At 70.6% G+C, this 57,006-nt stretch carries 50 protein-coding genes and 1 tRNA gene (2 of these 51 running past the window's edge); 11 read left to right on the top strand and 40 right to left on the bottom strand.

All coding sequences use genetic code 11. The features are described 5' to 3' along the window. Positions 1 to 1,946, bottom strand: the 5' portion of a protein-coding gene (gene polA, locus ACT3T5_RS09690; RefSeq protein ID WP_444594256.1) for a DNA polymerase I. 754 nt of this gene lie to the left of the window's left edge; 1,946 of the gene's 2,700 nt are visible here — the first part of the coding sequence; the start codon lies at positions 1,944 to 1,946; the stop codon falls past the left edge of the window. Positions 1,947 to 2,036: 90 nt separating this feature from the next. Between polA and ACT3T5_RS09685 the strand changes: the two genes are divergently transcribed. After that, a complete protein-coding gene (locus ACT3T5_RS09685) occupies positions 2,037 to 2,501 on the top strand; it encodes a PaaI family thioesterase (RefSeq protein ID WP_444576599.1) in 465 nt (154 codons plus the stop codon). A gap of 36 nt (positions 2,502 to 2,537) precedes the next feature. Here the strand turns inward: ACT3T5_RS09685 and ACT3T5_RS09680 are convergent, their stop codons facing one another. Together ACT3T5_RS09680 and ACT3T5_RS09675 are read right to left on the bottom strand one after the other, a co-directional pair. Further along, positions 2,538 to 3,920: an ABC transporter substrate-binding protein gene (locus tag ACT3T5_RS09680; protein ID WP_444594255.1), complete on the bottom strand. Its 1,383-nt coding sequence runs from the start codon at positions 3,918 to 3,920 to the stop codon at positions 2,538 to 2,540. Between the two features lie 56 nt (positions 3,921 to 3,976). Next, a complete protein-coding gene (locus ACT3T5_RS09675; protein ID WP_444576597.1) occupies positions 3,977 to 4,627 on the bottom strand; it encodes an ANTAR domain-containing response regulator in 651 nt (216 codons plus the stop codon). Positions 4,628 to 4,735: 108 nt separating this feature from the next. Between ACT3T5_RS09675 and ACT3T5_RS09670 the strand changes: the two genes are divergently transcribed. From ACT3T5_RS09670 to ACT3T5_RS09660, 3 genes are all read left to right on the top strand, one after another. Continuing rightward, positions 4,736 to 4,817, top strand: a tRNA-Leu gene (locus tag ACT3T5_RS09670). Between the two features lie 411 nt (positions 4,818 to 5,228). After that, complete coding sequence (locus ACT3T5_RS09665; RefSeq protein ID WP_444594268.1) at positions 5,229 to 5,804, top strand: DUF1541 domain-containing protein; 576 nt, start codon at positions 5,229 to 5,231, stop codon at positions 5,802 to 5,804. Positions 5,805 to 5,812: 8 nt separating this feature from the next. Continuing rightward, positions 5,813 to 6,445, top strand: a complete 633-nt coding sequence (locus tag ACT3T5_RS09660) for a CueP family metal-binding protein (protein WP_444594254.1) — start codon at positions 5,813 to 5,815, stop codon at positions 6,443 to 6,445. A gap of 107 nt (positions 6,446 to 6,552) precedes the next feature. Here ACT3T5_RS09660 and ACT3T5_RS09655 read toward each other — a convergent pair whose 3' ends face one another. Further along, positions 6,553 to 7,644, bottom strand: coding sequence for a sensor histidine kinase (locus ACT3T5_RS09655; RefSeq protein ID WP_444576596.1), 1,092 nt, complete (start codon positions 7,642 to 7,644; stop codon positions 6,553 to 6,555). 52 nt (positions 7,645 to 7,696) lie between these two features. Then, positions 7,697 to 8,410 carry a response regulator gene (locus tag ACT3T5_RS09650; RefSeq protein WP_444594253.1) on the bottom strand — a complete coding sequence of 238 codons (714 nt, stop codon included), beginning with the start codon at positions 8,408 to 8,410 and terminating at the stop codon, positions 7,697 to 7,699. 204 nt (positions 8,411 to 8,614) lie between these two features. On the opposite strand from ACT3T5_RS09650, the gene ACT3T5_RS09645 reads away from it, so the two are divergent. Then, positions 8,615 to 10,819: a heavy metal translocating P-type ATPase gene (locus ACT3T5_RS09645; protein WP_444576594.1), complete on the top strand. Its 2,205-nt coding sequence runs from the start codon at positions 8,615 to 8,617 to the stop codon at positions 10,817 to 10,819. Between the two features lie 105 nt (positions 10,820 to 10,924). Here the strand turns inward: ACT3T5_RS09645 and pyk are convergent, their stop codons facing one another. The 28 genes from pyk to ACT3T5_RS09505 all read right to left on the bottom strand — a co-directional run bounded on the left by pyk (position 10,925) and on the right by ACT3T5_RS09505 (position 43,380). Beyond that, entirely contained in the window at positions 10,925 to 12,394 is a 1,470-nt protein-coding gene (gene pyk / locus ACT3T5_RS09640) for a pyruvate kinase (protein WP_444576593.1), read from the bottom strand. Positions 12,395 to 12,494: 100 nt separating this feature from the next. Beyond that, positions 12,495 to 13,973, bottom strand: coding sequence for a glutamate synthase subunit beta (locus ACT3T5_RS09635; protein WP_444576592.1), 1,479 nt, complete (start codon positions 13,971 to 13,973; stop codon positions 12,495 to 12,497). Continuing rightward, positions 13,966 to 18,684, bottom strand: coding sequence for a glutamate synthase large subunit (gltB, locus tag ACT3T5_RS09630; RefSeq protein WP_444576591.1), 4,719 nt, complete (start codon positions 18,682 to 18,684; stop codon positions 13,966 to 13,968). The genes ACT3T5_RS09635 and gltB overlap by 8 nt, the downstream gene beginning before the upstream one ends. Before the next feature lie 117 nt (positions 18,685 to 18,801). Beyond that, complete coding sequence (lgt, locus tag ACT3T5_RS09625) at positions 18,802 to 19,731, bottom strand: prolipoprotein diacylglyceryl transferase (RefSeq protein WP_444576590.1); 930 nt, start codon at positions 19,729 to 19,731, stop codon at positions 18,802 to 18,804. A gap of 163 nt (positions 19,732 to 19,894) precedes the next feature. Beyond that, positions 19,895 to 20,734: a tryptophan synthase subunit alpha gene (trpA, locus tag ACT3T5_RS09620; RefSeq protein ID WP_444576589.1), complete on the bottom strand. Its 840-nt coding sequence runs from the start codon at positions 20,732 to 20,734 to the stop codon at positions 19,895 to 19,897. Then, positions 20,731 to 22,065: a tryptophan synthase subunit beta gene (gene trpB / locus ACT3T5_RS09615; RefSeq protein ID WP_444576588.1), complete on the bottom strand. Its 1,335-nt coding sequence runs from the start codon at positions 22,063 to 22,065 to the stop codon at positions 20,731 to 20,733. The genes trpA and trpB overlap by 4 nt, the downstream gene beginning before the upstream one ends. Beyond that, a complete protein-coding gene (gene trpC / locus ACT3T5_RS09610) occupies positions 22,062 to 22,895 on the bottom strand; it encodes an indole-3-glycerol phosphate synthase TrpC (RefSeq protein ID WP_444576587.1) in 834 nt (277 codons plus the stop codon). The genes trpB and trpC overlap by 4 nt, the downstream gene beginning before the upstream one ends. A gap of 61 nt (positions 22,896 to 22,956) precedes the next feature. Continuing rightward, positions 22,957 to 23,424: a DUF2752 domain-containing protein gene (locus tag ACT3T5_RS09605; RefSeq protein ID WP_444576586.1), complete on the bottom strand. Its 468-nt coding sequence runs from the start codon at positions 23,422 to 23,424 to the stop codon at positions 22,957 to 22,959. Then, positions 23,421 to 23,669 (bottom strand): HGxxPAAW family protein, encoded by a 249-nt coding sequence (locus ACT3T5_RS09600; protein ID WP_444576585.1) that lies wholly within the window; start codon positions 23,667 to 23,669, stop codon positions 23,421 to 23,423. Before ACT3T5_RS09600 ends, ACT3T5_RS09605 begins: the two co-directional genes overlap by 4 nt. Positions 23,670 to 23,779: 110 nt before the next feature. Continuing rightward, a complete protein-coding gene (locus tag ACT3T5_RS09595) occupies positions 23,780 to 24,523 on the bottom strand; it encodes a Trp biosynthesis-associated membrane protein (RefSeq protein ID WP_444576584.1) in 744 nt (247 codons plus the stop codon). Next, on the bottom strand, positions 24,520 to 26,115 hold the full coding sequence (locus ACT3T5_RS09590; RefSeq protein WP_444594252.1) for an anthranilate synthase component I: 1,596 nt from the start codon (positions 26,113 to 26,115) through the stop codon (positions 24,520 to 24,522). The genes ACT3T5_RS09595 and ACT3T5_RS09590 overlap by 4 nt, the downstream gene beginning before the upstream one ends. Then, on the bottom strand, positions 26,112 to 26,561 hold the full coding sequence (gene hisI / locus ACT3T5_RS09585) for a phosphoribosyl-AMP cyclohydrolase (protein ID WP_444576582.1): 450 nt from the start codon (positions 26,559 to 26,561) through the stop codon (positions 26,112 to 26,114). Before hisI ends, ACT3T5_RS09590 begins: the two co-directional genes overlap by 4 nt. Then, entirely contained in the window at positions 26,558 to 27,766 is a 1,209-nt protein-coding gene (gene metK / locus ACT3T5_RS09580) for a methionine adenosyltransferase (RefSeq protein ID WP_444576581.1), read from the bottom strand. The genes hisI and metK overlap by 4 nt, the downstream gene beginning before the upstream one ends. After that, positions 27,763 to 29,037, bottom strand: a complete 1,275-nt coding sequence (coaBC, locus tag ACT3T5_RS09575) for a bifunctional phosphopantothenoylcysteine decarboxylase/phosphopantothenate--cysteine ligase CoaBC (RefSeq protein ID WP_444576580.1) — start codon at positions 29,035 to 29,037, stop codon at positions 27,763 to 27,765. Before coaBC ends, metK begins: the two co-directional genes overlap by 4 nt. Positions 29,038 to 29,062: 25 nt before the next feature. After that, the gene (gene rpoZ / locus ACT3T5_RS09570) at positions 29,063 to 29,425 is read right to left on the bottom strand and encodes a DNA-directed RNA polymerase subunit omega (RefSeq protein WP_444576579.1); all 363 of its coding nucleotides are present in this window, start codon (positions 29,423 to 29,425) and stop codon (positions 29,063 to 29,065) included. 83 nt (positions 29,426 to 29,508) lie between these two features. Continuing rightward, positions 29,509 to 30,108, bottom strand: coding sequence for a guanylate kinase (gene gmk / locus ACT3T5_RS09565; protein ID WP_444576578.1), 600 nt, complete (start codon positions 30,106 to 30,108; stop codon positions 29,509 to 29,511). Then, a complete protein-coding gene (gene mihF / locus ACT3T5_RS09560) occupies positions 30,105 to 30,431 on the bottom strand; it encodes an integration host factor, actinobacterial type (RefSeq protein WP_193117277.1) in 327 nt (108 codons plus the stop codon). Before mihF ends, gmk begins: the two co-directional genes overlap by 4 nt. 206 nt (positions 30,432 to 30,637) lie before the next feature. Beyond that, complete coding sequence (gene pyrF, locus ACT3T5_RS09555) at positions 30,638 to 31,477, bottom strand: orotidine-5'-phosphate decarboxylase (RefSeq protein ID WP_444576971.1); 840 nt, start codon at positions 31,475 to 31,477, stop codon at positions 30,638 to 30,640. 77 nt (positions 31,478 to 31,554) lie between these two features. After that, on the bottom strand, positions 31,555 to 34,920 hold the full coding sequence (gene carB / locus ACT3T5_RS09550; RefSeq protein WP_444576577.1) for a carbamoyl-phosphate synthase large subunit: 3,366 nt from the start codon (positions 34,918 to 34,920) through the stop codon (positions 31,555 to 31,557). Then, positions 34,920 to 36,197, bottom strand: a complete 1,278-nt coding sequence (carA, locus tag ACT3T5_RS09545; RefSeq protein ID WP_444576576.1) for a glutamine-hydrolyzing carbamoyl-phosphate synthase small subunit — start codon at positions 36,195 to 36,197, stop codon at positions 34,920 to 34,922. Before carA ends, carB begins: the two co-directional genes overlap by 1 nt. Next, positions 36,194 to 36,688 carry a PH-like domain-containing protein gene (locus ACT3T5_RS09540; RefSeq protein WP_444576575.1) on the bottom strand — a complete coding sequence of 165 codons (495 nt, stop codon included), beginning with the start codon at positions 36,686 to 36,688 and terminating at the stop codon, positions 36,194 to 36,196. Before ACT3T5_RS09540 ends, carA begins: the two co-directional genes overlap by 4 nt. Further along, a complete protein-coding gene (locus tag ACT3T5_RS09535) occupies positions 36,685 to 38,019 on the bottom strand; it encodes a dihydroorotase (RefSeq protein WP_444576574.1) in 1,335 nt (444 codons plus the stop codon). The genes ACT3T5_RS09540 and ACT3T5_RS09535 overlap by 4 nt, the downstream gene beginning before the upstream one ends. Next, positions 38,016 to 38,972: an aspartate carbamoyltransferase catalytic subunit gene (locus tag ACT3T5_RS09530; protein WP_444576573.1), complete on the bottom strand. Its 957-nt coding sequence runs from the start codon at positions 38,970 to 38,972 to the stop codon at positions 38,016 to 38,018. The genes ACT3T5_RS09535 and ACT3T5_RS09530 overlap by 4 nt, the downstream gene beginning before the upstream one ends. Further along, positions 38,969 to 39,616: a bifunctional pyr operon transcriptional regulator/uracil phosphoribosyltransferase PyrR gene (pyrR, locus tag ACT3T5_RS09525; protein ID WP_444576572.1), complete on the bottom strand. Its 648-nt coding sequence runs from the start codon at positions 39,614 to 39,616 to the stop codon at positions 38,969 to 38,971. Before pyrR ends, ACT3T5_RS09530 begins: the two co-directional genes overlap by 4 nt. A 228-nt stretch (positions 39,617 to 39,844) precedes the next feature. Further along, a complete protein-coding gene (gene nusB / locus ACT3T5_RS09520; RefSeq protein ID WP_444576571.1) occupies positions 39,845 to 40,282 on the bottom strand; it encodes a transcription antitermination factor NusB in 438 nt (145 codons plus the stop codon). 77 nt (positions 40,283 to 40,359) lie between these two features. After that, complete coding sequence (gene efp, locus ACT3T5_RS09515; RefSeq protein ID WP_444576570.1) at positions 40,360 to 40,920, bottom strand: elongation factor P; 561 nt, start codon at positions 40,918 to 40,920, stop codon at positions 40,360 to 40,362. A 75-nt stretch (positions 40,921 to 40,995) separates the two neighbouring features. Continuing rightward, positions 40,996 to 41,625 (bottom strand): MarR family transcriptional regulator, encoded by a 630-nt coding sequence (locus tag ACT3T5_RS09510; protein WP_444576569.1) that lies wholly within the window; start codon positions 41,623 to 41,625, stop codon positions 40,996 to 40,998. Positions 41,626 to 41,775: 150 nt separating this feature from the next. After that, the gene (locus ACT3T5_RS09505) at positions 41,776 to 43,380 is read right to left on the bottom strand and encodes an ABC-F family ATP-binding cassette domain-containing protein (RefSeq protein WP_444576970.1); all 1,605 of its coding nucleotides are present in this window, start codon (positions 43,378 to 43,380) and stop codon (positions 41,776 to 41,778) included. 318 nt (positions 43,381 to 43,698) lie between these two features. On the opposite strand from ACT3T5_RS09505, the gene ald reads away from it, so the two are divergent. Next, positions 43,699 to 44,814 carry an alanine dehydrogenase gene (gene ald / locus ACT3T5_RS09500; RefSeq protein WP_444576969.1) on the top strand — a complete coding sequence of 372 codons (1,116 nt, stop codon included), beginning with the start codon at positions 43,699 to 43,701 and terminating at the stop codon, positions 44,812 to 44,814. 235 nt (positions 44,815 to 45,049) lie between these two features. Here ald and ACT3T5_RS09495 read toward each other — a convergent pair whose 3' ends face one another. The 6 genes from ACT3T5_RS09495 to ACT3T5_RS09470 form a co-directional block, all read right to left on the bottom strand. Beyond that, positions 45,050 to 45,382: a metal-sulfur cluster assembly factor gene (locus ACT3T5_RS09495; protein WP_443404277.1), complete on the bottom strand. Its 333-nt coding sequence runs from the start codon at positions 45,380 to 45,382 to the stop codon at positions 45,050 to 45,052. A gap of 99 nt (positions 45,383 to 45,481) precedes the next feature. Further along, entirely contained in the window at positions 45,482 to 46,243 is a 762-nt protein-coding gene (sufC, locus tag ACT3T5_RS09490) for a Fe-S cluster assembly ATPase SufC (RefSeq protein WP_443404276.1), read from the bottom strand. A 79-nt stretch (positions 46,244 to 46,322) separates the two neighbouring features. Further along, the gene (locus tag ACT3T5_RS09485; RefSeq protein ID WP_444576568.1) at positions 46,323 to 46,661 is read right to left on the bottom strand and encodes a non-heme iron oxygenase ferredoxin subunit; all 339 of its coding nucleotides are present in this window, start codon (positions 46,659 to 46,661) and stop codon (positions 46,323 to 46,325) included. Then, positions 46,661 to 47,980 (bottom strand): Fe-S cluster assembly protein SufD, encoded by a 1,320-nt coding sequence (gene sufD, locus ACT3T5_RS09480; RefSeq protein WP_444576567.1) that lies wholly within the window; start codon positions 47,978 to 47,980, stop codon positions 46,661 to 46,663. Before sufD ends, ACT3T5_RS09485 begins: the two co-directional genes overlap by 1 nt. Continuing rightward, a complete protein-coding gene (gene sufB, locus ACT3T5_RS09475; RefSeq protein WP_444576566.1) occupies positions 47,980 to 49,407 on the bottom strand; it encodes a Fe-S cluster assembly protein SufB in 1,428 nt (475 codons plus the stop codon). The genes sufD and sufB overlap by 1 nt, the downstream gene beginning before the upstream one ends. Further along, entirely contained in the window at positions 49,404 to 50,141 is a 738-nt protein-coding gene (locus tag ACT3T5_RS09470; RefSeq protein WP_444576565.1) for a helix-turn-helix transcriptional regulator, read from the bottom strand. Before ACT3T5_RS09470 ends, sufB begins: the two co-directional genes overlap by 4 nt. Positions 50,142 to 50,474: 333 nt before the next feature. Between ACT3T5_RS09470 and ACT3T5_RS09465 the strand changes: the two genes are divergently transcribed. The 5 genes from ACT3T5_RS09465 to map all read left to right on the top strand — a co-directional run bounded on the left by ACT3T5_RS09465 (position 50,475) and on the right by map (position 55,493). Then, positions 50,475 to 51,557 carry a glutathione S-transferase family protein gene (locus tag ACT3T5_RS09465; protein ID WP_444576564.1) on the top strand — a complete coding sequence of 361 codons (1,083 nt, stop codon included), beginning with the start codon at positions 50,475 to 50,477 and terminating at the stop codon, positions 51,555 to 51,557. Positions 51,558 to 51,710: 153 nt separating this feature from the next. Beyond that, positions 51,711 to 52,661: an ABC transporter ATP-binding protein gene (locus tag ACT3T5_RS09460; protein WP_444576563.1), complete on the top strand. Its 951-nt coding sequence runs from the start codon at positions 51,711 to 51,713 to the stop codon at positions 52,659 to 52,661. After that, positions 52,658 to 53,497: an ABC transporter permease gene (locus ACT3T5_RS09455; RefSeq protein ID WP_444576562.1), complete on the top strand. Its 840-nt coding sequence runs from the start codon at positions 52,658 to 52,660 to the stop codon at positions 53,495 to 53,497. The genes ACT3T5_RS09460 and ACT3T5_RS09455 overlap by 4 nt, the downstream gene beginning before the upstream one ends. Before the next feature lie 86 nt (positions 53,498 to 53,583). Further along, on the top strand, positions 53,584 to 54,675 hold the full coding sequence (locus tag ACT3T5_RS09450; protein ID WP_444576561.1) for a COX15/CtaA family protein: 1,092 nt from the start codon (positions 53,584 to 53,586) through the stop codon (positions 54,673 to 54,675). Further along, entirely contained in the window at positions 54,672 to 55,493 is an 822-nt protein-coding gene (map, locus tag ACT3T5_RS09445; RefSeq protein WP_444576560.1) for a type I methionyl aminopeptidase, read from the top strand. The genes ACT3T5_RS09450 and map overlap by 4 nt, the downstream gene beginning before the upstream one ends. Before the next feature lie 41 nt (positions 55,494 to 55,534). Here map and ACT3T5_RS09440 read toward each other — a convergent pair whose 3' ends face one another. Then, positions 55,535 to 57,006 carry the 3' portion of a 1-deoxy-D-xylulose-5-phosphate synthase gene (locus ACT3T5_RS09440; protein WP_444576559.1) on the bottom strand. It continues 424 nt past the right edge of the window, so 1,472 of the gene's 1,896 nt are visible here — the last part of the coding sequence; its start codon lies off the right edge, out of view; the stop codon is at positions 55,535 to 55,537.

Below are 57,006 nucleotides of genomic sequence, written 5' to 3'. Positions count from 1 at the left end.
GGGATGTTCTGCAGGTTCGGGTTGTTCGAGGAGAGCCGTCCGGTCGCGGCGATGTTCTGGTGGAAGGTGGTGTGGATGCGCCCCTCCGGGGAGATGAAGCGCCGCAGGGTCTCGATGATCTGCCGCATCTTCGTCACGTCGCGGTGCGCGAGCAGATCCGCGAGGAAGGGGTGCTGGGTCTTCTCGAACAGGTCCACGAGGGTCTCGGCGTTCGTGCTGTAGCCGGTCTTCGTCCGACGGCCCTTGGGGAGGCCCAGGCGCTCGTAGAGGACCTCCTGGAGCTGCTTGGGCGAGCCGAGGTTGATGCGATCGCCGTCGATGTGGGAGAACGCCGACTCGGCGACCTCGGTCTGCTTGGTCGCATGCTCCTGGTCCAGGCCTCCGAGCACCTCGTCGGAGACTGCGATGCCGGTGGCCTCCAGCTCCCCGATCACGGCGGACAGCGGCAGCTCGAGGTCGTCGTGCAAGGACAGCGCGGCGTGCTCTTCGAGCTCCGTGCGCAGCAGCCGCTCCAGTCGCAGCACCGCATCGGCGGCGAGGCCGAGCTGCTCGGCCTCGGCGTCCGTGTCGTCGTCGGCCCCGAGACCCAGCTCCTGCTGGGCCGCGGCGGCCTCCACCTGGAGGTCCTCCTGCAGGTGGCGCAGGGTCAGCCCGGCGAGGTCGGTGGGCCGCTGATCGGGGCGGCACAGGAACTCCGCGATCGCGAGGTCGGTGCGCCAGCCGGCGATGCTCAGCCCGCGGCCACGAGCCTGATGGGAGAGGTTCTTGGTGTCGTGCGCGACCTTGGCGATCTCGGGGTCCTCGAGCCACGTGGCGAGGGCGCGCTCCGCAGTGTCGTCGAGGTCGGCAAGCGTGAGCACCGCGAGCGCGTCATCGGTGGCCAGCGCGAGACGACGCAGGTCTCCCTGCCCGAGCGCCCAGCTCCCCTCGCTCGCGAGCGCGGCGCCCTCGCCGAAGGCGGAGGCCAGCAGCTCGGGGAGCTCGGCGGAGGAGGGACGCTGCAGCGGGGGCAGCTCGCGAGCGGGCGCCTGGGGCACGTCCACGCCGCCGGCGAGGAAGTCCGCGGGGACGTCCTTGCGGATCGTGGGGCCGAAGGCGAGCTCGTCGAAGAGCGCGTTGAGCGCGGTCCCGTCGCCGCGGCCCAGGGTGTAGTGCTCGGGGTCCGTGGGCAGCTCGAGGTCGAGGACGGCGGCGTTCATCAGGCGGTTGCGCTCGACGTCCGCGATGTGGTCGCGCAGGGACTGCCCGGCCTTGCCCTTGATCTCGTCGGCGTGGGCGATGATCCCGGGCAGGTCGCCGTACTGCACGATCCACTTCGCGGCGGTCTTCGGGCCGACGCCGGGGACCCCGGGGAGGTTGTCCGCCGACTCCCCGACGAGCGCGGCGAGGTCCGAGTAGCGCTCGGGCGGGATCCCGTACTTCTCCTCGATGGCGGTGGGAGTCATACGGCGCATCTCGGTGACGCCCTTGACGGGCTGCAGCAGGGTCACGTTCTCCCCCACCAGCTGGATGGCGTCACGGTCGCTCGTGACGATCAGCGCCTCGCCGCCCTCGGTCGCGGTGCGGTGGGCGAGGGTGGCGATGATGTCGTCGGCCTCGTAGTCCTCGACCGTCAGCCAGCGCACCCCGAGCGCATCCAGGACCTGCATGATCAGGTCGATCTGGCCCACGAACTCGGGCGGGGTCTCGTCGCGACCGCCCTTGTACTGGTCGTAGATGCGGTCGCGGAAGGTGCCGCCGGGCAGGTCAAAGGCGACGGCCACATGGGTCGGCTTCTCGGAGGCGACGACGTTGATGATCATCCGCGTGAAGCCGTAGACGGCATTGGTCGCCTGCCCCCGCCCGTCGCTGAACCCGTCGGCAGGCAGCGCGAAGAACGCGCGGAACGCCATGGCGTGCCCGTCGATGAGGAGGATTCGCTGGTCACCGGTGTCGCTGGCACTCATGAGGAGAAGTCTCGCATGCCGCGCCGTCGACCGCCGTGCAGACGGTCCCGCCAGAGGCGCCGAAGGCTCCGCCTGTGGCACCCTCAGGGCATGAGTGATGCACCTGAGCGCAGTGAGACCGTCCACGCCCCGCTGTCCGGGGAGGAGCTGCGGGAGCTCATCGCCCCCATGATCCGCGGGACCCTCGTGGAACGATGCGGGATGGAGCTGCTGAGCCTGTCCGCCGACGGCGGTCTCATGACGATGCCGGTGGCGGGGAACACGCAGCCGGCAGGACTCCTGCACGGCGGCGCGACGATCGCCCTGGCCGAGTCCGTCGCCTCCTTCGCCGCGATCGTCCACGCCCGGGAGGTCCACGGCGACGGCGCCCAGGCGGTCGGCACCTCGGTCTCGGCGCTCCACCACCGCTCGGCCCGTTCCGGGATCGTCACGGCCACCTGCACGATCCGGCACGCGGGACGGCAGATCGCGAGCTATCTCGTGGACGTGCACGACGAGGACGGGACGCTGCTGAGCACCATCACCGTCCAGACGATGCTCCTCCCGCCGCGCTGACGCACCCCCGATGGCGGCGCCTCGGCCGCCAGCGCCTCAGCCGCCGGTGTCGAACACCGTGGTGGGAGCGGACCCGATGGCCGGCTCCGAGTCGAGCGAATTCTCAGCATCCCAGGTCCGGCTGCGGATCTTCCCCGTCCGGACATCGTTGTCCGAGCCCAGCTCGAGCGGGCCGGACCGCCCGGTGAAGGAGATCGTGGTGCGCTGCCCGGCAGCGCGTGCGTCGCGGAGCAGCGCCGAGCAGTCCCCGAACTCGGCGCACTCCTGGGTTCCCGAGAGCACCCTTTCCAGCGAGCCGGCGATGTCCACGCCACCGACAGACACGGCGTCCTCCGCCGCGAGACCGGCGAGCAGGACCGCGTCGTAGGCCTGCTGCGAATACCCGAACCCGGTGGCCAGCAGGGTCGAGTCGACGTTGAGCATCATGTTGACGTGCGTGTCGTCCAGCGCGTCGCCGGGCAGATATCCCGTGGCGGAGGCGAGGCACTCCGGCGTCAGTGCGTCCTCGGAGTAGTCCACGCTCGCCGCCGGGCCCAGCCGGGAGGGGATCGTCACGGCGGGCTGCTGCGATCCGTCCCGCGTGGCGTCGTGCAGGGCGGACAGGAGAGGTCCCACCTCCGGACCGCCGTTCACGACGAGCAGGGCAGGAGGCTCCGCCAGGACGGCCTCGATCACGGCGTCGAGGTCCGGCGCGTCCCCGGCGGGATAGAACTGCTGTGTGAGGATCTTCCCGCCCCGAGGGGCCAGGATGCGCGTGAGCTCGCCCACCAGGCTGCGCCCCTGCGCTGTGTCCTCCGAGACGTAGGCGACCGTGCCGGGAGGCCCGCTCCCGTCCGATCCAGACGTCCACGCCTGCTCGGCGTAGAGGGTCGCGATCGCGACGTCGTCGGGTGCGAGCCGTATCAGCATGTTGGCACTGGCCACCTCGGGCTCCCGCACGCTCATCCCGGAGGTGAGGACATCGATCACGGCGATCTGCGCGTCGACGAGGGCGGGGATCACCGCCACGAGCGACTCCTCGTCCAGGGAGGTGATCACGGCGCTCACCCCGGCATCGGCCATCGTCGCGATCACCGCGGAGAGGTCCTCCCCCGCAGCGGCGGCGACGTGCCGCTGGTGCATCGTCACCTCGTGGCCGAGAACGCCGCCCCAGCGGGCGTTGAGATCGATCATCGCCTCGGTGATCGCGATCGAGATCGGCGTCTCGAAGGCCGCGGCCCGGCCGTAGGAGGCCCCGATCGATCCGAGGACGAGCGGCGTGTCCGGCGTGGGCGGCGCAGCGCCGAGCGTCCCGGCGTCCCCGCCCGAGGTGCCGGGATCAGCGTCGCGGCTGCAGGAGGTCAGCACACCGGCACCTGCCGCGGCACCGACGATCGCCGGGGCGAGCCCGCGCACCAGCGACCGCCGTGTGATCGACATCGAGCCCGCGCATCCCCTCTGGTCCGGCATATGCCACGCCGGACCGGTGTCTCCGGTCAGTCCTTGCCGGACCCGCCGAGCTGGTCGACGACGGCGTCGGCGACCTCACGCATCGTGAGGCGGCGATCCATCGACGTCTTCTGGATCCAGCGGAAGGCCTCCGGCTCGGACAGGCCCATGTTGGTCTGCAGCAGGCCCTTGGCACGATCCACGCGCTTGCGAGTCTCGAAACGCTCACCGAGGTCGGCGATCTCGGACTCGAGCTGGGTGATCTGCTGGAACCGGGAGATCGCGATCTCGATCGCGGGCAGCAGATCCGCCGGCGTGAAGGGCTTGACGACGTAGGCCATCGCGCCGGCATCGCGGGCGCGCTCGACGAGCTCGGCCTGCGAGAACGCCGTGAGCATCACCACGGGGGCGAGGTTGTCCTCGCCGATGCGCTCGGCGGCGGTCACGCCGTCGACCTGGGGCATCTTCACGTCCATCACGACCACGTCGGGTCGCAGCTCTCGGGCCTTGGTCACGGCGCTCTCGCCGTCACCGACCGCGGCGACGACCTCGAAGCCTGCCTCGGTGAGGGTCTCCACGATGTCCATACGGATGAGGCTCTCGTCCTCGGCCACGACGGCTGTGCGCCGCGGGGTCTCCTCCTCCGCGGTGGAGAAGTCCTGCTGATCGTCGGGAAGGGGGGTGGTGTCGTCAGTCATGTCGCCCTGTATCTCGGGAAGTGCCTGACGCGGGGTGCTGTGCACCCGCACGGTCGAGGCCGGTGGTCATCAGCGTTATCCTAGTCCAGCGCTCCTCCGTGGGTGCGAGCCGGGTTGGCGGAATGGTAGACGCGGCGCACTCAAAATGCGCTGTCCTTTGGGCGTGCGGGTTCGAGTCCCGCACCCGGTACCCCTTCAGTGACCGATGACCTGCCGCGATGCGTGCAGAACCGCCCACATCGGAGCGCTCCGAGCTCGATGTGTGAGCGCAGATCCCCTGCGCAGACCAGACCCTGCGCCGGCAGCGCGCCGCTGGTCACGGCCCGATGCGGCGCCGTCCCGCCATCGGACTCACTCCCGACCTCCCTCTCTGTGAGGCGTCCCACCAGGGTCCGTGCCGGTCTGCTCGCACCGTCGCGGATCACCGGGACCACGGAGAGAGAACGATCATGTCCGACCTCGTGCAACGGCTCGGCCTCCAGTCACGACAGCGCGGAACGTCAGTCCCGCACAGTGTTCGTGACGTCCAGATCTGATCTTGAGGAGGCCTTGACATGCGGGTCCTAGGCTGGTCGTAAACAGCCTCTGACTAGGAGAGATGATGCAGACTCGCCGTTCTTTCGTTGGACTCGCAGCCGTCATCCTCACCGGTGGGACAGCTCTTGCCGGCTGCACCGACAGCGGATCTGACATCGCTCAGACATCCGACGCGTCGGCAGCCTCCGACGGTGGTGGACATGGAGACATGGAGCATCCGATGGACGGCGGGCCCGCACCCGAGGGGATCGCACCAGCCGAGGACCCCGAGTTCCCTGTCGGCACGACGGTGACGCTCACGGCGGACCACATGGAAGGCATGGCGGGCGCAACGGCGACGGTCTCCGGCGCCTTCACCACCACGACGTATTCGGTCAGCTACACCCCGACCGACGGTGGAGATCCAGTCACCGACCACAGGTGGGTCGTCCACGAGGAGCTCGAGAATCCGGGCGACGCCCCGCTGCCGGACGGCAGCGAGGTGGTCATCACGGCCGAGCACATGGCGGGCATGAAGGGCGCCGACGCCACCATCGACCGTGCCACCGAGGAGACCGTGTACATGGTCGATTACGAGGCCGTCGGGATGATGATGACGAATCACAAATGGGTCGTCGAGAGCGAGATTGAGCCTGCCTGATGAGGACGATGTCGAGTCGCCGCAGACTGCACGAACCGTCGGCGGGCTCGTCCTGGCGCCTTGCCCGCCGGTCGCTGCTGGGCGGCATCGGTCTGGTCCCGTTCGTCCTGGCCGGCTGCGGGGCTCGGGATGACGACCAGGCTCCCGTGAGCGGCGATCAGGAGCTGCTCCGCGACCTCGGATACGAGGGTGCCGATGCCCAGGAGATCATCGACCAGCTCGAGGCGCTGCCGGTTGCCGAGCGACCACGGGGCCTGATGGCCAGCGTCATGGCGACCGCACTCGGGCTCAGCGACGCTGCGGGGCGGGAGGTCGAGCTGTCCCTACCCCAGAACAAGTTCTACCTCTCGGTGGCTCCTTTCAGGGACTCCACCCACGAGTGCGCCTATCACAGCTTGACGACGTGCCTCGGTGAGCTGCGTCGTCAGGACGTCACGGTGAGCGTGGTCGACGACAGCTCGGGCGACCCTCTCGAGGATGGCACCCGCACGACGGGAGACAACGGGTTCCTCGGAATCTGGCTGCCCCGCGGGATCACCGCGGAGCTCACGTGCACCGTCGAGGATCTGTCGGGGACTGCGTCCATCTCGACTCAGGAGGAGGACGATCTCACCTGTCTGACGAGTCTTCAGCTGAGGTGAAGGAACGCAGGACGGAGAGCGCTCACGGAGGCGGGACGCGGCGGCTCACCACGACCGCCCGTTCCTGGCGGCCCAGGGCGGCGGAGCTAGCGGTCAGCGGTCAGCTGTCAGCGGTCAGCGGTCAGCTGAGGAAGGCTGATGGTGAAGCAGGCTCCTCGTCCGGGACCTTCGCTCGTCGCCGTCATGGTCCCGCCGTGCGCATCGACCAGGGCACGGCTGATCGTCAGACCGATACCTGACCCGGAGTTCTCGCGGGTGCGAGCGCTGTCGGCGCGGAAGAAGCGTTCGAACAACCGGGACCTGTCCTCCGCGGCGAACCCCTCCCCCTCATCCGCCACCGCGATCTCCACCGTCCTGCCGTGCGCCGCTGCCGAGACCGTGACGGCGGCTCCGGAGGCGGTGTGCCGGAGCGCATTGCTCAGCAGATTTCCGAGCACCTGGGCGAGACGATCCGGGTCTGCGTGGATCACCGGCGATCGACCCGTCGTCGTGTCGAGGCGCAGCGCCACCTCTGCGCCCTCGAAACGCTCCTGCCATTCTCGGAGCACCGAGGCCAGCAGGTCATGGGCGACGAGGGGTCGTGGCTCCACCAGGAGCTGACCCTCTTCCGCCCGGGACACCTCGCTGATGTCGGCGGCCAGCCGCGACAGCCGCACGGTCTGGCTCGCGAGGATGGGCATCACCGAGTCGGGATCGATGACGCCGTCGGCCAGAGCCTCATGGTGCGCAGACAGGGTGGCGATGGGAGTGCGAAGCTCGTGGGCGAGGTCGGAGAGCAGCTGGCGCCGGGTCTCTTCGACGACATCGAGCCGGGCCGCCATGTCGCTGAGCGTCGCCGCCAGAGAGTCCAGCTCGGTCCCGTCGCCGATGACGGGAACCCGGGTGGAGTAGTGGCCGCGGGAGAGTTCGTCCACAGCCGACGTGAGGCCGTGGAGCGTCACGCGGAGGCGTCGCGTCAGGTTCCAGGTGACGAGCCCGGCAGCCAGGAGCGAGACCACCAGCCCGACGCCGAGGGCGAGGGCAAGGGCGTCGCGGTGGGCACGTTCGATGTGGACGAGATCGGTGTCCCCCATGGGAAGGTCGGTCTGGAGGAGGTGGTGGTGGAAGGCCGCGGGCCCGATGATCACCGTCAGGACGGTGATGGTGAGCGCGCCGGCGAGCAGCACCATGATCTGGCCGACCATGAGTCGTGACGCCAAGCTCTTTCCCCGGGAAGGACGCCGAGCTGGGGAACCCAACATGGTCACGACCTCACCCCTTCCCCATCCGATACCCGATGCCGCGCACCGTAGTGACGAATCGCGGGGACTCGGCCGACTCACCCAGCTTCCGACGGAGATTGGCGATGTGCACATCGACGAGATGATCGTCGCCGTTCCACCTGTCGCCCCAGACGAGCTCCAGCAGCTGTCCACGGCTGAAGGCCTGGCCCGGACGGTGCGCCAACGTCATCAGGAGCCCCCTCTCGGTCGGGGTCAGCGGGACCGGAGCTTCTGCCAGCCGCACCTCCTGCGCCGTCGTGTCGATCTCGAGCGCCCCGAACCTCCGCACCGTGCTCGTCGACGCGGCCCCGGGGACGGCGCGCGGTCGGCGCAGCACGGCCTGCACCCGGGCGACGAGCTCGCGCACGCTGAACGGTTTGGTGAGGTAATCGTCCGCCCCCACAGACAGACCGACCAGTCGATCCACTTCCTCTGTTCGCGCGGTCGTGATCAGCACATAGCAGTCGGAGAAGGCACGGATCCTCCGCATCACCTCCAGGCCGTCGAGACCCGGCAAGCCGAGATCGAGGATGATCACGTCCGGCGACATCGTGCGGGCCAGCCCCACCGCCTCCGGACCGCTTCGCGCAGTCGTCGTGGCATAGCCGGCCCTGGTGAGATATGCCTGCACCACATCCGACAGCGCTGCTTCGTCCTCGACGACGAGAACCATCGCCGCCGCTCGATCCGCTCCACTCCTCATGCGTCCCAGTCTGGTCGCCGTTCCTGGATGCCATGGGGCTGCAGTGGCTCTCGCGGAGGATCTGGAGCAGATCTTGAGGTTCCCCTCGAGCTTCCTCGACGAGCACGCCCTGTCGATCGGTGAGCGGCTGGACGAACGACGTGCACGCGCACAGCGGAAGATCAGCCCTGGAAATATACCCCCCATGGGTATACGGTGTCGACTATGAACGCTGATCACGATCTCCACCGCCACGCCGACGGAGAAGCTGACAAGCAGCACCCGCGTCCTTCCGCCGGGTCTGTGCCCACGCACGCCGATGCCGCTGAGCACGACGCCGCTCAGGCGCCTCTCGACCACGGATCGCATGGATCGCACGCCGATCATTCGGAGCACGAGGAGCATTCGGAGCCCGAGGAGCATTCGGGACATGGCGGCCACGCCGGCCATGGTGACCACGTCGCACAGTTCCGGCGGCTGTTCTGGATCAACCTGATCATCGCGGTTCCGGTCGTCATCTTCTCCCCGATGTTCGCGATGCTGCTCGGGTACGGCGTTCCTGATCTTCCTGGCGCGATGCTGATCGCCCCGGTCCTCGGGACCGTCATGTACATCTGGGGCGGGCGCCCGTTCCTCACCGGGGCGGTCTCGGAGATCCGTTCCCGCCAGCCCGGGATGATGCTTCTGATCGGGCTCGCGATCACGGTCGCATTCATCTCCTCCTGGGGCGCCACCCTCGGATTCCTCGATCACCAGCTGGAGTTCTGGTGGGAGCTCGCCCTGCTGGTCGTGATCATGCTGCTGGGGCACTGGGTCGAGATGCGTTCCCTCGCCCAGACGACGTCCGCGCTCGACTCCCTGGCCGCACTGCTCCCGGACATGGCCGAGCGGATCGATGGGGAGGAGATCGTGAGCGTCTCCCCTGCCGAGCTGCAGCGCGGGAACCTGGTTCTCGTGCGGCCCGGGGCGAGCGTCCCGGCCGACGGCACGATCCGTGAGGGCCGTGCCGATATGGACGAGTCCATGGTCACCGGCGAATCCCGTCCCATGACGCGATCGACCGGAGATTCTGTCGTGGCAGGCACCGTCGCCACCGACTCCAGCCTCCGCATCGAGGTCACCGCCACGGGCGATGAGACCGCCCTCGCCGGTATCCAGCGCCTGGTGACCGATGCGCAGAACTCCTCCTCCCGGGCCCAGCGCATCGCCGACAAGGCGTCGGCGTGGCTGTTCTGGTTCGCCCTCGGAGCCGCCGTGATCACCGCGATCACGTGGTCCTTGCTCGGGATGCCCGACGAGGCCGTGGTCCGCACGGTGACCGTCCTGGTCATCGCCTGCCCCCATGCGCTGGGGCTCGCGATCCCGCTGGTCGTCTCGATCGCGACGGAGCGGGCCGCCCGCGGCGGCGTCCTGGTGAAGGACCGCCTGGCGCTGGAAGCGATGCGCACCGTCGACGCCGTCCTGTTCGACAAGACCGGCACCCTGACCAGGGGCGAGCCCGTCCTCGCCGAGATCGTCGGCCGGGGCGCGGAGGAGTCCGAGGTGCTGGCTCTCGCAGCCGCCGCCGAGGCGGAGAGCGAGCACCCGCTCGCCCGTGCGATCGTGGCCAGGGCTCAGTCGGACCAGGTCCGGATTCTCGCGGGCTCCGATCTCGGCTCCACCCCAGGGCTCGGAGTGAGCGCCCATGTCGACGGGCACGAGATCCGCGTCGGCGGTCCCCGCCTGCTCGAGGAGACCGGCACGAGCGAGATCCCCGAGGCAGAGGCCTGGCGCCAGCAGGGCGCGATCATCCTCCACGTCCTCCGCGACGGCGAGGTGATCGGCGGCCTCACCCTCCACGACGAGATCCGCCCGGAGTCTCGCGAGGCGATCGATGCGCTGCACGCCCTGGATGTCGAGGTCATCATGATCACCGGTGACGCGGAGCCGGTCGCGAACAGCGTCGGCCGCGAACTCGGCATCGACCGCGTCATCGCGGGGGTGCGCCCCGAGGACAAGTCCTCGACGGTGGCTCAGCTCCAGGAAGAGGGCAAGAAGGTCGCGATGGTCGGTGACGGCGTCAACGACGCCCCCGGCCTGGCACAGGCCGACGTCGGCATCGCCATCGGTGCGGGCACCGATGTCGCCATCGCGTCCGCGGGGGTCGTGCTCGCGAGCTCTGATCCGCGCTCGGTCCTCTCCGTCATCGAGCTCTCCCGCGCCGCGTACCGGAAGATGACGCAGAACCTCTGGTGGGCTGCCGGATACAACCTGCTGTCCGTGCCGCTCGCGGCGGGGATCCTCGCCCCCATCGGGTTCGTCCTCCCGATGTCCGTCGGGGCGATCCTCATGTCCCTGTCCACCGTGGTCGTCGCCGTGAACGCCCAGCTCCTGCGACGCCTCGACCTGCGCCCCGAGGCGAGCGTCGCCGCAGTCAGGGCGCGCCGATGACCCACCCACCTCACAGCGGACCGCTCATCAGCGCGCAGCGCCTGCCCATGAGAACGGCGCCCCTCGGCCGACAGGCCGAGGGGCGCCGTTCTCAGGCGGTGCGTCTCAGTTCTCGGGACCGGCCGCGATGCGGTCGGCCTCGATCCGAGCGGACTCGGTGCCGTCGAGGTCACCGATGCGGTGCACGCGCAGCGTGTTGGTCGAGCCGTGGACTCCGGGAGGGGAACCGGCGGCGATCACGACGAGGTCGTTCTTCTGCAGGCCCTTGCTCTCGCGGAGCATCGCGTCGGCCTCGGCGACCATCTGATCGGAGTCCTTCTGCATGGGCACCAGGTGCGCCTCGATGCCCCAGGTCAGCGACAGCTGGCGGGCGACCTCGGGGTACGGGGTCATCGCCAGCAGGGGGATCGTCGGGCGCAGACGGGAGAGCCGACGCGCGGTGTCGCCGGACTCGGTGAAGGTCACCAGGTACTGCGCGGAGAGCTGATCGCCGATCTCAGCGGCCGCACGGGTGATCGCACCGCCGCGGGTGTGGGGGATGGTGCCCAGCGGGAGGATGCGGTCGGCGCCGTTCTCCTCGGTGTTGATGATGATGCGGGCCATCGTGCGGACAGCCTCGAAGGGATAGGCGCCCACGCTGGTCTCGCCGGAGAGCATGACCGCATCGGCGCCGTCGAGGATCGCGTTGGCGCAGTCGGAGGCCTCGGCGCGGGTGGGGCGCGGGCTGGTGATCATCGACTCGAGGACCTGGGTGGCCACGATGACCGGCTTCGCGTTGCGGCGGGCGAGCTCGATGGCGCGCTTCTGCACCAGCGGGACCTGCTCCAGGGGCAGCTCGACGCCGAGGTCGCCACGGGCGACCATGATGCCGTCGAAGGCGCCGACGATGGAGCGCAGGGCACGCACGGCCTGCGGCTTCTCGATCTTGGCGATGACGGGGACCCGGCGGCCCTCCTCCTGCATGATGCGCAGCACGTCGTCCATGTCATGGGCGTCGCGCACGAAGGACAGGGCGATGACGTCGGCCCCGAGCTTCAGGCCCCAGCGGAGATCGGCGATGTCCTTCTCGCTCATCGCGGGGATGGAGACCGCGACGCCGGGGAGGTTGATGCCCTTGTTGTTCGAGACCGGTCCGGGGACCTCGACGACCGTGGTCACGTCCGTCGCGGTGACGTCGGTGACGCGCACGGACACCTTGCCGTCGTCGATCAGCAGGGAGTCGCCGGGGCGGCAGTCGCCGGGGAGGCCCTTGAACGTGGTGGAGACGCGCTCCTTGGTGCCGACGATGTCGTCCGTCGTGATGACGAAGGTGTCGCCGACCTCGAGCTGGTGCGGGCCGCTCTCGAACTTGCCGAGGCGGATCTTCGGGCCCTGGAGATCGACGAGGACGGCGACGTTGCGCCCGAGGTCCTCGGCGGCCTTGCGGATGTTCGCGTAGACCTGCTCGTGATCGTCGTAGGAGCCGTGGCTGAGGTTCATCCTCGCCACGTTCATCCCGGATTCGATCAGGGTCCGGATCTGGTCGTAGGTGTTGGTCGCCGGACCGAGTGTGCAGACGATCTTCGCTTTGCGCATGTCAACCCATCAGTAGTTCGAATAAGGGCCGCGGCCCTCCGGCGGGCATCACGAAGTGCTCGCCGTACTGGCCGCAGCGTCGCGTGGTCCCCCTAGTGTTTCACACCGTGACGGACTTCTCTCCGGGGCTCACCGGCGCGGGCAGGGAGGACGTGCCCATCAGGGCCCGATCGACCGCCGCCGCGCAGGCTCGCCCTTCGGCGATCGCCCAGACGATCAGGCTCTGACCTCGGGCGCAGTCCCCCGCGGTGTAGACGTTCGGTGCCGTCGTGGCCCAGTCGGCATCGTGCACGATGGTTCCCCGCGCGGTCATGTCCACCCCGAGGGAGGATAGCAGTCCGTCCTCCTCGGTCCCGGTGAATCCCAGTGCCAGGAGCACGAGGGTCGCCGGCAGCACGGTCCCGGTGCCCGGGGTCGGGACCCGCTTCCCGTCGCGGAACTGCGTCCGAGCCACCTGCAGACCCGTCACAGCGCCCTCCTCGTCGACCTCGAAACCGGTCGTCGAGGCGAGGTACGAGCGATCCCCGCCCTCCTCATGAGCGGCGGACACCTCGAACAGCACCGGATGGGTGGGCCACGGCTGGTCCTCGTTGCGCTCGGCCGGCGGCTGGGTGCCGATCGCGAGGGTCGTGACCGACCGCGCTCCCTGGCGCAGCGCCGTGCCCAGGCAGTCGGCACCGGTATCGCCGCCGCCGATGATCACGACGTCCTTGCCCTCGGCGGAGATGCCGTCCTCCACCCAGTCCCCCTCGACCAGGCGGTTGGCCTGGGTCAGGTACTCCATGGCGGGGTGGATGCCGCTCGCCTCACGACCGGGGACGGCGAGCTCCCGGGGCGTGCCCGCGCCGGTCGCGAGGACGACCGCGTCGAAGCGTGACCGCAGGGCGTCGACGGACAGCGCGCCCGTCCCCGTGCCGCCGACGTCGACGCCCGTGCGGAACCGCGTGCCCTCGGCGCGCATCTGCTGCAGCCGACGGTCCACATGGCGCTTCTCGAGCTTGAACTCCGGGATCCCGTAGCGCAGGAGCCCGCCCAGGCGATCGTCCCGCTCGAGCACGACCACGGAGTGGCCCGCCCGGGTGAGCTGCTGGGCCGCGGCCAGCCCAGCCGGGCCCGAGCCCACGACGGCGACGGCGCGACCCGTCTGCCGAGCAGCCTCGACGGGCTCGACCCACCCCTCCTCGAAGGCTCGGTCGATGATCGAGACCTCGATGTTCTTGATCGTCACCGGCGGCTGGTTGATGCCCAGCACGCAGCTCGACTCGCACGGTGCCGGGCAGGCACGGCCGGTGAACTCCGGGAAGTTGTTGGTCGCGTGGAGCCTCTCGGCCGCCTCCTGCCAGTCATCGCGATAGACGAGGTCGTTCCATTCGGGGATCAGGTTCCCCAGCGGGCAGCCCTGGTGACAGAACGGGATGCCGCAGTTCATGCAACGGCCCGCCTGGCGGGACACGACGTTCAGCGTGCCCTTCTCGCGGGCCTCGTACACCTCCCGCCAGTCCATCAGCCGCACCGGCACGGGACGTCGGGCCGGCAGCTCCCGATCTCGGTTCCGCAGGAATCCGCGAGGATCAGCCATGAGTGCTCTCCATGATCTCGTTCCAGACATCGTTCGAATCGGGGTCGATCCCCTGGGCCAGGGCGTCCTCGCGGAGCCCGGTGATGCGGAGGAAGGCGCGGGGCGCGATCTCCGTGAGCCGGCCGAGGAGCTCCTCGGGGTCGGCGAGCAGTGCGGCGGCCCGGTCGGACCCGGTGCGCCGGGCATGCTCGGCGATCGCGTCGAGCACGAAGGACCGGTGGTCCTCGCGCACCGCGGTGATCTCGAAGGTGGTGGCGTCCTGGGCGTTCAGCGCCGCCGGGTCGAGGTCGAGGATGAACAGGGTGCCCCCGCTCATCCCCGCGCCGAGGTTGCGTCCCGTCGGGCCCAGCACGATCACGGCGCCGCCGGTCATGTACTCCGCCCCGTGGTCGCCGATCCCCTCGACGACGAGCGTCGCCCCGGAGTTGCGCACCCCGAAGCGCTCCCCCGCCGCGCCGGCGAGCAGGAGCCGGCCGCTGGTGGCGCCGTAGGCACAGGTGTTGCCGGCGATCACGGCCGAGGTGAGCGACGGCTCCGTGGCGGCGCCGTGCCCCACGGCGATCACGCCGCCGGAGAGCCCCTTGCCCACGTAGTCGTTGACGTCCCCGGTCAAGTGCATGCTGATCCCGCGGGGCAGGAACGCCCCGAAGGACTGCCCTCCGGTCCCCTCGAGGTCCAGCACGATCGAGTCGTCGGCCAGGCCGTCTCCCCCGGTCCGGCGGGTGACCTCGTGCCCCAGCAGGGTGCCGGTGCTGCGCTGGACGTTGCGGATCGTGTCGGCGATCCGCACCGAGGAGGCCTGCCCGTCGATGACAGCCGCGGCCCGGGAGATCCACGGGTGATCCGCGGCGCGCTCGAGCTGATGGTCCTGTCCGCGGCGGCGCCGCGGATGGTCGCCCGGATGGATGGTGGGCGGCGCGAGGATCGCTCCCAGGTCGAGCCCTTCCCGCTTGGCCGCGCCGAGGGCCGACCCGCTGCGGGCGTCCTCGCGCAGTGCCAGGAGGTCGCTGCGCCCGACCGCCTCGTCCAGGCTGCGCAGGCCGAGGGCCGCGAGGTGCTCGCGCACCTGCTGGGCGACGAACTGGAAGAAGGTCACCACGTGCTCCGCGCGGCCGGTGAACCGTGAGCGCAGCTCGGGGTTCTGGGTGGCCACGCCCACCGGGCAGGTGTCGAGGTGGCACACCCGCATCATGACGCAGCCGGAGACGACCAGCGGTGCGGAGGCGAAGCCGTACTCCTCCGCCCCCAGCAGCGCGGCGATCACCACGTCCCGTCCCGTCTTCATCTGGCCGTCTACCTGCACGGTGATGCGATCGCGCAGACCGTTGAGGAGCAGGGTCTGCTGGGTCTCCGCCAGGCCGAGCTCCCAGGGGGTGCCGGCGTGCTTGAGCGAGTTCAGCGGGCTCGCCCCGGTCCCGCCGTCGTGCCCGGAGATGAGCACCACGTCGGCATGGGACTTGGAGACTCCTGTCGCGACCGTGCCGACCCCGAACCGCGACACCAGCTTCACGTGCACGCGGGCCGCCGGGTTCGCCGACTTCGCATCATGGATCAGCTGGGCGAGGTCCTCGATCGAGTAGATGTCGTGGTGCGGCGGCGGCGAGATCAGGCCGATGCCCGGGGTCGAGTGGCGGGTGCGCGCGATCCACGGATACACCTTCTCCGGGGGCAGCTGCCCGCCCTCGCCCGGCTTCGCCCCCTGGGCGATCTTGATCTGGATGTCCCGGGCGAAGGTCAGGTACTCGCTGGTGACCCCGAAGCGGCCCGACGCGATCTGCTTGATCGCGCTGCGTCGTTCCGGATCGCGCAGGCGCTCGGGATCCTCCCCGCCCTCCCCGCTGTTGGACATGCCGCCCAGGCGGTTCATCGCGATCGCGAGGGTCTCGTGCGCCTCCTGCGAGATCGAGCCGTAGCTCATGGCCCCGGTCATGAAGCGGCGCGTGATGGTCTCGACCGGTTCGACCTCGTCGATCGGCACCGGGTCGAGCTCCCCCGTGCGCAGGCGCAGCAGTCCGCGGATCGTCATCAGTCGCTCGTGCTGGTCATCGACCTCGTCGGTGTACCTCCGGAACTCCTCGAACTGCCGGTGCTTCGTGGAGTGCTGCAGGCGGAACACGGCCTCGGGGGTGAACAGGTGCGGCTCCCCCTCCCGACGCCACTGGTACTCGCCGCCGACCGGGAGGTTGCGGTGGGCGGGGTGCTGCCCGTCGACCGGGTACGCCAGGGCGTGCCGAGCCGCGTTCTCCTGCGCGATGACGTCCAGGGTGATGCCGCCGATGCGGCTGATCGTGCCCGGGAACCACGTCTCGACGAGATCCTGCGCGAGGCCCACGGCCTCGAAGATCTGGGCGCCGCGATAGGAGGCGACCGTGGCGATGCCCATCTTCGACATGATCTTCAGGACACCCTTGCCGAGCGCCTTGTTGAGGTTGCGGACGGCCTGCTCGGGGGTGATGTCGCTGAGCACCCCGCGGCGCACGAGCTCCTCGACGCTTTCCATCGCGAGATAGGGGTTGATCGCGCTCGCCCCGTAGCCGATCAGCAGGGCGGCGTGGTGGACCTCCCGCACGTCGCCGGCCTCGACGACCAGCGCGGCCGCGGTGCGGCGACCGGTGCGCACGAGGTGGTGCTGCACGGCGCTCGTCAGGAGCAGCGACGGGATCGGCGCGAGCGTCTGGTTGGCGTCGCGGTCCGAGAGCACCAGGAAGGTGGCGCCGTCGTCGATCGCCGCGACCGCCTCCTCGCAGATCTCCTGCAGGCGGCGCTCGAGCGCAGCAGTGCCCCCGCTGACCGGGTAGAGGCCGCGCAGGCGCACGGTGTGGAAATCCGCCGTGGCAGGGTTCGCGTCGACCGCGATGATCTTCGCGAGCTCGTCGTTGTCCAGGATCGGGAAGTCCAGCCCGAGCTGGCGGGCGTGCTGCGGGGTGGCGTCGAGCAGGTTGCGCGACTGGCCGATGGCCACGCCCAGCGAGGTCACGATCTCCTCGCGCAGGGAGTCCAGCGGAGGGTTGGTCACCTGCGCGAACATCTGGGTGAAGTAGTCGAACAGCAGCCGGGGCCGCTCCGAGAGCACCGCGATCGGGGTGTCGGTGCCCATCGCTCCGAGCGGTTCGGCCCCCTTGGCGGCCATCGGGGCGAGCAGGATCCGCAGCTCCTCCTCGGTATAGCCGAAGGTCTGCTGGCGCCGCACCACGGAGGACCGCGAGTGGATGATGTGCTCGCGGGAGGGGAGATCAGCCAGCTGCACCTTCTGCTCGCGCACCCAGATGCCGTACGGGTGCTCGGTGGCGATGGCGTGCTTGAGCTGATCGCTCGGGACGATCTCCCCCGCGGCGAGGTCCACCAGGAAGATCTCGCCCGGGGCCACGCGCCCCGTGCGCACCAGGGAGCTGCGCGGGACATCGACCAGCCCGGTCTCGGAGCCGAGGATCACCAGGTCGTCGTCCGTGATCCAGTAGCGCAGCGGGCGCAGTCCGTTGCGGTCCAGTCGCGCGCCGACCTGGGTGCCGTCGGTGAACACCACCGAAGCGGGTCCGTCCCAGGGCTCCTGGAGCGCCGCATGGAACTCGTAGAAGGCCCGCAGATCGGGGTCCATCGTGGCGTCGTTCTCCCAGGGCTCCGGGATGAGCATCATGAGGGCGTGCGGGAGGGATCGCCCCGCGAGGTGGAGCAGCTCGAGAGCTTCGTCCAGACCGGCGGAGTCGGACGCTCCGGGGGTGTTGATCGGCAGCAGCCGCTCGAAGTCCGCCCCGAAGGCGTCGGTGCGCATGCTGCCCTCGGCGGCCCGCAGGCGGTTGCGGTTGCCGATGACGGTGTTGATCTCGCCGTTGTGGGCGAGCGCCCGGAAGGGATGGGCGAGCGGCCAGGCCGGGAAGGTGTTCGTCGAGAACCTCGAATGCACGATCGCGAGCTCGGAGGTGAAGCGGGGATCGCGCAGATCCGGGTAGAACTCGTCGAGCTGCACCGGGGTGAGCATGCCCTTGTAGACCATCACCCGCGTGGACAGCGAGGGGAAGTAGGCCCCCGTGGTGTGCTCGACGCGGCGGCGCACGGCAAAGGCCGCCCGCTCCAGCTCGAGGCCGGTGAGCGCTCCGGCCGCATCGGGGGCATCAGCTGCGCCGGCAGGTGCCCCGGCAACGGCGTCGGAACCGGCGTCGGCGGCGGCGTCGGCGAGGAAGACCTGCACGAAGTCGGGGCGGACCGCCTCCGCGGAGGGGCCGACGAGACCGTCCGTGATGGGCACCTCGCGCAGGCCGAGCAGCTGCAGGCCCTCGTCCGCGCTGATCGTCCGAAGAGCCTCCAGCGCCTCTGCTCTGCCGGCCGGATCACGGGGCAGGAAGGCGGTTCCGGCCGCGTAGGCGCCGAGGGGCGGCAGCTCGAACCCGACGACCTCGCGGAGGAAGGCATCGGGCAGCTGCACCATGATGCCGGTGCCGTCGCCGGTGTCCTCCTCGGCGCCGACCGCACCGCGGTGCTCGAGGTTGCGCAGCGCCGTGAGCGCGTGCTCGACGATGTCGTGCCCGGGGCGACCGCGCAGGGTGGCGATCATCGCGACACCGCAGGAGTCGGCCTCGCTGTCGGGGTGGTAGAGGCCCTGGGGGGCGGGGAAGTCGGAGAACCGCGTGGACCGGACGGAGTGCGCCGTGCCTCGATCGTCGGTGCGGTGCGTGGAGCCGGTGGGCGGAACAGAATCAGAATCGAGAGGTCGCATGGGAGCGAAGCCCTTCCAGATGGGCGGCCGGTGACGGGGGCGTCGGATATCGACGACTGCCCGGTCGCGGGCCCTGGATCCACCTGGCGATCTGCATCGCGCGGGGTCGTGTGGGGCCTACGGTCCGGGTGAGGGTTCCTCACCAGCGGACGGAGGCGTCCCGGACTTCTCGACCTCGTCCTCGTCGGGGCCGTTGCCCGCGGTCTGGGCGGACAGCACGAACGAGCCGTCGGCGGCGACGACCTCTCCCCCACGGCGCTGCTTGCGCCGCGTGAGGACCACGAACACCAGGACGCCGAAGAGCACCATGAGGATGGCGACGAGGGTGTGGATGCGCAGGGGTCCGACCATCAGCACCGGCTCGGTGCGGATCGAGTCGACCAGGGCGCGCCCTGCGGAGTAGATGACGACGTAGGCCCAGAACACGCGTCCCCCGGCCCACTGGAACCGTCGGCTCAGGAGCAGCAGCACGGCGAGGCCGCCGAGCATCCAGATCTGCTCGTAGGCGAACGTGGGGTGGTACGTCCCGGGGGTGCAGCCCCCGATGGTCTGACCGTTCGTCACGCAGGTGACGTCCCAGGCCCACCAGGCGTCCAGCCGGGGTCCGTAGAGCTCCTGGTTGAACCAGTTGCCGAAGCGGCCGAGGATCTGGGCGGCCATGATCGTCGGCCCGATGGTGTCGGCCAGGGCGACGAAGGAGACCTTCTTGATGCGAGCCATGATCCAGACGGCCACGGCTCCGCCGGCCACGCCGCCGTAGATCGCCAGACCGCCCTGCCAGATGTAGAAGACCGCGAGCGGGTCGCCGTCCGGCCCGAAGAAGGGAGCGGGAGAGGTCAGCACGTGCCAGATGCGGGAGCCGACGATCCCGGCGATCACGGCGACGAACACGATGTCGAAGAGATCGTCGCCGTTGCCGCCGCGCCGCTCCCAGCGCTTCGTGGCCCACCACAGGGCCAGCCCGATGCCGGCCAGGATGCAGATCGCGTAGAAGTGCACCGTGAGCGGGCCGAGGGACACCGAGGAGATGGGCGGGCTGGGGATCATGTCCGTGCACTCCTCGCTGTCAGGCCCCGTTCTCTGCGGGCTCGTGGTCGATCGGGGCTGGTGGTCGATCGGTACTGATGGACGATCAGGCCTGGTGGTCGATCAGCGCTGGTGGGCCCTCACGATCGACGCGTCACGTTCGAAGGGTACTGCCCGACGGAGCTCAGCGGCGCGCGCGTTCAACCCCTGAACGCAGGTCGTCGGCCACCGCAGCCAGCGCGGTGCGCGAGGCGGTCGGGTCCCCTTCGTTCTCGAGCAGGGCGCGGACGAAGGCGGAGCCGACGATCACGCCGTCGGCATACGCTCCGACCTGCGCGGCCTGGTCACCGTTGGAGACGCCGAGGCCGACGCAGACGTTCTCGGCGCCCGCCGCGCGCGTGCGTTCGACCAGTCCCTCCGTCGCCGCGGAGACGCTCGCGCGGGTGCCGGTGACGCCCATGGTGCTCGCGGCGTAGACGAAGCCCCGTGTGTGCGAGACCACATGGGCGAGGCGGTCGCGGGGCGAGCTGGGGGCGACCAGGAAGATCCGGTCGACGCCGTGCTCCTCGCTCGCGGCGATCCAGTCGGCGCCCTCGTCGGGGATCAGGTCCGGGGTGATCACCCCGGCGCCGCCTGCTGCCGCGAGATCGCGGGCGAAGGCATCCGGGCCATAGGCGAGGATCGGGTTCCAGTACGACATCACGAGGATCGCGGCTCCGCGCCCGGAGAGCGCCTGAACGGCCTCGATCACGTGCCGGGTCCGGTTGCCGCCGGCCAGGGACGCGGAGGCGGCCTTCTGGATGATCGGGCCGTCCATGACGGGATCCGAGTAGGGCAGGCCCAGCTCGATCATGTCGGCGCCGTGGTCGATGAGCACCTTCGCGGCGTCGATCGACCCGGCGAGGTCCGGGTAGCCGACGGGCAGATAACCGATCAGGGCGGCACGGTTCTCGGCGCGGGCGGCGTCGATCGCCTCCGCCGACCGCAGCCGGTGGGGGTCGGTGGCGATATCGGTGGCGGTCATCGCGTCTCCTTCGGATCGGTGCTGTCGGAGGTGGCGCGGGCCTGTGCTCGCAGTGCGGCCAGATCCCCGGAGGCAGGGCCGTCCCCCACCAGTCCGAACCAGCGCGAGGCGGTGTCCACGTCCTTGTCACCGCGGCCCGAGAGGCTGACCAGGATGACGGCGTCCTCGCCGAGCTCGCGGCCCAGCTCGAGCGCTCCGGCCAGGGCATGGGCGGATTCGATGGCGGGCATGATGCCCTCGGTCATCGACAGCAGGGCGAAGGCCTCCATCGCCGGCCCGTCGTCGATCGCGCGGTACTCGGCGCGGCCGATGTCCGCCAGCCAGGCGTGCTCGGGGCCCACGCTGGGGTAGTCCAGGCCCGCGGAGATCGAGTGCGAGGGGATGGTCTGGCCGTCCTCGTCCTGCATGACGAAGCTGCGGGCCCCGTGGAGGACGCCCGGGGTGCCGCCGCCGATGGTGGCGCTGTGGCGGCCGGTCGCGATCCCGTCGCCGCCGGCCTCGCAGCCGACCAGCCGCACGAGGGGGTCGGTGTCGTCGAGGAAGGCATGGAAGATGCCCATCGCGTTGGAGCCACCTCCCACGCACGCCACGACGGCGTCCGGGAGGCGACCGGCGACCTCGAGGGTCTGCTCCCGCGCCTCCTCGCCGATGATGCGGTGGAAGTCGCGCACCATCACCGGGAACGGGTGGGGGCCGGCGACCGTGCCGAGCAGGTAGTGGGTGGTCTCGACGTTGGCCACCCAGTCGCGGAACGCCTCGTTGATGGCGTCCTTGAGGGTGCGCGAGCCCTGCGTGACTGCGACCACCTCGGCGCCGAGCAGTCGCATCCGGGCGACGTTGAGGGCCTGCCTCTCGGTGTCCTCCTCACCCATGTAGATCGTGCAGTCGAGGCCGAACAGGGCGGCGGCGGTGGCCGTGGCCACGCCGTGCTGCCCGGCTCCGGTCTCGGCGATCAGGCGGGTCTTGCCCATGCGCTTGGTCAGGAGAGCCTGGCCGAGCACGTTGTTGATCTTGTGGCTGCCAGTGTGGTTGAGGTCCTCGCGTTTGAGCAGGATCCGAGCTCCGCCAGCGAGCTGCGAGAAGCGGGGCGCCTCGGACAGCAGGGACGGACGCCCGGTGTACTCGCGGGCCAGTCGCTGCAGCTCCTCGATGAACTCGGGATCCAGCACGGCCTTCTCGTAGGTCTCCCGCAGCTCGTCGAGGGCGGGGACCAGTGCCTCGGGCAGGAAGCGGCCGCCGAAGCCGCCGAAGTACGGGCCGGCCTCGGAGCGCAGCTCTCCCTCCGGTCGGGCGAGATCGGGGATGGTGGGTCGGGAGGCCGAGGTGCTCATGCCTGAGCTCCTTCCGGGACGGTGCGGCCGCGACGGACCACGGAGCGGAACGTGGAGACGGCGTCCCCGGTGTCGCCGGAGGTCACGAGGGCTTCGCCGACCAGGACGGCGTCCGCCCCTGCGGCGGCGTACTCCTGGACGTCGGCGACCGAGACGACGGCGGACTCGCCGATCGCGAGAGGCCCGGCGGGGATGCGCCGCAGCAGGGTGGTGGCCCGGGCGAGGTCCACGTCGAGGGTCTTGAGGTTGCGGGCGTTGACGCCGATGATGTCGGCGCCCAGGGCGAGCGCACGATCCAGCTCGTCGTCGGTGTGCGTCTCGACCAGGGCGCTCATCCCGAGCGCCGTGATCTGCTCGTGCAGCTCCTGGAGCTGGGAGTCCTCGAGTGCGGCGACGATCAGCAGGACGAGGTCGGCGCCGTGGGCGCGTGCCTCGAGCACCTGGTACGGGTCGACCACGAAGTCCTTGCGCAGCACCGGCACGCGGACGCGCTCCCGCACTGCGTCCAGATCTGCCAGGGTGCCTCGGAAGCGACGCTGCTCGGTGAGCACGCTGATCGCGGACGCCCCGTGATCGGCGTAGATCGCCGCGAGGTCGGCGGGGACGGGGATCTCCGCGAGGTCGCCCTTCGAGGGGCTCGCGCGCTTCACCTCCGCGATCAGTCCCATCGTGGTGCCGTCGCCGTGCAGGGCGGCGCGGGCGTCGAGCGCCGGGGCAGCCGCACGGGCCAGGTCCTCGAGCTCGGTCGCAGGGACCTGGCCGCGGCGGGTCTCGAGGTCCTCGCGGACCCCGACGATGATCTCGTCGAGCACGGTTCCGGTGGTGACCACGGATACCTCCTGCAGCAGTCGGGGGCGATGCCCGCAGATCGCGAGCACCTCGGGTCCGGTCTCAGGCGCCGATGAAGGAGATCGGGGCGATGAACCAGAAGGCGGGAAGGTTGCGCAGCACGGTGAAGACGGCGATGAGGGCGACCAGGATGTATGCCACCCGGGTGGAGGGCAGCAGGTCGGTGGCCAGCCCGCGCACCCGGCGGATCATCCAGAGCACGAAGGCTGCGGCCACCAGCGGCAGTGCGACGGTGATCAGCGCATTGCTGCGCAGGGCGAGCAGCAGATCCCCGGCGAGCACGGAGTGCACGGCACGGATCGCGCCGCAGCCCGGGCAGTACAGGCCTGTCAGGTGGTAGACGATGCACAGCGGGATGTCCGTGCGGAACGGGTCGAAGACCAGCTGGACCCCGACCGCCAGGGCGAGGCCGCCGGCCACGATGCCCGCCGGGAGCAGCGCCCTGCGCAGTCCGCGGGCGGGAACGGCCGTCACGGCAGCGCCGTGCCGGTCGCCCACCCCGGTGGTCACCGCGCTTCGGCCTCAGAGGCCCGACGACGGGGCTGACCGAAGCCGGCGAGGGACAGGACGATGCCGGCGATGATCGACACGGCGATCACGCCGGTGCCGATCCACACGAGCAGCACCATCGGCAGGATCATGCCCAGCCCGATGAAGAGGGCGCCGAGGACCACGCCGAAGTTCAGCGTGTACGCGGCCACGGTCTTACCCTCGTTGTGGGGCGGGGGCGGCGGCACGGTGTAGGTCTTGGTCATGATCCTTCTCCAGTCAGGGGCCCGGTCCAGGCCATTGTGCCACGTCATCCTCGGGTCGAGGCGGAGGCGTCCGCCCCGCGCCGCAGGAGGCGCGGGCGGGGTGAGCACCATCACCGGATCGGAGTTCCGGCGGGGCCGTCCTCGCTCTCCGGGGGCGGATCCTGCTCGCCGTCCTCGGGAGCGGTCGAGCCGGCTTCGGGCTCCCCCAGTCCGGCGCTGGGATCCTCACCCCGGGTGAGGGCGTCCCAGGCGGCGGCCGGGTCGTCGGCCGGGTCCGACGGCGCGGCGACCGCCGCGCTGCGGTATCGGGTCCCCCGCGGCCAGCGCCCTCCCACCAGGAGCACGACGACGCCGATCGCGCAGAGGACGAGCGCGGGCAGGATCGAGATCAGCGGCCAGCTCGTGGCGGTGGCATCGACCTGCGCGCCGACCACCCCGGTGGCCTCGGTGATGGCTCCGGCCGAGGTCCCTTCGGGGTCCAGGGTGACCGCGAACGCCGACCAGGCCGCGCCGAGTCCGGCGGCGATCAGCACGGGTCCGGTGACGAACCGGACCCAGGACGAGGCCAGGGAGGTCGCCAGGGACGCCGCGATGGCCACGATCGCCAGGGCGAGCACGGCCGGCGCGGCGTCGGTGCCGGTGACGGCGACGGTCTGGGCGCTGCCCGTGAGGTCGGGGGCATCCGCCTGGGTCCAGGTCAGCCTCGTGGCACCGATCAGCAGCCCGGAGACCGCGGTGCCCGCGAGCACGGTGAGTGCGCGGCCGGGACGGCGACCGGCCCGTCGTGCGGGCGGCCGCTGCGATGCGCGATCCTGCTGCGGATCGACGGGTGTGCGCGGGGTCGGCGTGCTCATGCGGAGCGCAGCGTGTCGGCGGAGGCCACGGCGCGCAGGGCGGCCGCTGCCTTCGACTGGGTCTCGCGGTATTCGGTGGTGGCGTCGGAATCCGCAACCACTCCCCCGCCGGCCTGCACGTGAGCGGTGCCGTCCTTGAGGACCGCGGTGCGGATCGCGATCGCCATGTCCATGTCGCCCGCGAAGTCGATATAGCCCACTGTGCCTCCGTAGACGCCGCGGCGCACCGGCTCGAGACGGTCGATGATCCGCATCGCCGAGGGCTTCGGGGCCCCCGAGAGGGTGCCGGCGGGGAACGTGGCGCGCAGGGCGTCGTAGGCCAGGGCGTCCTCGCGGATCGTCCCGGTCACCGTGGAGACGATGTGCTGGATGTGCGAGAAGCGCTCGATGTGCATGAAGTCCCGCACCACCACCGTGCCGGGGTCGCAGAACTTCTGCAGGTCGTTGCGGGCGAGGTCCACCAGCATCAGATGCTCCGAGCGCTCCTTGGGATCGGCGAGCAGCTCCTGGCCCAGGCGCTCGTCCTCCTCCGGGGTGGCGCCGCGAGGCCGCGAGCCGGCGATCGGATGCGTGGTCGCGGTGCGGCCGCGCACGGTGACGAGGGACTCCGGGCTCGCGCCCACCACATCGATCGGTTCGCCGTCGGCGTCGATCGTGCGCAGCAGGTACATGTACGGGCTGGGGTTCATGCGCCGCAGCACCCGATAGACGTCCAGCGGGTGCGCCGAGGCCGAGAGCGAGAACCGCTGGGAGGGCACGACCTGGAAGATCTCACCGTCCACGATGTCCTGGACCGCCTCGTGCACGGCACGCTCGTAGTCGAGCCGCGCGGTGCGGGACTTCGCTTCGAGGTCGCGCACCGTCTCGTAGACCATCGCACCGCTGCTCAGCGGGGTGCGCAGGCGCTCCCGCATCGCCTCCAGCCGGGCGAGGGCGTCGTCATAGGCGGCGTCCACCCCGTCGTCCGTGGCGTTGAGGTTCAGGGCGTTGGCGACCAGGACGACCGTGGAGTCGTGGGCATCGTGGACCACGACGTCCTGGGCCAGCAGCATGGACAGGTCCGGCAGGCCCACTTCATCGGGCGGGGAGGCGGGGAGCTTCTCCCAGTGGCGCACGGCGTCATAGGCGATGAATCCGACCATGCCGCCGGAGAACGGCGGCAGGTGCGGCTGGCGTGCGGCACGGAAGGCGCTGGTGACCTCGCACAGCGCCTCCACCGGGCTGCCGTCGACGGGCACGCCGCTGGGGACGTCCCCGATCCAGCGGGCCCTGCCCTCGTGCTCGGTGAGCACGGCGCGGGCGCGCGTGCCGATGATCGACCAGCGAGAGGTCTCGCCCTCGCCGGCGGATTCGAGGAGGAACGTGCCGCGGCCGTCGCCGTCCGCGGTGAGGCGTCGGTACAGGGAGACGGGGGTGTCCTCGTCGGCGAGGAGACGGACGCTCACCGGCACCACACGCTGGCGGGCGGCCAGGGCCCGGAAGGTGGCGCGGTCTGGCTGGATCGTGCCCAGGGCGTCGCCCTCCCGGCCGGCGACCAGCTCGGGATAGACCTCGGAGCGAGCGCTCGGAGCGGGGACGGGACGGTCGGTCATGCTGTGCGCTCCGTGGGGTCCAGGACGACGGCGCCCAGGTCGCCGCCGTCGAAACAGGTCTCGGTGCCGCGGTGGCACGCCGCGCCCACCTGGTCCACCTCGATCAGCAGGGTGTCGGCGTCGCAGTCGATTGCGACGGAGCGGACCCACTGCACGTGCCCGCTCGTATCGCCCTTGCGCCAGTACTCGCGCCGGGAGCGCGACCAGTAGGTGGCGCGGCCGGACGTGAGGGTGCGGTGCAGCGCCTCGTCGTCCATCCATCCGACCATCAGCACGCGGTGGTCGGTGGCGTCCTGGACCACGGCGGTGATCAGGCCGGACTCATCACGCTTCAGCCGCGCGGCGAGCTCGGGATCGAGCCCGGAGGCGGGAACGGCAGGCCGGGCGGCGGCCGTAGGAGCAGCGGCCGTAGGAGCAGCGGCGGTGGGGGCAGCGGGAGTGGTCACAGCGCGCGCTCCAGCTCCTCCGCGCGATCGGCGCGCTCCCAGGTGAACTCGGGCAGCTCGCGACCGAAGTGGCCGTGCACCGAGGTCAGGGCATAGATCGGGCGCAGCAGGTCGAGAGCGTCGATCAGAGCGGCGGGGCGCAGGTCGAAGACCTTCCGCACGGCAGCGGCGATCTGGTGGGCGGGGCGGTGGGCGGTGCCGAACGTCTCGACATAGAGCCCCACGGGCTCCGCGACGCCGATCGCGTAGGCGACCTGGACCTCGCAGCGGTCCGCGAGACCCGCGGCGACGATGTTCTTCGCGACCCAGCGCATGGCGTATGCCCCGGAGCGGTCCACCTTCGAGGGATCCTTGCCGGAGAAGGCCCCGCCGCCGTGACGGGCCATGCCGCCGTAGGTGTCCACGATGATCTTGCGGCCGGTCAGACCGGCATCGCCCTTGGGCCCTCCGAGCACGAAGCGGCCCGAGGGGTTGATGTGGGTGGTGACGTCCGAGACGTCCAGGCCGAGCGCTGCGAGGTCCTCGAGGACCGGGCCGATGACGACCTTCGAGATGGCCGGCGCGAGCTGGCTGCCGAGGTCGACCTCCTCGCTGTGCTGCGTGGAGACCACGACCGCCTCGACGGTGCGGGCCACGCCGTCCTCGTCGTAGCCGATCGAGACCTGGGTCTTGCCGTCGGGGCGCAGGTACGGCAGCACCCCGTCGCGGCGGGCGGCCGAGAGGTTCGCGGTGAGCCGGTGCGCGGCGTGGATCGGCAGCGGCATCAGCTCGGGGGTGTCGTGGCAGGCATAGCCGAACATGAGTCCCTGGTCCCCGGCGCCGAGCCGTGCGAAGGCTTCGGCGGCGGCGTCCCCGCGGGTCTCGAACGACGTGTCCACGCCCTGGGCGATGTCCGGGGACTGCGCGCCGATGGAGACCTCGATGCCGCAGGAATCCGCGTCGAAGCCCTTCTCGGAGGAGTCGTAGCCGATCTCCCGGATGACGTCGCGCACGATCGTCGCGACGTCGCTGTACCCGGTGGTGCGGACCTCGCCGGCGACGTGCACGAGGCCGGTGGTCACCATGGTCTCGACGGCGACGCGTGCGTCGCGGTCCTGGGACAGCAGGTCATCGAGGATCGCATCGGAGATCTGGTCGCAGATCTTGTCCGGGTGTCCTTCGGTGACCGATTCTGAGGTGAAGGTGCGCAGCTCGCTGGAGGTCATGCGGACCAGGGTACTTGCGGCAGCCGACCGGCGAGTTCGTCGAGCACCGCGTGGGCGACGACGGTCTTGCTCCCGGCCGCCTCGGCGACCTCGGCCCCCTCGCCGTCCAGGATGCGCACGGCATTGTCCGAGGAGCCGAACACTCCTGCGGTGACGTCGTTGAAGACCAGCAGGTCAGCACCCTTGCGGCGGGCCTTGGAGCGGGCCAGATCGAGGGCCGAGCTGCCGTTCCCGCCGGTCTCGGCCGCGAAGCCGACGATCACGGGGTGCTCGGCATCGCCGCGGTCCAGCACGCTGTGACGCAGGATGTCGTCGGTGCGACGCAGGGCGATCGTGGGCACCGAGTCGGCCTCGGACTCGTCCTTCTTGATCTTCTCCTGGCTCCGCTCGGCGGCGGTGAAATCTGCCACAGCGGCGGCCATGACCAGGCCGTCCACGCCGCCGCGATGCTCGGCAACGGCCGCGGCGAGCTCGGCGGCACTGCCGACATCGAGCCGCCGGGCGCCGGGCGGGGTCTCCAGGTCGACGTTCGCGGCGGCCAGGAGCACCCGCGCGCCCCGCACGAGAGCGGCATGGGCGAGGGCCCAGCCCTGCCGTCCCGAGGAATGGTTGGCGAGGAAGCGCACCGGGTCGAGGTCCTCCCGGGTGCCGCCGGCGGTGATGAGCAGCTCGTGCCCGGCGAGGTCCTGGAGCACCTCGCCGCGCTCGCCCCGCGGCGCGGTGATCGCGGCGCGCGCCGCCTCGAGCAGCGCGGCGGGCTCGGGCAGACGGCCGGGGCCGGAGTCGGGACCGGTCAGGCGGCCGACAGCGGGTTCCAGCACGATGACGCCGCGCTCCCGCAGCACGGCGACGTTCTCGAGCGTCGCCGGGTGCTGCCACATCTCGGTGTGCATCGCGGGGGCGAGGACGACCGGTGCCCGGGTCACGAGCAGGGAGGCGGTGAGCAGATCATCGGCACGGCCCGTGCGCATCCGCGCCAGCAGGTCGGCGGTGGCGGGGGCGATCACGATCAGGTCGGCCTCCTGGCCGAACCGGACGTGCGCAACCTGGTCGACGTCCTCGAACACCGAGGTCAGGACCTTGTGACCGCTGAGCGCCTCCCACGTCGCGGCACCCACGAACTGCAGTGAGGACGCGGTCGGGACGACGCGCACGTCGGCCCCTTCACCGACAAGACCGCGCACCAGGTGCGCGGTCTTGTAGGCGGCGATCCCTCCGCCGACGCCGACCAGGACGCGGGCACCGTCGAGGGTGCTCTTCACGATGCTCATCGCAGCTCCCGGTGGAGGGTGAAGGTCAGAAGCCGAATTCGGAGGACGGGACCTCGGGGGCGTCGTCGCCGAGCTTGAGCGGCGCCGGGGCGTCCGGATCGGGCTCGTTCTGGGCGGCGTACTCGGCCTCGTCGATCTCGCGGACGGTCAGCAGGCCCTCGTCGATCTCGCGCAACGCGATCGACAGGGACTTCTCCTGGTTGTCCACGTCCACCAGCGGGCCGACGAACTCGAGCAGGCCCTCGGAGAGCTGCGAGTAGTAGGCGTTGATCTGGCGGGCGCGCTGGGAGCCGTAGAGCACCAGCGCGTACTTGGAATCGACGGTCTCCAGGAGACGGTCGATCGGGGGGTTCGTGATGCCTTCGGGCTGAGCGACTGTTCCGGCCACGGATGTCCCTTCGTAAGTTTCGGGGTGCGACGCTTCAGGATACGCCCTCGACCCGGGAAGGGGCGAGTGCGCCGGCGCACGGGTCAGGTGAGGTCGCGCACGCCGATCAGGCCGGCGAGCTCTGCGGCGGCGCTGTCCACGGTGTCGTTGACGATGGTCACGTCGAACTCGCTCTCCGCGGCCAGCTCGACCTTCGCGGTCTCCAGCCGGCGTTCGCGCTCCTGGGCGTCCTCGGTGCCCCGGCCCACGAGCCGGTCCACGAGGGTGTCCCAGTCCGGCGGGGCGAGGAACACGAAACGGGCGTCGGGCAGGGAGTCGCGCACCTGCCGAGCACCGGCGAGATCGATCTCCAGCAGCACTGGCCGCCCTTCGGCGACCTTCTCCTCGACGGGACCGCGCGGCGTGCCGTACTTGTTGCGGCCGTGGACGACCGCCCACTCGAGCATCTGCCCGGTGTCGACGAGACGGGAGAACTCCTCCTCCGTCACGAACCGGTAGTGCACGCCGTCGACCTCACCGGGCCGTGCGGGCCGGGTGGTCGCGGACACCGAGAGCCAGATCTCGGGGTACTGCGCGCGGATCGCTGCGGAGACCGTGCCCTTGCCGACGGCTGTGGGCCCGGCCAGGACCGTGACGGGGGCCGGTGCCGTCGTGACGGCACCGGCCCCTGACGGATCGGTCACTCGGAGAAGTGGGCGACGAGCTTCTCCGCCTGATGGGAGCCGAGGCCCCGGATCTTGCGGGAGGGGGAGATGCCGATCTCCTCCATGATCTGCTGTGCCTTGACCTTGCCGACGCCCGGCAGCGCCTCGAGCAGCGCGGCGACCCGGAGGCGACCGACGATCTCGTTGGATTCGGCCTCGACGAGGACCTTCTTGATCTCGGCGCCTCGGTGGCCGGCGCTGTCCTTGAGCCGGGCCTTGATGACCGCGCGCTCGCGACGAGCCTCGGCGGCCTTCTTCAGGGCGTCGGCCCGCTGCTCAGGGGTGAGGGGAGGGAGAGCCACTGTTCTTACCTCATCTTCTCTTGCTGGTGACGGGCGGGATCCGGGAGGACCACGCGTGTGGGAAGAGCGTAACCCCAATATCGTGGCCAAGGGCACTTCTGACACGCTCCACCCCAGGTCGGGTGCAGATCAGGGGCGTCCCGGACCTCTCCGGAACGCCCCTGAACCCGGCTTCCGCGACGATGCGCCGCGGTGTGCTCAGACGGTCATGACCGGCCGCTGTACTCGTCCCGGAGCCTGCCGACGACCTCGCGCAGACGCACCGGGTCCGGACCCTCGGACAGGATCCCGCGGGACAGCGAAACCAGGACGTGACCTGCACTGTCGCCGAATACTTCCACCATCTGGTCGGGGCCTGCACCCTGGGCGCCGAAGCCCGGGGCGAGCAGTGGCACCGAGGGAGCGGCGCGGTCCAGTCCGAGCCGCCGATAGGCGTCGCCGACCGTCGCGCCGACGACCAGTCCGACGCTCCCCCACTCCCCCGGATCTCCGGCACCGATCCGCTCGGCGTGTCGCGCGATCTTCAGCGCCACCGGCGTGTCTGGTGCCGTCAGCGCGTGCTGGACCTGCGGTCCGTCGGGGTTCGAGGTCAGGGCGAGGACGAACAGGCCCTTGCCGTGCTCGAGGGCGAGATGCACCGCAGGATCGAGCGATCCGGTCCCCAGGTACGGGCTCACGGTGATCGCATCGGCCTCGAGAGGCGCTCCCGGGGCGAGGTGCGCCTGGGCGTACGCCCCCATCGTCGAGCCGATGTCGCCGCGCTTGACGTCGAGGATGGTGAGCACCCCGCGCTCGCGCGCAGCGGCCAGGAGACCCTCGAGGACCGCGACACCGGCGGACCCGTGACGCTCGAAGAAGGCCGACTGCGGCTTGACCGCGGCGACCTGCCCCGCGACGGCGTCCAGCGTGATGCGCGAGAACGCCTCGAGGCCGGCCGGGGTGTCCGGCAGGCCCCACGCCTCGAGCAGCGAGGCGTGGGGGTCGATCCCTGCGACGATCGGGCCGTTCTCCTGCACCGACCGCTGCAGGCGCGCACCGAAGGGCACCGGAGCCGTTCCGCTCGTGCCGCCCGACCCGCTCGTGCCGCCCGACGCGCTCGTGCCGTGCACGTCGTTCTGGTCGCTCACGCGCCGGCCTCGGCGACCGCGGCGGCACGGGCCTCGACCAGGCGCCGGGTGTGCTCCTGCAGGCTGCCCACCGCGAACGGCTCCTCGGGCCGTGCCTCGATCGCCTGCACGGCGGCCTGGAACTCCTGGAGCGTCGTGATCATCGGGACGTCCATGCTGGTCGCCGCCGCGCGGATGGCATATCCATCCGCACGGGCGTTCGAGCCCGAGGGGGTGTTCAGCACGAGGGCGATGTCGCCCGCCTCGAGAAGCTCGATGACGCTCGCGCCCTCTCCGTCGGCCTCCGAGGCCTTGCGGAGCACCGTGCAGGGGATCCCGCTGCGTCGCAGCACACGACCGGTGCCGGCCGTGGTGAGGATGTCGAAGCCGAGCGCCGCGAGCCGGGCCGCGGGCAGCACGACGGCGCGCTTGTCCCGGTCGGCGACCGAGATGAACACGCTGCCGGACATCGGCAGCCCCTGCCCGGAGATCGCCAGCTGGGATTTCGCGAAGGCGAGCGGGAAGGTCGCATCCAGCCCCATGACCTCGCCGGTGGAGCGCATCTCCGGGCCGAGCACCGAGTCCACTGCCCGACCCTCGCGGGTGCGGAAGCGCTTGAACGGGAGCACGGCCTCCTTGACCGCGATCGGGGAGTCGTCGGGAAGGTCCGCGCCATCGCCCTGGGCCGGCAGCACGCCGCGCTCGCGCAGCTCGACGATCGACTCCCCCGCCATCAGGCGGGCCGCGGCCTGCGCGAGGGGGACCCCGGTGGCCTTCGCGACGAAGGGCACCGTGCGCGACGCCCGGGGGTTCGCCTCCAGCACGTACAGGGTGCCCTGGGAGAGGGCGTACTGGACGTTGAGCAGCCCGCGCACGCCCACACCCTCGGCGATCCCGAGGGTCGAGGTGCGGATGCGGTCCATCACGTCATCGGAGAGGGTGACGGGTGGCAGGGTGCAGGCGGAGTCACCGGAGTGGATGCCGGCCTCCTCGATGTGCTCCATGATGCCGCCGAGGTAGAGGTCCGTCCCGTCGTACAGGGCGTCCACGTCGATCTCGATCGCGGTGTCCAGAAAGCGGTCGATGAGGATCGGCGCCTCGGCGCGGCCCCCATCGGGCAGGTTCCTGCTCACGTAGTCGACCAGACCGTCCTGGTCATAGACGATCTCCATGCCGCGCCCGCCGAGCACATAGCTCGGGCGCACCAGCACCGGGTATCCCACGGCGGCGGCGACCTCGGTCGCGTCCGCGAGGCCCCAGGCGGTGCCGTACGGAGGCGCCGGGAGGTCGGCGTCGGCGAGCACCGCACCGAAGTGGCCACGATCCTCGGCGAGGTCGATCGCCGCGGGGCTGGTGCCGATGATCGGCAGCCCGGCGTCCTGCAGCCGGTCGGCCAGCGAGAGCGGCGTCTGGCCGCCGAGCTGGACGATGACGCCCGCGACCGGCCCGGCCGCCTTCTCCGCCTCGTACACCTCGACGACGTCCTCGAAGGTGAGGGGCTCGAAGTAGAGCCGGTCGGCGATGTCGTAGTCCGTGGAGACGGTCTCGGGGTTGCAGTTGATCATGACGGTCTCGTACCCGCCGCCGGGCAGGTCCCGGTCGCCGAGAGCGAGCGCCGCATGGACGCACGAGTAGTCGAACTCGATGCCCTGGCCGATGCGGTTGGGTCCCGAGCCGAGGATCAGGATCGCCGGGCGCTCGCGCGGCTCGACCTCCGTCTCCTGGTCGTACGTGGAGTAGTGGTACGGCGTGCGGGAGGCGAACTCCGCGGCGCAGGTGTCGACGGTCTTGAAGACCGGGTTGATGCCCAGAGCTTCGCGCACGCCCTTGACGACGTCGCCGCTCTGCCCGCGCAGGCGACCGATCTGGTCGTCGGACAGGCCGTGCCGCTTGGCCAGTGCCAGCAGCTCGGCGTCGAGGACCTCGGAGGTGCGGATCTCGGCGGCGAGCTCGGCGACCAGCAGCATCTGGTCGAGGAACCAGCGGTCGATCCAGGTCGCCTCGACGAGGCGGTCCAGGGTCTCCGTCGGGTCCACGACGCCTTCGGCGGCGGCCCACAGGATGCGCGAGATCGTGACCAGACGGGTGTCGGTCGGGGTGCGCACGTCCTCGAGGAGGGCCGTGATCTCCACCGCGGTCGGCGGGGTGCCCGCGTAGGTGGGCGCGGCGCCCTTGACGTCGATCGAGCGCTGCGCCTTGCCGAGGGCCTCGGTGAAGTTGCGGCCCATGGCCATCGCCTCGCCGACGCTCTTCATGGTGGTGGTCAGCGTCGGATCCGCGGCCGGGAACTTCTCGAACGCGAAGCGCGGGACCTTGACCACCACGTAGTCCAGCGCGGGCTCGAAGCTCGCGGGGGTGGTGCCGGTGATGTCGTTGCGGATCTCGTCCAGGGAGTATCCGATCGCCAGGCGCGCCGCGATCTTCGCGATCGGGAAGCCGGTGGCCTTGGAGGCCAGCGCCGAGGACCGCGAGACGCGTGGATTCATCTCGATGACGACGATGCGACCGGTCTCGGGGTGCGTCGCGAACTGCACGTTGCAGCCGCCGGTGTCGACCCCGACCTCGCGGATGATGGCGATGCCCAGATCGCGCAGCTTCTGCATCTCCACGTCGGTCAGCGTGAGCGCCGGTGCGACGGTGACCGAATCACCCGTGTGCACGCCCACGGCGTCCACGTTCTCGATCGAGCAGACGACCACGCAGTTGTCGTTGCGATCGCGCATCAGCTCGAGCTCGAACTCCTTCCAGCCGAGGATGGACTCCTCCAGGAGCACCTCGGTGGTCGGCGAGTAGTGCAGGCCGTCGCCGCCGATGCGGCGCAGGTCCTGCTCGTCGTACGCCATGCCGGAGCCGAGTCCGCCCATGGTGAAGCTGGGGCGCACCACCATCGGGTACCCGAGCTCCTCGGCGCCGGCCAGCAGGTCATCGACCGTATGGCAGATCTTCGAGCGTGCGGATTCTCCGCCGACGCGGTCCACGACCTCCTTGAACAGCTGGCGGTCCTCGGCCTTGTTGATCGCGTCGAGGCTCGCACCGATCATCTCGACGCCGAACTCCTCGAGGGTCCCGTTCTCGGCGAGGGCGATCGCAGCGTTGAGAGCCGTCTGGCCGCCGAGGGTGGGCAGCAGCGCGTCGGGACGCTCGGCCGCGATGATCGAACGGATGATGTCGGGGTCGATCGGCTCGATGTAGGTGGCATCGGCGATGTCCGGATCGGTCATGATCGTCGCCGGGTTGGAGTTGACGAGGATGACCCGCAGGCCCTCCTCGCGCAGCACCCGGCAGGCCTGGGTGCCGGAGTAGTCGAACTCCGCGGCCTGGCCGATGACGATCGGGCCGGAGCCGATGACGAGGACGGAGGAGATGTCGGGACGACGGGGCATCAGGACTCCTTCTGCGAGGACTGGGGGTGGGAGGAGGAGCCGGTGGCGGCTGCGGAGCCGGCGGACGCGCCGGAGGCGCGGCGCTCGGTCACCAGGCTCACGAGGCGGTCGAAGAGGTACGAGGCGTCGTGCGGGCCGCCGGCCGCCTCCGGGTGGTACTGGACGGAGTAGGCGGGGCGATCGAGGCAGCGGATGCCCTCGACCACGTCGTCGTTGAGGCCGACGTGGGTGACGATGACCCGGCCGTAGCGGCCGCCGTCGTGCGGGGCCTCGTGCTCGCCCTCGAGGGGGACGTCCACGGCGAAGCCGTGGTTGTGAGCCGTGATCTCGACCTTGCCGGTCTCCTTGTCCATCACGGGCTGGTTGATGCCGCGGTGGCCGAACTTCAGCTTGTAGGTGTCGAAGCCGAGCGCCCGTCCCAGCAGCTGGTTGCCGAAGCAGATCCCGAAGAACGGCAGACCCGCGTCCAGCACTCCGCGCAGGAGGTCGACCTGGGCGGTCGCAGCGGCCGGGTCCCCGGGTCCGTTGGAGAAGAAGACGGCGTCGGGCTCGACGGCCAGCAGCTCCTCGAGGGACGTCGTGGCCGGGAGCAGGTGCACCCGGAGGCCGCGGGAGAGCATGCTGCGGGGCGAGGCGCCCTTGATGCCGAGGTCGACGGCGGCCACGGTGCCGATCACCTCGCCCTCGGGCTCGAGCACGATCGGCTGCGCGATGGTCACCTCCTCGACGAAGCTGGATCCGCTCATGGAGGGCTGCTCGCGCACCTGGGCGAGGAGCTCGTCCTCGGAGCTCTGCAGCGCATCACCGGAGAAGATGCCTCCGCGCATCGAGCCGGTGTCCCGCAGGCGACGGGTGAGCATGCGGGTGTCGATGTCGCTGATGCCCACCACCTCGCTGCTGACCAGCAGGTCGTCCAGGGACTGCTCCGAGCGCCAGCTCGAGGCGAGGCGGCTGGCGTCGCGCACGGCGTACCCGCGCACCCAGACCTTCCTCGACTCCATGTCCTCGGCGTTCGCACCGGTGTTGCCGATGTGCGGGGAGGTCTGGACGACGATCTGCCCCGCGTACGAGGGATCGGAGAGGGTCTCCTGGTAGCCGGTCATGCCGGTCGTGAAGACGACCTCGCCGAGGCGGGCGCCCTGGGCGCCGTAGGCGCTGCCGCGCAGGACCGTGCCGTCCTCGAGGATGAGCAGGGCGCGGTCACGACGTACGCGGGAGGTGGCCCGGACGCCTGATGGTGCGGGACCAGAGGACTGGTGCGGGGTGGGGACTGTCATGAGTGCTCCTTCCGGGAGAGCAGCAGATCGTGGTCGTCGCGCCGGGAGAGACGCAGACCGGTGTCGAGGAGCTGGTCGCCGAGGCGCCAGCGGAGGATGAGGATGCCGTCGCCGCCGACGAACTTGCCGGCCATGCCGGGCCCGGCGGTGACCTCGTCGAGGGCGTCGGCGGAGATGGTGAGGGGCGCGATGCCCTCGCGATCGATGTGCCAGGTCCCGGCGGTGCCGACGCTGACGCGGGCGGCGGCGCGCTGGCCGAGCGAATGGGCGACCACCCGTTCGAGCGGCTGCCGGGCGAGCACCGTGCTCACGTAGACCGCGTCCAGAGGGCCGGTCTCGACGGCCTCCCCGAGCTCGTCGAGCGTGTCCCGGGACGGCTGCGGCAGATCCGACTGGGACGCGCCCCGTCGTCGCCAGCCCCAGGCCATGAGCACCAGGATCAGTGCGAAGAGGGCGATCAGCGCGAGGACCGGTCCGAGCTGCTCGCTCACCGCTCCACCACGAGGCCGTCGCGCACGGTGGGCCGACCCTCGAGCACGGTGAGGCGGTTCATCCCCGGCAGCTCGATCCCCGCGAACGGGGAGTTCCGGCTGCGCGAGGCGTGTTCGGCGGGATCGGCGGCGCGCACCGGCCGAGGATCCCAGACCAGCACATGCGCCGGGGCGCCGGGCTCGAGCGCCCAGCCCTGGTCCTCGTCGCGACCGATCTCGGCGGGCTTCTCCGAGAGCACGCGGGCCACGTCGCGCCAGGTCAGACGACCCTCGTCGACCATGGTCAGCTGCACGAGGGAGAGCGCCGTCTCGAGCCCCGTCATCCCCATCGCGGCCTGGTCCCACTCGCGGTCCTTGGCGTCGCGCGGGTGCGGTGCGTGATCTGTGGCGACGATGTCGATCGTGCCGTCGGCGAGCCCGTCGCGGACCGCCTGGACGTCCGCGGCGGTGCGCAGCGGCGGGTTCACCTTGAACACGGAGTCGAACTGGCGCACGTTCTCGTCGGTCAGCAGCAGGTGATGGGGAGTGACCTCGGCGGTCACAGCGATGCCGCGCTGCTTGGCCCAGCGCACGATGTCGACGCTGCCGGCGGTGGACAGGTGGCACACGTGCAGGCGGGAGCCGACGTGCTGGGCCAGCAGGACGTCCCGCGCGATGATCGACTCCTCGGCGACCGCGGGCCAACCGGCGAGGCCGAGCTCCGCGGAGACGACGCCCTCGTGCATCTGGGCGCCCTCGGTCAGCCGCGGGTCCTGGGCATGCTGGGCGATGACGCCGTCGAAGGACTTCACGTACTCCAGGGCGCGCCGCATCAGCACGGGGTCATGGACGCACTTGCCGTCGTCGCTGAACACGCGGACCTTGGCCCGCGAGTTGGCCATCGCGTCGAGCTCGGCGAGGCGCTCCCCCGCCAGCCCGACGGTCACGGCGCCGACGGGCCGCACGGAGCACCAGCCGGCGGTCTCACCGCGGCGGGCGACCTGCTCGACGACACCGGCGGTGTCGGCGACGGGCAGGGTGTTGGCCATGGCGTGGACGGCGGTGAACCCGCCCCGGGCGGCGGCGCGGGTGCCGGACTCGACGGTCTCGGCCTCCTCGCCGCCGGGCTCGCGGAGATGGGTGTGCAGGTCCACGAGGCCCGGCAGCACGATGCAGCCGTCGGCCTCGACGATCTCGGCGTCGGCGGGCACCTCGAGGTCGGCGCCGATCGCCGTGATGCGGCCTCCCTCGAGCAGGACGTCCTGGACGTCCTCACCGTAGGGACGGCCGCCGCGGATCAGCAGCGTGGAGGGCCCGGGACCACCGGGGGGTGCGGTCTGGTCGGCGGTCATCGGAGGCCCTCCCGGGAGTCGGTGGCGAGCAGGTGGTAGAGCACGGCCATGCGGACGAACACGCCGGAGGCGACCTGCTCGACGATGACGCTGCGCGGGGAGTCCGCGACGTCCCCGGCGATCTCGAACCCGCGGTTCATCGGGCCGGGATGCAGCACGATCGCGTGCTCGGGCAGGGAGGCGGCGCGGGCGGTGGTCAGCCCGTAGCGACGGGAGTACTCCCCCGCCGTGGGGAAGAAGCCACCACCGACCATGCGCTCGCTCTGGACGCGGAGCATCATCACCGCGTCGGGTCCGGTCGCGAGCGCCTCGTCGAGGTCGTAGCGGATCTCGCACGGCCACGCGGAGGCGCCGACGGGCACCAGCGCCGGCGGCGCGACCAGGGTGACGCGGGCCCCGAGCAGGGTCAGCAGCAGCACGTTGGAGCGTGCGACCCGCGAGTGGAGCACGTCGCCGACGATGACCACGTGGAGGCCGTCGAGGCCTGCGGTCGGGTCCCCGGGGCGCAGGTGGCGGCGCATCGTGAAGGCGTCGAGCATCGCCTGGGTCGGATGCTCGTGCGCGCCGTCGCCGGCGTTCACGATCGGCTGGTCGATCCACCCGGCATGGGCCAGCAGGTGCGCCGCGCCGGCGGACCCGGAACGGACCACGACCGCGTCGGCGCCCATGGCCTGCAGCGTGAGGGCGGTGTCCTTGAGCGTCTCCCCCTTGGAGATGCTCGAGCCCTTGGCGGAGAAGTTGATGACGTCGGCGGAGAGCCTCTTGGCCGCGGCCTCGAAGCTGATCCGGGTACGGGTGGAGTCCTCGAAGAAGAGGTTCACGACCGTGGTGCCGACCAGGGTGGGCAGCTTGCGGATCGAGCGCGACTGGGTCTCGGCCATGTGCTCGGCGGTCGCGAGCACGGCGATCGCCTCGTCGCGGTCGAGGTCGGCGATGGAGATGAAGTGCCTCATGCCGTCCCCTCCTCGATGACCGGCTCGGTGCCGGGGCGGACGATGTCCACCGCGTCGATCCCGTCCGTCTCGGTCAGCTGGACGTGCACCCGTTCGCTGCGCGAGGTGGGGAGGTTCTTCCCGACGTGATCGGCGCGGATCGGCAGCTGCCGATGACCGCGGTCCACGAGCACGGCGAGGCGCACGGCGGCGGGCCGACCGATCGCCCCGAGGGCGTCGAGGGCTGCGCGGATGGTGCGGCCGGAGTAGAGCACGTCGTCGACGAGCACCACGGTGCGGCCGTCGATGCCGTCGCGGGGGATGCGGGTGGGACTCGGCGCCCGGGTGGGATTGTGCCGCAGGTCGTCGCGGTACATGGTGATGTCCAGAGACCCGGCGAGCTGGTCGAGCGGGCGGTCGTCGCCCTCGGCTCGCGCGATCTGGGCGGCAAGCCGCTCGGCGAGCGGGACCCCGCGGTGCGGGATGCCGAGCAGCACGAGATCGTCGGCGCCATGGCCGCTCTCGAGGATCTCGTGGGCGATGCGGGTCAGCGCCCGACGGATCTCCTCGGCTCCGAGCACTCGGGAGTGCTCCGCCGGGGAATCGGCTGAGGTTCTCGCTGCGGATCCTGCCGTGGATCCTGATGGTGGTCGTACGTCATGCATGGGGTTCTCCCTTCCACGCCTCACGGGACGTGTCGTTAAAGGGTGCAGATGCTCGTTCTCGAGCGAGGTCGATCCTAGCGGCTCGGGTTCCGGCCGCGCGGGGGCGACCACCTTCCGGACGGCGCGACCGCCGCACGGTCCCGGACGCGTCCGTCGATGTGGTCCGCGCCGTGCTCACCGGTTGCGCGGACCGCCGGGCCCGGAGAGGTCTCCGGTGCCCGGCAGCGGTCAGGACAGCAGGCCGCGCACGTCCGCCAGTCGCTGCAGGAGTCCGTTGACGAAGCGCGGGGAGTCATCCGTCGAGAGGACCTCCGCGATCTTCGTGTACTCGCCGATCAGCGTCCCGCGCGGGGACTCGTCAGTGCCGTAGAGGACCTCGGCACTGCCCAGGCGCAGGATCGCCCGGTCGACCGCCGGCATGCGATGCAGGGGCCAGTCCCGGGAATGCGTGGCCAGGTCCTCGTCGATGTCCGCGGCGTTGGGCGCGTACAGCTCGACGAGGGCTCGTGCCGCCTCCGGCAACGGGCTCTGGGCCGCGGTGCGGCGCAGTCGCTGGGCGAGGACGTCGAGCACGTCCTCCCGCTTCGCATCCGCCTCGAACAGGACGTCCAGGGCCCGGATGCGATCGCGGGAACGCCGGTGGAGCCGGTCGGTGCCGGCAGGCACCGTCCGTTCGAACTCGACCTCTGCCCCCTCCCGCGTGGGATGAGGGAGGCCGGTGCCCCGAGGGGCGGGGGAATCGGTCACTTCACGCGCTCGAGGTACTCGCCGCCGCGGGTGTCGACCTTGACCTTGTCGCCCTGGTCCAGGAACAGCGGGACCTGGATCTCGCGGCCGGTCTCCAGGCGTGCGGGCTTGGTGCCGCCGCTGGAGCGGTCTCCCTGCAGGCCGGGCTCGGTGAACTCGATGGTCAGGACCACGGAGGCCGGCATCTCGACGAAGAGCGCATCGCCCTCGTGGAAGGCCACCACGACGTCCTGGCCCTCGACCATGAAGTCCCTGGCCTCGCCGACGATCTCCTCGGTGAGGTTCGTCTGCTCCCAGTTGGTGGTGTCCATGAACACGTACATGTCGCCGTCGAGGTAGGAGAACTGCATGTCGCGACGGTCCACGGTCGCGGTCTCCACCTTGAGGCCGGCGTTGAAGGTCTTGTCGACACCCTTGCCGGACAGGACGTTCTTGAGCTTGGTGCGCACGAAGGCCGGGCCCTTGCCGGGCTTGACGTGCTGGAAATCGACCACGCTCCAGAGCTGCTTGTCCAGAACGAGGACCATCCCGTTCTTCAGATCGTTCGTCGTCGCCATGAGTCTCCTCGGTAGTCGTCGGGGCGGAACAAGGATAGCGTGCCGGTTCGCTGCGGACCGGGGCGGCGGCCCCGCTCAGCGCTCCGACGTGAGGTCGATCATGCTCAGCAGACGGGTCGCGAGCGGATGCGCCGCGCTCTCCTCGCGCCAGCCGCTCGTCTTCACGGCCCGGGAGACGGTCTGCTGGGTGACCCCCAGGCGCTCGGCGAGCCGGGCCTGGGTCGCTCCGGGATCCTCGCGCAGGGCGCGGACGGCCTGCCACTGACCGCGATTGCGGGAACGCACGATCCATCCGATCAGGCCCAGCACCGCCTCGGCGTCCTGGGCGGTCTCACGGTGCCGGCCGTCGGCCGCGCGGACGTGGATCGGGACGCTGGTCGCCGACCGTTCCCGCCGGGCCGCCCGCACCGCGTCCTCCGCCGCCACGACGGCAGGTCCCTCGATCTCGCGGACGGAGCCGGGCAGCGGGCGTCGGACCGCTCCGATGCCCAGGCCGATCCTCCAGTCGCCCTCCTCGCGGGCTCGCAGCACCGCGTCGAGCGCGGCGTCGGCCCGGGAGGCGAGCGCGAGCAGGTCGGGGCCGACGGTGCGCTCGGCGGGCAGGGCGAGGGTCACGCCCTCGAGGGCCTCGAGCAGCGCGGGGACCGGATCTGTGCCGTCGCGCGAGGTGCGCACGGCGCCCCCGGCGAAGGAGAGGACGTACATGGACTGCCACCGCCTCGTCACGACGCGTGCTGCGCGTCGCGGTCGGGATCACGCGGGATTCAGGGCGAATCCGCTGTCCATGACACTACAGTCGAAAGACGGTGATATCGGGAGGGCGCGCAGGCGTCGGACCGGACGGGTCCGGACCGGTCAGGCGAGCTCGATGAGCTCCTGGTACTCCTCGTTCCACAGGTCCTCGACGGCGTCGGGCATCATCAGCACCCGCTCCGGGGAGAGCGAGGCGACGGCGCCCGGGTCGTGGGAGACCAGGACCACGGCGCCCTCGAAGGCCGCGAGCGCTCCGAGGATCTCCTCGCGGCTGGCGGGGTCGAGGTTGTTCGTCGGCTCATCCAGGAGCAGCACGTTCGCGCTGGAGACGACGAGCGTGGCCAGGGCGAGGCGCGTCTTCTCCCCACCTGAGAGCACTCCGGTGGACTTGTGGACGTCGTCGCCGGTGAAGAGGAACGAGCCCAGGATCTTGCGGGCCTCGACCTCGGCGATCTCGTGGGCCGCGGTCATCATGTTCTCCAGCACGGTGCGCTCGAGGTCGAGGGTCTCGTGCTCCTGCGCGTAGTAGCCGATGCGCAGGCCGTGACCGGGGAGCAGGCCGCCGGTGTCCGGCGCGTCGACCCCGGCGAGGATGCGCAGCAGAGTCGTCTTGCCGGCGCCGTTCAGGCCCAGGATGACCACCTTCGAGCCGCGGTCGATCGCGAGGTCCACCCCGGTGAAGATCTCGAGGCTGCCATAGGACTTCGAGAGGTCCCGCGCCATCAGCGGGGTCTTGCCGCAGGGAGCAGGCTTGGGGAAGCGCAGCGACGCCACCCGGTCCTGCTGACGCTCGCTCTCGAGGCCGTCGAGCATCCGCTCGGCGCGCTTGAGCATGTTCTGCGCGGCGACGGCCTTGGTGGCCTTGGCGCGCATCTTCTCGGCCTGGATGGTGAGGGTCGACGCCTTCTTCTCGGCGTTCATGCGCTCGCGCTTGCGGCGCTTCTCGTCGTCCTCGCGCTGGCGCTGGTAGAGCTTCCAGCCCATGTTGTAGATGTCGATCTCGGCGCGGTTGGCATCGAGGTAGAAGACCTTGTTCACGACGGACTCCACGATCTGGACGTCGTGGCTGATGATGATCAGACCGCCTCGGTAGGCCAGGAGGTACTCGCGCAGCCACACGATCGAGTCGTGGTCGAGGTGGTTGGTGGGCTCGTCCAGGATCATGGTGGAGGCCTGGGAGAACAGGATGCGGGCCAGCTCCACGCGGCGGCGCTGACCGCCCGAAAGGGTCCCGAGGCCCTGCTCGAGGATGCGATTGGGCAGGCCCAGGTTCGCGGCCATCCGCTTGGCCTCGGCCTCGGCGGCATAGCCGCCCACCGCGTCGAGCTCCGCGGAGAGCCGGGGGTAGCGGTTCATCGCCTTCTCGCGCTTGGCCTCGCTCAGACTCATGTCCCCCATCTCCTCCTCGGCCCGACGCAGCCGGCGCAGGATGTCGTCGAGGCCGCGGGCGGAGAGGATGCGGGCGATGACAGGTTCGTCCTCGTCACCGGCGTGGGTGTCCTGGGGGAGATAGCCCAGCTCGCCGGTGACCTCGACCGAGCCCTCGGAGGGCTGGAGGGTACCGGAGAGGACCTTCGTGAGCGTGGTCTTCCCGGCACCGTTACGGCCCACCAGGCCCACCCGGTCACCATCGGTGATCTGGAAGGAGACGTCGCTCATGAGCAGCCGGGCACCGACTCGGATGGCGAGGTCGTGCACGGTGATCACGGGATCAGACTCCTGGGTGTGGTGAGACGTGGCGGCGGGGCCGCGGAAGGTGTCGGCCATCTGCGGAGCGGGAGCGCTCAGGGGCCGGATCGAGTCTAGGGGCGCGGGCCCTCGTCGGCCGTGATTTTTCCGCCCACGGTGCGGTGAACCACAGTCCGCCACGGCGCTGCGTGATCAGGCCCTCGTGGTCCGATCGGAGACCCTCACAAGTCCGTCACTCCTCGGGGAGGGTTCGAGGCGCCATCGGGACCGCGTCGATGCCATGCTGGTCCCAGCGGTCGCAGAGGCGGCCGGACGACGATGCGAGGAGGCTTCGTGATGCGCATAGGTGTGCCCCGGGAGATCAAGAACAACGAGAACCGGGTGGGGCTGACCGCTGCAGGGGTCCATGAGCTCGCGGTCCGCGGCCACGACGTGGTGGTCGAGGCGAGCGCGGGCCTGGGTGCGCGGATCAGCGATGACGACTACCGGGCGGCAGGTGCCCGGATCCTGGCCACGGCCGACGAGGTCTGGGAGCAGGCGGAGCTGATCGTCAAGGTCAAGGAGCCGCTCCCGGACGAGTACGGGCGGATGCGGCGCGGGCAGGTGCTGCTGACCTACCTGCATCTCGCCGCCGACAAGGCGCTCACCGAGGCGCTGCTCGGATCCGGGGTGACCGCGATCGCCTATGAGACGGTGCAGCTGCCGGACCGGTCGCTGCCGCTGCTCTCCCCCATGAGCATGATCGCCGGGCGCCTGGCGACCCAGGTCGCGGCGTACCACCTGATGTCCCCGCTGGGCGGCTCCGGCATGCTCATGGGCGGTGTGCCCGGCACCTCCGAGGCGAATGTGCTGATCCTCGGCGGCGGCGTCGTCGGTGAGCAGGCCGCGATGATGGCCCACGGCCTGCACGCGGACGTCACGGTCATGGACCTCAACGTCTCGCGCCTCGGGCAGATCGCGACCATGCACCACGGCGGCATCCTCACGCGCTACTCCACCACCCTCGACCTCACGGAGAAGATCCAGCAGGCCGACGTGGTGATCGGATCGGTGCTGATCCCCGGCAAGCGGGCACCGAAGCTGGTGACCGACGAGATGGTCGCCTCGATGAAGCCGGGCTCCGTGCTCGTGGACGTCGCCATCGACCAGGGCGGATGCTTCGAGAACTCCCGCCCCACCACGCATGACGATCCGACGTTCGCCGTGCACGATGCAGTGTTCTACTGCGTCGCGAACATGCCGGGCTCGGTCCCCGTCACCGCCACCTCGGCACTGACGAATGCCACGCTCCCCTACGTGCTGAAGATCGCCGACGCCGGCTGGCGCGATGCTCTGCGATCCGACGAAGCCCTCGCGAAGGGCCTGCACACGCACGAGGGCACCCTCACGCATGCCGGGACCGGCGAGGCCCACGGGCTCGAGGTCTCCCCCGCGGAGCAGGTCATCGGCTGACCCTCCGCTCGCCCGGTGCGGGCTCCGCGCAGGAGCCGGTGCCGGGCGGGAGCCGTTCCCGTGCACGATGACGTCGAGCCCCACGTCAGACGGAAATGTCCCGGGAGGACCGATGCGACGGATCACATCGGTCCTCCCGGGACATCTCTGCGCAGGCCAGCTGCCGCGGCTGCCCGCTCGCCCTGCGGCGTGCGGGCCTCCGCCGTGATCAGGGCCCTGGAGCCTGATCAGTCGATCAGAGGTTGAAGCCGATCGCGCGCAGCTGCTCGCGGCCGTCCTCGGTGATCTTCTCCATGCCCCACGGCGGCATCCACACCCAGTTGATGCGATGCGATTCGGTGATGGGGTCCAGCACAGCGAAGGTCTGATCCTCAAGCATCTCCGTCAGGGGGCAGGCCGCGGAGGTGAGCGTCATGTCGATGACGGCATGGCCGTCCTCGACCGTCACGCCGTAGATGAGTCCGAGGTCGACGACGTTGATCCCGAGCTCGGGGTCGATCACGTCCTTCAGGGCCTCGAGGACGTCCTCGGAGCCGACGGTCGCCGACGGGGTCTTCTGGTCGGTCATGTGGGGTCCTCCTGATGAGGGACGGGCCGGGGTGCCGGACCGCAGATGTGATGGTGCCGCCCCGGCCCGGGATCGCGCCCGGGCCGGACCGGCATGGGGTCAGCTGCCGGAGCCGACGAGGTAGCGGTCGTAGCCCTCGTTCTCGAGGCGCTCGGCCAGCTCGGGGCCGCCCTGCTCCGCGACCTGGCCGTTGACGAAGACGTGGACGAAGTCCGGCTTCACGTACTGCAGGATGCGGGTGTAATGGGTGATCAGCATGATGCCGACCTCGGTCTCCTCCTTGGCGCGGTTCACGCCCTCGGAGACGATGCGCAGCGCGTCGACGTCGAGGCCGGAGTCGGTCTCGTCGAGGATCGCGATGCCCGGCTTGAGGAGCTGCATCTGCAGGATCTCGTGGCGCTTCTTCTCGCCGCCGGAGAAGCCCTCGTTGACGTTGCGCTCGGCGAAGACCGGGTCCATGCGGAGGTCCGCCATCGCGCCCTTGACGTCCTTGACCCAGGTGCGCAGGGCAGGGGCCTGGCCGTCGACCGCGGTCTTCGCGGTGCGCAGGAAGTTCGAGACGGTGACGCCGGGGACCTCGACCGGGTACTGCATGGCGAGGAAGAGACCGGCGCGTGCGCGCTCATCGATGCTCATCTCCAGGACGTTCTCGCCGTCCAGGGTGAGCTCGCCCTGCGTGATCTGGTACTTGGGGTGACCGGCGATCGCGTAGGCGAGGGTCGACTTGCCGGAGCCGTTGGGCCCCATGATCGCGTGGGTCTCGCCCGACTTGATGGTGAGGTCGACACCCTTGAGGATCTCCTTGGTGCCTTCAGGGGTCTCGACGGTGGCGTGGAGGTTCTTGATCTCCAGGATCGACATGGGCTGTTCTCCTTGACCAGTGGTGCTGGTGGATTCGTGGGTGATGAGTACGGGCGCCGACAGACGGTGCCCGGAGTGTTCAGGTGGCGGGTGCTGCGGTCGGATCCACGAGGATCTCGCCGCTGCTCTCGTCGATGCGCACGGGGAACACCCGCACGGGGAGGACCGCCGGAAGCTGCAGAGGACGACCTGTGACCAGGTCGAACTGGCTGCCGTGCTTCCAGCACTCGATGGTGCATCCCTCGACGTCGCCATCGCTCAGCGCGATCTCGTCGTGCGAGCAGATGTCCTCGACGGCATGGACGCCGCCGTCCTCGGCGCGCACCAGGGCGATCTCGACGCCGCCGGCGACGACATCGACCGCCTCGCCGGGGGCGAGGGAGTCCAGGGTGGCGACGGGGACGAAGGCGTCCGACATCAGTTCATGCTCCGGGCGAGCTCGGACTCGATGGACGCGGAGAGGTGCTCCCGGATCTCCGGGACGTCGATCCGCTGGATCAGCTCGGCGAAGAAGCCTCGCACGACCAGGCGGCGGGCCTCGAGCTCGGGGATCCCGCGGGCACGCAGGTAGAAGAGCTGCTCGTCGTCGAAGCGACCGGTGGCGGCGGCGTGGCCGGCTCCCTCGATCTCTCCGGTCTCGATCTCCAGGTTCGGCACCGAGTCGGCGCGTGCGCCCTCGGTGAGAATCAGGTTGCGGTTGAGCTCATAGGTGTTGGTGCCCTCGGCCTCCTTGCGGATCAGCACGTCGCCGACCCACACGGAGCGTGCCTTCTTCCCCTGCAACGCGCCCTTGTAGGCCACGTTGGAGGTGCAGTTCGGGGCCGCATGGTCCACGAACAGGCGGTGCTCGAGGAACTGGTCCTCATCGGAGAAGTACAGCCCGATGTTCTCGACCTCGCCACCGGGAGCTGCGAACTCGCCGATCGCGTTGACGCGCACGGCGCTGCCGCCGAGCGAGACCACGATGTGCTTGATCTTCGCGTCACGCCCCACGCGGGCGTGGTGCGTGGAGATGTGCAGCGCGTCGTCGTCCCAGTCCTGCAGGGTGATGACGGTCATCTGCGAGTTGTCGCCGACGATCATCTCGACGTTCTGCGCGTACTGCGCGGAACCGGTGTGGTTGAGCACGAAGGTCGCCGAGGACGACTCCTTCGTCTCCAGCACGATGTGGGCGTTGCCGCGCCGGTCCGCCCCGCGCCCGGCCACCTCGACCTGGAACGGTGCCTCGTAGGCCGCATTCTTCGCAGCCACCAGGTACAGCGCCTGCTCGGTGCGGGCCGAGGCGATCGCGGTGGGGAGGTCCTCGGGAACCAGTGCGGTGCCACGGGGCGCCTCGCCGGGGGCGAGGGTGGCGACGTCGGGCGCACCCTCGGGAACCGTGACGTCGTAGCTGAGGGCCGGATCGCCCTCGCGGTCGTCGGTCGCGGCGTCCTCGAACAGCGGCGCGAAGCGGCGCAGCGGGGTGAAGCGCCACTCCTCGATGTCGCTCTTGGGGCGGGGATGCTCGCCGAGCTCGAACGAGCGCTTGCGGGCGCCGCGGTTCAGAGCGGCGCGGGCCGGCGTGCTCTCGTCCGGGAGGGCGAGGGCTTCGTCCTCGAGCTCGGGCGCGGAGGTGGTGTCCACCCCGTCCAGCGCGGTCTGGGCGGCGACGGGCGCCGCGCCGGCGGCGTGGCCGACGTTCTCATTGGCCGCGGGATCTCCCACGGTCTCGGCACCCTTGAGGTCTGCGGTGGTCATCAACCGACTGCTCCTTCCATCTGCAGCTCGATCAGGCGGTTCAGTTCGAGGGCGTACTCCATCGGGAGCTCGCGCGCGATGGGCTCGATGAACCCGCGCACGATCATGGCCATCGCCTCGGTCTCCTCCATGCCACGGCTCATCAGGTAGAAGAGCTGCTCCTCGGAGACCTTCGAGACGGTCGCCTCGTGACCCATCTGGACGTCGTCGACGCGCACGTCGACGTAGGGGTAGGTGTCGGTGCGCGAGATCTGGTCCACCAGCAGCGCATCGCACAGCACGGTGGAGGCGGAGTGCTCGGCACCGGGCATGACCTGGACCAGGCCGCGGTAGGACGTACGACCGCCGCCGCGCGAGACCGACTTGGAGACGATCGAGCTCGTGGTGTGCGGAGCCATGTGGACCATCTTCGAGCCGGTGTCCTGGTTCTGCCCCTCGCCCGCGAAGGCGATCGACAGGGTCTCGCCACGGGCGTGCTCGCCCATCAGCCAGACGGCCGGGTACTTCATGGTGACCTTCGAGCCGATGTTGCCGTCGACCCACTCCATGGAGCCGCCCTGCTCGACCGTGGTGCGCTTGGTGACCAGGTTGTACACGTTGTTCGACCAGTTCTGGATGGTCGTGTACCGGACCTTGGCGTCCTTCTTCACGACGATCTCGACGACGGCCGAGTGCAAGGAGTCCGACTTGTAGATCGGCGCCGTGCAGCCCTCGACGTAGTGCACCGAGGAGCCCTCGTCGGCGATGATCAGCGTGCGCTCGAACTGGCCCATGTTCTCGGTGTTGATCCGGAAGTAGGCCTGCAGCGGGATCTCGACGTGGACGCCCTTGGGGACGTACACGAAGGAGCCGCCGGACCAGACCGCCGTGTTCAGCGCGGAGAAGGTGTTGTCCCCCGAGGGGATGACGGTGCCGAAGTACTCCTTGAACAGCTCCGGGTACTCCTTGAGCGCGGAGTCGGTGTCCAGGAAGACGACGCCCTGCTCCTCCAGGTCCTCACGGATCTGGTGGTAGACGACCTCGGACTCGTACTGGGCGGCGACGCCGGCGACGAGACGCTGCTTCTCGGCCTCGGGGATGCCGAGTCGGTCGTAGGTCTCCTTGATGTCCGCGGGCAGGTCCTCCCAGGAGGTGGCCTGCTTCTCGGTCGAGCGCACGAAGTACTTGATGTGGTCGAACGCAATGCCGGACAGGTCCGGTCCCCAGGTGGGCAGCGGCTTCTTGTAGAACAGCTTGAGGGCCTTGAGTCGACGCTCGAGCATCCACTCCGGCTCGTCCTTCCGCGCGGAGATGTCGCGCACGACGTCCTCGCTCAGGCCTCGGCGAGCGCTGGCGCCGGCTGAGTCCTCGTCGTGCCATCCGTAGGCGTACTGGCCCACGGAGTCGATGATCTCGTCCTGGGTCAGCTTTTCTGGTGCTGTCGTCATGGTGTCCTTCCCTCGGTGAGCGGAATGTGGGTCGTGCAGGCGTGGGCGCCCTGCGCCAGGGTGGCGAGGCGCTGGACGGGGGCTCCGACGATTCGGGAGACGACGCGGGTCTCTGCTTCGCACAGCTCGGGATGATCTGCGGCGACGTCGAGGACGGGGCAGCGTCCGTGGCACAGCTGTGCCGTCACGAGCGTACGGGGGTTGCTCCCTGATCGCGTGCTCGGGGTGGGCAGCGGGACATGCAGCGGACGCACCGTGGTGGCGTACCCGCGTGACGTGAGCAGCTCGGCGAGCAGCTCGACCTTGCGGACGAGCGTCACCGTCTCCCCTGCCGCCTCGCGGTCGGCGACCACCTGTGCGAGCTTCGACTCCCAGTCGGCGACCCGTCGGTCGGCGAGGCGGCTCACCGCATCGTCGCCTCCGAGCCGGGCGAGCTCGGCGACAGCCATCGCCGCGAGCTCGTCGTACCCGCCCGTGTAGCCCTCGTGGGCGAACTTCGTGAGCACGAAGGCCTTGCTCGGGCGACCGCGGCCGCGGTGCGCGACGGGCATGTCGTGCTCGGCGATGACCTCGTCGGCCTCGAGGGCCGCGAGATGGCGGCGCACGGCCGCGCTCGTGAGGCCGAAACGCTCCGCGAGCTGGCGGGCGGTGATCGGTCCGTGCGCAGAGATCGCCTCGACGAGTCGGTCCCGCGTGGCGTGCGGGCCGGCTGGATCCAGATCCGAGACTGTCATCGGTGCATCACCCTCTTCCATCGACCGGATTTCATTTTACAACAGATGGCTTGCCAAATACCGGTGGAGGCGGTGTGCCGCACGGCACCAAGGGTGCCCTAACCTGCGAAATCAGGGTGATCGCCGCCAGCGCGAACCGCGCCCGCGCCTGCCTCCGAGCGCACCTCCGGCCACGTTCTCGACCACGCCCGGACCATGCCCTCGACCACGTCCTCGAACCAGCCCCCGAGTCCCGATCCCCACCATGCATCCCGCCCCGCTTCCAATTAATGCCAGTTTCAACTATCCTGCTCGTATCAGCGATCGAGCTCACGAGAGCGAGGAAGGAAGCACATGACCACGCAGGACAGCACCACCGACCGCGACGGCACCGCCGCAGAGCATTCCACCGAGGGCTCCTACGTCCACAAGGGCAAGCCCTTCGACCGCGACATGTCCTACATCTCCGACCGGATCACCCGCGACGGCCGCGACGGCTGGGCCGTGGAGCCAGGCCGCTACCGCCTCATCGCCGCTCGCGCCTGCCCATGGGCGAATCGGACCCTGATCTCCCGGCGGCTGCTCGGTCTCGAGGATGCCCTCTCGGTCGGCATGCCCGGCCCCACCCACGACAAGCGCTCCTGGACCTTCGACCTCGACGAGGGCGCTGTCGACCCCGTGCTCGGCTACGAGCGCCTCCAGCAGGCCTACTTCGCCCGCTTCCCCGACTACCCGCGCGGCATCACGGTCCCCGCCATCGTCGACATCCCCTCGAAGGCCGTCGTCACCAACGATTTCCAGCGCATCACCCTGGACTTCGCCACGCAGTGGACGGAGCTGCACCGCGAGGGCGCCCCCGACCTCTACCCCGAGGCGCAGCGCGAGGAGATCGACGCCCTCAGCACCTGGATGCTCCACCGGGTGAACAACGGGGTCTACAAGGTCGGCTTCGCCGGCAGCCAGGCGGACTACGAGAAGGCGTTCGGTGAGCTCTGGTCCGCCCTGGACGAGCTCGAGGAGCGACTGTCCCGCAGCCGGTACCTGATGGGCCCCTCGATCACCGAGGCCGATGTGCGGCTGTTCCCCACCCTGATCCGCTTCGACGCCGTCTATCACGGCCACTTCAAGGCGAACCGGCAGACGCTCGCCTCCATGCCGAACCTGTGGAACTACACCAAGGACCTGTTCCAGACCCCCGGTTTCGGCGACACCGTCGACTTCCAGCAGATCAAGGAGCACTACTACGTGGTGCACACCGACATCAACCCCACCCAGGTGGTGCCGCTCGGCCCGGACCTGACTCCCCTGCTGGATGCGCACGACCGCGACCGTCTCCCCACGAACACCTGGGGAGACGGAGGCACCGCTCCCCTGGCCCCGCTCGCGGCCGAGGTCGTCGACCCTGACCACACGCCGCTGCACGTCGTCGGCCGCTGACGCGGAGCGGTGAACACGGCGACCATCGCGCTGCCGACGCCGCGCCGCTCACGCCGCACCACGCGCCCCGCCGCCCGTCCCGGTGGCGGGGCGCCCACCGGTCCGGCGGGCCCTGCGCGCCGCGCAGGTGGTCGCGCCTACGATGGGTTCGCCATGACAGACGACATCACCGCTCCTGCGAGCACTCCCCCCACGGCGCTGCGCATCGAGGACCTCACGCACTCCTACGGTCCCGTCCGAGCCCTCGACGGCCTCACGCTCACTGCATTGCGGGGCGAGGTGACCGCCCTGCTGGGACCCAACGGAGCGGGCAAGACCACCGCCGTGTCCTGCGCGACCGGACTGCTGCGGGCGAGCGGCGGCACCGTGGAGGTGCTGGGCCGAGACCCCTGGAACGCGGGTCCCGAGCACCGGGCCCGCGTCGGGGTGATGATCCAGGACGGCGGTCTGGCGTCGGGCTCCCGCGCGATGCAGCTGCTGCGCTACGGCGCGAGCCTGCATGCAGACCCGCTCGACGTGGACCAGGTCGCCGAGCATCTCGGCATCGACGAGTTCGCCGACACCCTCGTGCGGCGCCTGTCCGGCGGCCAGCGTCAGCGTCTGGCACTTGCGCTCGCCATCGTGGGGCGCCCCGAGCTGATCTTCCTGGACGAGCCGACGGCCGGGATGGACCCCGCCATCCGTCGACGCGTACGGCACCTCATCCGTTCGCTGGCGGACACCGGCAGCGCCGTGGTCCTGACCACGCACATGATGGACGACGTGGTCGGCCTCGCCGATGCGGTATGCGTCATCGCCGGCGGCCGCACGGTCGCCTCCGGCTCGGTCCAGGACGTCATCACCGCCCATCGCGAGCACGAGGGAGTCGTCTCGGTCCGAGCGGTAGCCCACGGCGTGGATCCTGCCGCCGTCCCCGCCCTCGAGGCGGACCTGGCCGCCGCGGCCGCCCGCCACGGGGCCCGGCTCGAGATCACCGGCGCCGGTGCCGCGGACCTCGAAGCCGTCCTGCTGGACCTCATGGCGCCGCAGGCTGACATCGAGCACGGCCAGGACGACGGCGAGCAGGGCCAGGACGCCGTCACGCAGGAAGGGATGTCCCGATGAGCACGACCTCGCCCGAGCAGGGATCCACCTCGCCCGCTCCCGCCGATCCGGCCCGATCCGCCGATCCGGCCCGTCCCGCTGCCCGGCGACCGGCACCGGCCCCGCGGATCCGCCGGGTCCTCGCCCACACCGCGCTCGAGGCCCGCATCCTGCTCTCCAACGGCGAACAGCTGATGGTCGCGATCGCACTGCCCGCGATGGTGCTGATCGGACTGCGCCTGCTGCCGATCGGTCGCCTCGAGGGAGCGCAGCCCATCGAGACCGCGCTCGCCGCGACCCTGGGCACCGCCCTGATCTCGACGTCCTTCACCTCCCAGGCGATCCAGACCGGCTTCGACCGGCGCAACGGGGTGCTGCGCTGGGTGGCGACCACCCCGCTGGGACGCGACGGCTACCTCGCCGGCAAGATCCTCGCCACCCTGCTCGTGCACGTCGTCCAGGTGCTCGTGCTCGGGCTGCTGGCCATGATCCTCGGCTGGCGACCCGGCGCCCTCGAACTGCTCGCCGTGGTCCCGGTATGGCTCCTGGGCACCATCGCCTTCGGATCGCTCGGGCTGCTGGTCGCCGGGCTCCTGCGCACCGAGGCCGTGCTCGCCGTCTCCAACCTCGTATTCGTGATCCTGGTCGCCGCCGGCGGAATCGCCTTCCCCACCTCGAGCTATCCCGGACTGCTGCACGGCCTGGTCGATCTGCTGCCCTCCGGGGCGCTCGGCGAACTCCTGCGCGCCTGCCTCGCCGGCGGCGACGTCACCGGCGGCTCGATCATCGTGCTGATGCTGTGGGCGGCCGGCGGCAGCCTCGCGGTGGCGCGCTGGTTCCGCTGGACCTCGGTCTGATCGTGCCGCCGCAGATCTGAGCCGCAGATGTGAAAGGGATCGCCGCGATCACCGGAACCCCAGGGGAGGTTCCTACAATCGGAACCATGAACGATTCTCCGTCCGTCGCCGACGAGCAGACGGCCACCTCCCCTCGGATAGAGCGCGTCGGGCGGATGTCGCTGTCCGGAGAACGCACCCTCGGACTCTCCCCGACCGCCCGCGCCCGGATCGCGGCAGTCGTGTTCTGGGGGAACCTCGTCTGCCAGATCGGGATCATCGTCTCCGGCGGCGTCGTGCGGCTGACCAGCAGCGGACTGGGCTGCTCGACCTGGCCGAACTGCGAGCCCGGTCAGTTCACCCCCGAGCTCACGATGGAATCCGGGATCCATCCCTTCATCGAGTTCGGCAACCGGACGCTCACCGGGGTGCTCGGCGTCTTCGCCGTGGCGCTGCTGCTGATCGCCCTGCTGTGGCTGCGCCACAAGGGTCGGGCCGTGCTGTGGCTCGCCCTCACACCGCTGGCGGGCACCGCCCTGCAGGCGATCGTCGGAATGGTCGTCGTCAAGGCGGACCTCCACCCGGGTGTCGTCAGCCCGCACTTCCTCATCTCCCCCGTCCTCGTGGCCCTGTCCGCGCTGCTCCTGTACCGGCTGTACGACGGCGACGCCGCCCGCAGGCGCTCCGTGGTGCCCGCTGCGATGCACTGGATGAGCTGGGCCCTGGGCGTCATCGGCTTCGCGATCCTCGTGCTCGGAACCCTGGTCACCGGCACCGGTCCGCATTCGGGGGACGACGTCCACCCCGAGCGGCTCCCGTTCGACCCCCGCACGATCTCGTGGCTGCACGCCGACGCCGTGATGCTGTTCTGCGGCCTGCTCGTCGGGCTGCTCATCGCGCTGCACCTGATCGGGGCCCAGCGCCCCGCACGCCGGGCCGCCTGGGGGCTCGTCGGCGTCACCGCGTTCCAGGCCCTGATCGGCTACACGCAGTACTTCACGGGCCTGCCCGAGCTGCTCGTCGGCTTCCACATGCTCGGTGCCGGCCTGTTCGCCGCCGGCATCGCCTGGGTGGCCGTCTCGCTGTACACCTGGGACTCCCCCGCCCTCGGCGTCGACGGACCGGACTGGGCCGGGACCGTCGCCGACACCACGGCCGGGTCCTCCACGTCCACTGCTCCCGAGAGGAGCGCACGATGATCCTGGGACGACGCCGCCGCGCCGCGGAAGCCGACCTGCCCACCCTCGACCAGGCGCGGCCCGCCGGCGAGTTCGTCGCCTCGGTGCTCTCGCACCTGCGCGAGGTCGTCGACGTCGGCTGGAACCTCCTGGAGGTCGACGCCGAGGCCCACCGGCTGATCCGTGAGGCCGGGGCGACGAGCTGCTACATCGACTATCACCCCGTCTTCGGCGCCTCCCCGTTCGGGTACGTCATCTGCACCTCGGTCAACGAGGGCGTGCTGCACGGCCGCCCCTACGATCGTGTGCTCGCTGACGGCGACCTGCTCTCCCTGGACTTCGCGGTCGAGGTCGAGGGATGGGTCGCCGATTCGTGCCTCTCGATCACCGTGGGCACGCCGCGCCCCGAGGACCAGCAGCTGATCCGCGACACCGAGCAGGTGATGTGGGCGGGCATCGATCAGGTGCGTGCCGGGGCCACGGTGGGCGATATCGGGCACGCGGTGATGAACGAGGCGCAATCCCTGGGCTACCTGATCAACGACCGCTTCGGCGGGCACGGCGTGGGACGGACCATGCACGAGGCGCCGTTCGTCCCGAACCACGGCACCCCCGGCGGCGGCGCAGAGCTCGTGGCCGGTCAGCTCATCACGGTCGAGCCGTTCCTGATCCCGACCACCGCCGATCTGGTGGTCGACGAGACCGACGGCTGGACGCAGCTCGCCGCCGACGGCTCGCGCGGCGCTCACGCCGAGCACACCCTCTACGTGACCGATGGCGATCCGATCATCCTCACCGCACGGTCCGACGATCCCTCGCCGCGGAGCTCGCAGGTCTGAGGCCCGGCGCCCCGCGGTCTCGGCTCCGGAAGCCGGACGCTCTACCGCAGGAGCGCGTCGAGGGTCCGGGAGATGCCGTCCGCGTCCAGTCCCTGCTCGGCCAGGATCGCGCCGCGCTTGGCCTGCGGGATGAACTCCTGGGCCACGCCGAGGGTCCGCACGGGAGGCGTCGGAACGCTCACCGTGGCACGTTCCCCGAGCTTCTGGGCGATCGCGGCCCCAATCCCTCGCGACCCGACGCCGTCCTCGAGCGTCACGACCGCCCGGGCCCGGGCGGCGAGGTCCAGCAGGTCCTCGGTGATCGGCAGCGCGCGCACCGGATCCAGGACGACGATGTTGCCGGGAGTGCTCGACGCGTTCCGTGCTCTGGCGGCGTCCACGGCCCGATCGGCGAGGGCGCCGACGCTGAGGATCAGGGCGTCGATCGGAGCCTCGATGTTCCCGGCGAGAACGTCCCCGGCGGGAACGGCGGCGAGGGCCGGGACCTCGGGCGGGCAGGCGCCCTTGGGATAGCGCACCAGCGAGGGGCCCTCGACGGCCACGGCGGAGGCGACCGCCGCGTCCAGGCGGGCTGCGTCTCGGGGCGCCCACACCTGCAGCCCGGGGATCTGCGCCGCCACGGAGAGGTCCCAGATGCCGTGATGGCTGGGGCCGTCGTCACCGGTCACTCCGGCGCGGTCCAGAGTGATCGTGACGTCCTCCCCATGGAGGGCGACATCCAGCAGCAGCTGGTCGAAGGCGCGGTTCAGGAAGGTCGCGTACAGGCCGACGACGGGCTTCGCCCCGCCCCGGGAGAGGCCGGCGGCCGTGTCCAGGGCGAGCTGCTCCGCGATGCCGACGTCGATCACGCGCGAGGGCATCTCGCGCTGCAGCGGGGTCAGTCCCACCGGGTCGACCATCGCCGCGCTGAGGGCGACCACCCGGTCGTCGGCCCGGGCCGCAGTGAGGAGCGCCGTGCCGACGCGGGAGGTCCAGGTCTCCGTCTCCGTCTCCGTCTCCGCGCGGGCGGGAGCATCACCGGGCAGAACGACATCCGGCTCACGGGCCGGCTCCAGCTCGAACGGACCGGTCGCGTGCCAATGGTCGATCACATCGTCCTCGGCGCGGGAGAAGCCCGCTCCCTTCCGTGTCACCACGTGCAGCACGACCCCGGCCCGGGAGGAATCCTCGGCGGCCTCGCGGGAGAGCTCCAGCGCCCGGGCCAGGGCCACGTGGTCATGTCCGTCGATCGGGCCGAGGTAGGTCAGGCCGAGAGAGGTGAACACATCGGCGCCAGCGGCGACGGAGCCCTCGCGCAGCGCCTCCAGATGGTGGGCGAGGCCGCCGACGGTCGGGGCATAGGAGCGGGTGTTGTCGTTGAGCACCACGATCGTGCGGGAACCAGTGTCGGAGGCGAGCACGTTGAGCGCTTCGAGCCCGACGCCGCCGGTCAGGGCGCCGTCACCGATCACGGCGACGGAGACGCCCTCCTCACCGGCGTGCCGGTGCGCCCGGTCGATGCCGTGAGCCCAGG

Origin of the sequence: Brachybacterium sp. AOP3-A1-3, assembly GCF_052378285.1 — a bacterium.
In the GTDB taxonomy this organism is placed as follows: Bacteria; Actinomycetota; Actinomycetes; order Actinomycetales; family Dermabacteraceae; genus Brachybacterium.
The sequence above is the reverse complement of the archived record's forward strand: the minus strand, read 5'-3'. Positions and strand labels throughout refer to the sequence as shown.

Bases quoted from the DNA above. Each gene is read 5' to 3' on its own strand.
- ACT3T5_RS09685 (WP_444576599.1), top strand. From the start codon at position 2,037: ATGAGTGATGCACCTGAGCGCAGTGAGACCGTCCACGCCCCGCTGTCC.
- ACT3T5_RS09680 (WP_444594255.1), bottom strand. From the start codon at position 3,920: ATGTCGATCACACGGCGGTCGCTGGTGCGCGGGCTCGCCCCGGCGATC.
- ACT3T5_RS09675 (WP_444576597.1), bottom strand. From the start codon at position 4,627: ATGACTGACGACACCACCCCCCTTCCCGACGATCAGCAGGACTTCTCC.
- ACT3T5_RS09665 (WP_444594268.1), top strand. From the start codon at position 5,229: ATGCAGACTCGCCGTTCTTTCGTTGGACTCGCAGCCGTCATCCTCACC.
- ACT3T5_RS09660 (WP_444594254.1), top strand. From the start codon at position 5,813: ATGTCGAGTCGCCGCAGACTGCACGAACCGTCGGCGGGCTCGTCCTGG.
- ACT3T5_RS09650 (WP_444594253.1), bottom strand. From the start codon at position 8,410: ATGAGGAGTGGAGCGGATCGAGCGGCGGCGATGGTTCTCGTCGTCGAG.
- ACT3T5_RS09645 (WP_444576594.1), top strand. From the start codon at position 8,615: ATGAACGCTGATCACGATCTCCACCGCCACGCCGACGGAGAAGCTGAC.
- pyk (WP_444576593.1), bottom strand. From the start codon at position 12,394: ATGCGCAAAGCGAAGATCGTCTGCACACTCGGTCCGGCGACCAACACC.
- ACT3T5_RS09635 (WP_444576592.1), bottom strand. From the start codon at position 13,973: ATGGCTGATCCTCGCGGATTCCTGCGGAACCGAGATCGGGAGCTGCCG.
- gltB (WP_444576591.1), bottom strand. From the start codon at position 18,684: ATGCGACCTCTCGATTCTGATTCTGTTCCGCCCACCGGCTCCACGCAC.
- lgt (WP_444576590.1), bottom strand. From the start codon at position 19,731: ATGATCCCCAGCCCGCCCATCTCCTCGGTGTCCCTCGGCCCGCTCACG.
- trpA (WP_444576589.1), bottom strand. From the start codon at position 20,734: ATGACCGCCACCGATATCGCCACCGACCCCCACCGGCTGCGGTCGGCG.
- trpB (WP_444576588.1), bottom strand. From the start codon at position 22,065: ATGAGCACCTCGGCCTCCCGACCCACCATCCCCGATCTCGCCCGACCG.
- ACT3T5_RS09600 (WP_444576585.1), bottom strand. From the start codon at position 23,669: ATGACCAAGACCTACACCGTGCCGCCGCCCCCGCCCCACAACGAGGGT.
- ACT3T5_RS09595 (WP_444576584.1), bottom strand. From the start codon at position 24,523: ATGAGCACGCCGACCCCGCGCACACCCGTCGATCCGCAGCAGGATCGC.
- ACT3T5_RS09590 (WP_444594252.1), bottom strand. From the start codon at position 26,115: ATGACCGACCGTCCCGTCCCCGCTCCGAGCGCTCGCTCCGAGGTCTAT.
- metK (WP_444576581.1), bottom strand. From the start codon at position 27,766: ATGACCTCCAGCGAGCTGCGCACCTTCACCTCAGAATCGGTCACCGAA.
- coaBC (WP_444576580.1), bottom strand. From the start codon at position 29,037: ATGAGCATCGTGAAGAGCACCCTCGACGGTGCCCGCGTCCTGGTCGGC.
- carB (WP_444576577.1), bottom strand. From the start codon at position 34,920: ATGCCCCGTCGTCCCGACATCTCCTCCGTCCTCGTCATCGGCTCCGGC.
- carA (WP_444576576.1), bottom strand. From the start codon at position 36,197: ATGACAGTCCCCACCCCGCACCAGTCCTCTGGTCCCGCACCATCAGGC.
- ACT3T5_RS09535 (WP_444576574.1), bottom strand. From the start codon at position 38,019: ATGACCGCCGACCAGACCGCACCCCCCGGTGGTCCCGGGCCCTCCACG.
- ACT3T5_RS09530 (WP_444576573.1), bottom strand. From the start codon at position 38,972: ATGAGGCACTTCATCTCCATCGCCGACCTCGACCGCGACGAGGCGATC.
- pyrR (WP_444576572.1), bottom strand. From the start codon at position 39,616: ATGCATGACGTACGACCACCATCAGGATCCACGGCAGGATCCGCAGCG.
- efp (WP_444576570.1), bottom strand. From the start codon at position 40,920: ATGGCGACGACGAACGATCTGAAGAACGGGATGGTCCTCGTTCTGGAC.
- ACT3T5_RS09510 (WP_444576569.1), bottom strand. From the start codon at position 41,625: ATGTACGTCCTCTCCTTCGCCGGGGGCGCCGTGCGCACCTCGCGCGAC.
- ald (WP_444576969.1), top strand. From the start codon at position 43,699: ATGCGCATAGGTGTGCCCCGGGAGATCAAGAACAACGAGAACCGGGTG.
- ACT3T5_RS09495 (WP_443404277.1), bottom strand. From the start codon at position 45,382: ATGACCGACCAGAAGACCCCGTCGGCGACCGTCGGCTCCGAGGACGTC.
- sufC (WP_443404276.1), bottom strand. From the start codon at position 46,243: ATGTCGATCCTGGAGATCAAGAACCTCCACGCCACCGTCGAGACCCCT.
- ACT3T5_RS09485 (WP_444576568.1), bottom strand. From the start codon at position 46,661: ATGTCGGACGCCTTCGTCCCCGTCGCCACCCTGGACTCCCTCGCCCCC.
- sufD (WP_444576567.1), bottom strand. From the start codon at position 47,980: ATGACCACCGCAGACCTCAAGGGTGCCGAGACCGTGGGAGATCCCGCG.
- sufB (WP_444576566.1), bottom strand. From the start codon at position 49,407: ATGACGACAGCACCAGAAAAGCTGACCCAGGACGAGATCATCGACTCC.
- ACT3T5_RS09470 (WP_444576565.1), bottom strand. From the start codon at position 50,141: ATGACAGTCTCGGATCTGGATCCAGCCGGCCCGCACGCCACGCGGGAC.
- ACT3T5_RS09465 (WP_444576564.1), top strand. From the start codon at position 50,475: ATGACCACGCAGGACAGCACCACCGACCGCGACGGCACCGCCGCAGAG.
- ACT3T5_RS09460 (WP_444576563.1), top strand. From the start codon at position 51,711: ATGACAGACGACATCACCGCTCCTGCGAGCACTCCCCCCACGGCGCTG.
- ACT3T5_RS09455 (WP_444576562.1), top strand. From the start codon at position 52,658: ATGAGCACGACCTCGCCCGAGCAGGGATCCACCTCGCCCGCTCCCGCC.
- ACT3T5_RS09450 (WP_444576561.1), top strand. From the start codon at position 53,584: ATGAACGATTCTCCGTCCGTCGCCGACGAGCAGACGGCCACCTCCCCT.
- map (WP_444576560.1), top strand. From the start codon at position 54,672: ATGATCCTGGGACGACGCCGCCGCGCCGCGGAAGCCGACCTGCCCACC.